Source organism: Streptomyces sp. NBC_00433 (assembly GCA_036015235.1).
In the GTDB taxonomy this organism is placed as follows: Bacteria; Actinomycetota; Actinomycetes; order Streptomycetales; family Streptomycetaceae; genus Actinacidiphila.
On record CP107926.1, the window covers coordinates 4060001 to 4114812 of the forward strand.

Below are 54812 nucleotides of genomic sequence, written 5' to 3' on the forward strand. Positions count from 1 at the left end.
GCCCGGCCGACCGTGGACGCGGCCTACCGGGCGATCGGGCTGCTGCCGCCGGCGTGAGACCGTACGGCTCAGGCGCCGGAGGCCAGCTCGCGGCTGCGGTCGCGGGCGGCTTCCAGCGCGGCGAGCAGGGCGGCGCGCACGCCGTGGTTCTCCAGCTCCCTGATGGCGCTGATCGTCGTGCCGGCCGGGGAGGTGACGGCCTCGCGGAGCTTGACCGGGTGCTCGCCGCTGTCGCGGAGCATCACGGCGGCGCCGATCGCCGACTGCACGATGAGGTCGTGGGCCTGGGAGCGGGGCAGGCCGAGCAGGATGCCGGCGTCGGTCATGGCCTCGACCAGGTAGTAGAAGTACGCCGGGCCGGAGCCGGACAGCGCGGTGGCGGCGTCCTGGTGCTTCTCCGGGACACGCAGGGTCTTGCCGACCGGCTGGAAGATGGCCTCGGTGCGGGCGAGGTGGGACTCGTCGGCGTACCGCCCCGCGGAGATCACCGACATGCCCTCGTCGACCAGGACGGGAGTGTTGGGCATGACGCGGACGACGGGGGTGCCCTCGGCGAGGCGCTCCTCGAAGAAGGTGGTGGGGACGCCGGCGGCGGCGCTGATGACCAGGCGGTCGGCCGGTACGTGCGGGGCCAGTTCTTCCAGCAGCGCCGACATGTCCTGCGGTTTGACGGCCAGGATCAGGGTGTCGGCGGACTTGGCCGCCTCGGCGTTGTCGACGGGCTCGATGCCGTAGCGGGCGCGCAGCTCGTCGGCCCGGTCCTCGCGGCGGGCGGTGACGAGGAGGTCGGCGGGTGCCCATCCGGCCCGGATCATGCCGGAGAGCAGGGCCTCGCCGATCTTTCCGGTGCCGAGGACGGCGACTGTCTGCTGGGTCATGGGGCCATGATGCCGTGGGCGCGCACGCGGACGCGGCGGCGTCCGCGTGTCGGTCAGGCGGTGCGGCGGCGCAGGGTGGCGGCTCCCAGGGCGAGGGCGAGCAGCGCGCAGCCGGCGACGACGGCGAGGTCGCGGACGAAGTCGCCGGTTATACCGGTGTGGTGGGAGACCTGGCTCATGCCGTCGACGGCGTACGACATCGGCAGCACGTCGGACACCCCGGACAGCACCGGCTGCATGTCGCCGCGCGGCACGAACAGGCCGCAGAGCAGCAGTTGCGGCAGCAAAATGGCGGGCAGGAACTGCACGGCCTGGAATTCGCTGGCCGCGAAGGCGCTGACGAACAGGCCCAGCGCGGTGCCGAGGAAAGCGTCGGCGAGCGCGACGACCAGCAGCAGCCAGGCGGAGCCCGTCACGTCCAGGCCGAGGCCGAGGAAGGTCAGCCCGGTGGCGAGCGCGGCCTGGACGACGGCGACGGCGCCGAAGGCGAGGGCGTAGCCGACGAGCAGGTCGGCCTTGCCCAGCGGCATGGCCAGCAGGCGTTCCAGGGTGCCCGAGGTGCGTTCGCGGAGCGTCGCGATGGACGTGACCAGGAACATCGTGACCAGCGGGAAGATGCCGAGCAGGGACGCGCCGGCGGAGTCGAAGCTGCGCGGGTCGGCGTCGAAGACGTATTTGAGCAGCGTCAGCAGGACGCAGGGCACGACCAGCATCAGCGCGATGGTGCGCGGGTCGTGGCTGAGCTGGCGCAGGACCCGGCGGGCGGTGGCGAGCGTACGGGCGGGATTCATGACGGGGTCGCCTCCGTGGGCGCTGCGGTGTCGGTGGCGCTGGTGGCATCGCCGGCCTGGGCGGCCTGGGCGGTGCCTTTCTTCTCGGTGCTTTTCTTCTCGGCCGCGTCGGCCTGGTCGACCAGGTGGAGGAAGGCGTCCTCGACGGTGTAGGTCGTGGTGCTGCGGCGCAGGCCGTCGGGGGTGTCGTCGGCGAGCAGCCGGCCGTCGCGCATGAGGAGCAGGCGGTGGCAGCGTTCGGCTTCGTCCATGACGTGCGAGGAGACCAGGACGGTCGCGCCGCGTTCCTCGGTGAGGCGGTGGAAGAGCCGCCACAGGTCGCGGCGCAGCACCGGGTCGAGGCCGACGGTGGGCTCGTCGAGCACGAGGAGTTCGGGCTCGCCGAGCAGGGCGACGGCCAGCGAGACCCGGCCGCGCTGGCCGCCGGACAGGTTCCCGGTCAGGGCGTCGGCGTGCGAGGTGAGGTCGACGTCGTGCAGGGCGCGGTCGACCTTGGCGGGGCGGTCGCGGCGATGGATGCCGAGGACGGCGGCGTAGTAGTCCAGGTTCTGCCGGGCGGTGAGGTCGGTGTAGACGGACGGCGCCTGCGTGACGTAGCCGACCCTGGGCCGCAGGGCGCGGTGGCCCGCGGGGCGGCCGAGGACGGTGAGGGTGCCGGTGACCTGCGCCTGGGAGCCGACGACGGCCCGCATGAGGGTGGACTTGCCGCAACCGCTCGGCCCGAGCAGGCCGGTGATCTGCCCGCGCGGGATCGTGAAGGCGAGGTCGTCGAGCACGGTACGGCCGCCCCGGACGACGTGGAGGCCGGCCGCCTCGACGGCGGGTTCCGGGTGGTTATTCATCATGAGGTGAATAACCACCTCGGGTGCCGTCGCGTCAAGCCTGTGCACTGTCACGCTCGGACGGGTGGTTTAATAAATGAACGGGCATTTATTAATGTCCCGGTGCGGCGGTGCGCGCGTGCAGGACGACGGCAACCAGGAGGTCCCCATGGCCGGACGCCCCCGCGGGGTCGGCGACGACGTGATCCTGCGCGCCGCCGCCGAGGTGATCGGGCGGGACGGACCCGCCGGGTTCACGCTCGCCGCGGTCGCCGGGGAGGTCGGGCTCGTCCCCGGCACGCTCGTACAGCGGTTCGGCTCCAAGCGCGGGCTGCTGCTCGCGCTCGCCGAGCGGTCCGCACGCGACGCCGGCGACCTCGCCGACCGGGTGCGGGCCGACCACGGCTCGGCGCTCGCGGCGCTGACCGCGCTTGCCGTCAGCACGACGGGAGCCCTCGACTCCCCCGACCGCTACGCCAACCACCTGGCCTTCCTGTGCGCCGACCTCGTCGACCCCGAGCTTCACGCGCACGCGCTCGCGGTGCACCAGGCGCAGGGCGCCGCCTACCTCCAGCTGCTGGCCGAGGCGGTCGCCGCCGGTGACCTGCGGGCCGGTACGGACCCGGTCGCGCTCGCCGCGACCGTGCACACGGTGGTCGCGGGCGCCGGGCTGACCTGGGCGCTGGACCGCGAGGGCACCCTCGCGCGGCGGCTCGAACGGGAACTCGCGGCCGTCCTGGCGCCGCACACCGAAGCACGTACGACACAACGGGAGGACGACGTATGACCACGGAGAGCCGGCCCTTGGCAGGCGCGGTGGCGCTGGTCGCCGGGGGCACGCGGGGCGGCGGGCGGGGCATCGCCGTCGAGCTGGGCGCCGCAGGCGCGACGGTCTACGTGACCGGGCGCAGCAGCCGTACGGCGGGGGCCTCCGACATGGCGCGGCCGGAGACCGTCGAGGAGACGGCGGAAATGGTCACGGCCGCCGGCGGCCTGGGCATCGCCGCACGCACCGACCACAGCGACCCCGAGGACGTCCAGGCGCTGGTCGCGCGCATCGCGGCCGAACAGGACGGGCGGCTCGACGTGCTCGTGAACTGCGTCTGGGGCGGCGACCCGCTCACCGACTGGGAGCACCCGCTGTGGGAGCAGGACCTCGACCGCGGGCTGCGGCTGCTGCGGCGGGCAGTCGAGACGCACGTCATCACCAGCCGTTACGCCCTGCCGCTGCTGGTCGCGCGCGGGCGCGGCCTGGTGGTGGAGGTCACCGACGGCAACACCGCCCGCTACCGCGGCTCCTTCTTCTACGACCTCGCCAAGTCCGCGGTCATCCGGCTCGCGGTCGCACAGGCCGCCGAGCTGCGCCCGCACAGCGTCGCGGCGGTCGCCCTGACGCCGGGCTTCCTGCGCTCCGAGGCGATGCTCGAAGGCTTCGGGGTGACCGAGGCGACCTGGCGCGACGGCGCGGCGAAGGACCCGCACTTCGCCTACTCCGAGAGCCCGGCCTACCTGGGCCGCGCGGTGGCCGCGCTCGCCTCCGACCCCGACGTGCTGGCCCTGACCGGCCAGGCGCTCGCGACGTGGTCGCTCTACAAGACCCACGGCTTCACCGACGCGGACGGGACCCAGCCGGACTGGGCTGCCCACTGGGCGCGCGACCTGGCCGCGGAACACGGCCCGCTATAGCCCCTCGCCAGGGGCGCCCTTTCGCCGGAGGCGCCCTTTCGGGGCTCTTTACGCAGGGCGGCGCCCGACAGGGGCGAGTGGGGGCACCCCCAGCCGACGGGGTCGGTGTGGGCCGGGCATGGGGGGCGGGTCAGGGTCATCCCCTATGGCTTTGGCGGTGGTCCGGAGGGACCGTTGCGGTATGAGTCGTTCATCCCGTGAAATCGCTGTTTCCGGCGCGGAAAAGCGGCAATTGGCCGTGGCGTCCGCGACCCTCGGCCCCTGGCGGCCCGCGGCCGCCGTCGGCGCGCTCGGCGGCGGCGTGTCACTCGCGCTGCACCTGGTGCACGGGCACTTCGGCCTCGGCATCCTGTCCGGCGCGATCTCGGTCGCGGCCCTGCTCTTCTTCAGCGTCGGCGGCTCCGGCGCCGTGCTCGGCTATTCCTCACGCGGCTCGGGCCGCGACCGGCGCCTGCGGCGCTGGGCGCGCTCGCACCCGTGGCAGGTGGCAGCGGTGCCGGCCGGGCTGATGTTCCTCAGCGACCTCGTCATCCGGCAGGCGCTGACCAGCCAGGGCTTCTTCAGCACCGTATGGACCGGGTTGTGGCACGGCGCCGTGGTCGCGGCCGTGGTGGGCACGGTCGGCGTGATCGGGGCGTCCCGCAAGTAGCGGCTCTGCCCTCCCCCTGCCCGGGGTCGGGTGGGCCGGCAGCCGGCGGCGTTCGTATCGCAGCGGTCGCTGCGCAGGCTCAGCCGGCCAGGCGGGGGGGCACCCTGATCTAGCGCTTGGGCCTGCGCTTGGCCTTTCCGCCCTTGGGGCGGTTCGCCTGCCGGGCGAGGGCCGCCTCGTACTCGCTGCGGTGCAGAGCCTCGCCGGGGGCTTCGGTGAGGGAGCGCACGAAATACGCCAGGAGGGCGCCGATGAAGCCGATCGCGTACAGGCTCTGGTTGTCGTTGGCCTGACCGGCCGGGCGGCGGGCGCTGAAGCTCTTCCAGGTGCGCTGGAAAGCCAGGACGCTGCACACGGCGAAGCCGACGAAGGCTATGGCGGTGACGAAGGTGCCGATCTCGGCGTCGGCCAGGCCTTGGAAGCCGAGCCGCAGCACGAAGGCGCCGGCCGCCGCGGCGAGCAGGGAGCCGACCGCCGCGGCGGCCCTGCGCCAGCCGTAGCCGCGGTCGTGGTCCACCCAGGTCGTGCCGAACCACCGGATGTCCTCCGGTGCCGGGCCGGCCTCCGGCCGGGTCTTCGTCATCTCGCTCACCCGACCAAGTATGCCGCCCGTCTCCGACGGTTTGCCCGGACTCCTCCCTGCGGGGTGCTGACGTGGTCAGGAGCGACATCCGCATGCCGGGGCTCGACGGCATCGAGGCGCCCCGTATCGTCACCGCCCTCCCCGACCCGGCCCGCGCCCTGGTGCTGACCACCTTCGACCCGGCCTCGTGTCGGTGGGAGGAGGGGCGCGATGGCGTCACCCGAAAGGGTGGTGGAAGTGGCATATGCCGTGGGTAGGCTGGAGAGATCCGCCAAAATCCCGCTCATGGGAGGAACCATGATCGCCGAGGCCATGTCGGGCACCGACCCTTCGGATGCCCGGCAACCCAACGGCTCCGCGTGGCCGATTCCGCCGGTGGACGGCTACACACTCGACCACCTCTACCAGCTCGACCTCCCGCCGCATACGCAACTGATCGACGGGAGTCTCGTCTTCGTGAGTCCGCAGCGGAAGTTCCACACGCTGGCAATCGACCTGTTGGTCTACGCGCTGCGCAGCACCCTTCCGGAGAATCTGCGCGTGCGCAGGGAGATGGCCGTGGTGTTGAGCCGGCGCACCGTCCCCGAGCCCGACCTCGTCATTGTCGACGCCGAGGCGGACGGCGACCTGCTCACCACTCGCTACGAGGCCAAGGACGTCGTTCTGGCCGTCGAGGTGGTGTCCCCCGAGTCTGAGTCCCGCGACCGGGACACCAAGCCGCACAAATACGCGGCCGCGGGCATCCCGCACTTCTGGCGGGTGGAGATGGCCGGGGAGACGGCCCGCCCCGTGGTCTACGTCTACGAACTGGATCCCGCGTCCAAGGCGTACGCCCTCACCGGCATCCACCGGGACCTGCTCAAGGTGACCGTTCCCTACGAGATCGCCATCGACCTCACCGGGATCGACCACCTGTAAGGCGGCTGGTCACTGCTGCGGCGTGAGGTGCTTCTCCAGGAGGGTGACCGCGTAAGCGGCCTTGCGGGTGCCGGATTTCGCGGGCTGTTCGCCGACGGCCTCGTAACCGGCTGCCTCGTAGTAGGCGCGCAGGGCCGGGTTGGTGGCGAGGCAGTCGAGGCGGCACAGGGGGAGGCCCGCTTCGGCGATGCGGCGTTCCGCCTCGGCCAGGAGGCGGCGGCCGGTGCCGGGTGGGGCGGTGGTGCGGTCGGTCATCAGGCGGTGGACGTAGCCGGCGGCGCCCGGCCGGGTGCCCCAGGCCGCCGGGTCCTGCCACCACAGCTCCCAGGCGCCGGCGACCGGGCCGTCGGGGCCGAGGGTGGCGATCCAGACCTCGCCGTCCGCGAGGCGGGCGCGGAAGTGGTCCTCGCCCAGCTCGCCCGGCTGCCACTGGTCGATGCCGCGGGCGAGCTGCCAGCGGGCGGCGGCGTCGCGCAGGCCGACCAGGACCGGCAGGTCGGCGGTGTCCGCGCGGCGGAAGGCGAGCGCGGGTTCGAGCAGATTGCGGCGCAGGGCGGCGACCAGCTCCGCGTCGACGCCCAACTCCCCTGCCGCGTAAGCCTCGACGGACCCGTACGTCTGCGCCATCGACGCGAGGAAGAGCCGCATCACGTCGGCCGGCGCGTGGGGATAGCCGGGCCAGCGCGGCGACTCACCACCGTGGTCGGCACGCCAGTCGGCGAGCAGGCGCTCCGCTGCCAGCTCGGTGAGCGCGAAGTCCTCGACGATGACGTCCTCGGGCACCCCCAGCAACGCCAGTACCAGAGCGGCGAGTTGACCGGTGCGGTCCTTGCCGGAAGCGCAGTGGAAGACCACCGGGCCGGCGTCCGGGGCGGCGATGACGTCCAGCGCCTGCCGCAACTCCTTGACGCCGTCCTGCGCGACCTCCATGAACCGCTCGGCCAGGAACGGCCCGATCTCCACCTCGGGCCCCAACGACGGCTGGTCGTAGGTCCGGTGCTCGATGCTGAGGTTGTGGTAGTCGAAGGACGGGTGCTCGGGCACCCGGCCCTTCGCGTCGACCTCCCACGGATACCGCAGGTCGATGACCGCGGCGACCCCCAGACCGAGGAAGCGGTCCCAGTCGGCACCCCCGAGCTTTCCGAGCGAGTCGGAGCGGAAGAGCCTGCCCCACCGCACGACCTGGCCGTCGGCGGTCGGGTAACCGCCGAGGTCACGGAAATTGTGCAGCCGCTCGAAGGATATGTGCCTGCTCATGGACGGCACCCTACGTCCCGGGCGGGACGCGGGCCGCCGGCGGTCGGCCTCAGACGCGGCGCCGACCGTACATCGGCGTGATCAGCGCGATCAGCACCGCGGCCGCGCCGATCTGCATGGCGTGCCGTATCCAGTCGACCCCGTTGGTGTCCGCGACGTCGAAGGCCGAGGCCAGGCCGTTGCCCAGCAGGCCGCCGATCGCGCCCAGCAGGATCGTCAGCCACAGCGGGATGGGCTGCCGCCCAGGCAGTACCAGCTTGGCCAGCAGGCCGATGATCAGGCCCGCGACGATTGCCCAGAGGAATGACATGTCTGCCGCCTCACTCTTGTGCCCCGGGTCCGTCTCGGGGTCTGAGGGCCGCATTCCCCGCCACCGCGGAAGCACTCCCTCCGGGTCCGGGCGGGACGCCACCGCCGGTGGCCGCGGCTCACGCGAAGGCGAAGACCGGGCCGGTCGCGGCCCGCAGGATGCAGGCATTGGCGAACTTCTTCCGCCAGTGGACGGGTTGGCCGCGGAATTCGCCCTCGGCGGTGACCTTGATCGGCTTGTACGGGTCCCGGCAGACGGCCGGCCGGCCCGGCAGCGCGTCGAAGTCGCCCTCCGCGGCGGACAGCGCGGTGCATGCCGGGAGGGGGTGGGTGCCGTGCGGTAGCCCGTCGCAGGACAGGGTCGCGGTGCGGGTGGCCGCGGTCAGCACGAGCCCCTGCCCCGGGGTGGGGGCTGTTGGCGCCGCCGCGCCTTGGCTTGCCGCGGTGAGTAGTGCCGCCGATGCGGCGGCGAGCATCATTGCTTTCACGGCACCACGACACCGCGTGCGCGCGCTCTCCCGGGTGCGCCACACCCGGACCACCCCTCGAAAGGGGTACGCCCCCTTGCGGCGCGTTGCCCGCCTTGCGGCCCGGCGGGGGCTTGTCGCTCCGTTCTCCCCCAGCGCTTCGCCCGGGGGTACCCCCACGCGCCCCTGAAGAACGCGTGCCCCTCTGCGCAGAGAACCCCCGGCAGGGGCGAACGCCGGGCGTAAGAGGACGCGAGCCCAAAGGGGCGCGGGGAACTGCGCGTCCGACCGCGGGGGACGCAGCTGTGAACGCGACAGGACGGGGCTGCCACCCGGGGGCGCGTGGGGGTACGCCCAGGCGAAGCTCCGGGGGAGAACTGCGAGACCAGCCCCCACCGGGTCGCAGGCAAGCGACGCGCCGCAAGGGGCTGCCACCCGGGGGCGGGGCGCGTCAGGGGCTGGGGTTGGGAGTTGGTGAGGCCCCCGGAGGGGACAGGCGTTCGCCGGCGAAAGGGGCGAGGGTCGGGAGGATGGCGGAGGGGCCGCCGGGGAGGCGGTCGAGGGGGGTCAGGAGGCAGGACTGGTGGCCGGAGGCGAGGTGGACGGGCGTGTCCGGGGGGAGGGTGGTGCCCGGGACGGGCCAGGCGATGAGCCAGGCGCCGGAACGGGAAGGGTGCGGGCCGACCGTGAGCGCGGCGATCTGGGGCCAGCCGAGGAAGACTTCCTCGGCGCCCGGGGCCCGCCGGGCGGCGATACCGCTGGGGCCGACGGCGAGGCGGCGGGGCCGGCGCCAGCGGGCGTAGAGGAACAGCGCGGCCCACCACGAGAGCGCGGCCACCGCGGAGAGGGGGCCGAGGAAGACCAGTGGCACCGGGTGGCGCTGCCCGAAGAAGGACCCGACCAGCGGCTCGGTGCAGGCCGGCGCGAGGACGAGGAAGAGCAGCGCCCAGGGGCCGGCTTTCCCGGGGGCGGTGAAGACCTGCTCGGGGAGGTGCGGCACCCGGAGTTCGGGGCCGGAGACGGGGACCGGGGTCGGCGTGCGGACCGACCGCGGCGCCGTCTCGAAGCGGGCGCCGCCGTGTTCGGCGAGGGCGGCGCCGAGCGCGGACAGCGGCTGGTCGAGGTCGTCCGTGTCGAGCAGGGTGTAGCGGGACCGCCCGTCGAGCGTCAGGCCGAGCGCCTCGACGATGCGCGGCATGTAGGCGTTGTCCGCCTTGCGCGGCAGGGAGACCCCGGGCACCGTCCACAGGACGAGCTTGGGCCTCATCGGCGCCGAGTCCTCGTCGGACTTCCGGTATTCGAGCGCGACCGCGTCGATCTGCTCCCAGCTCAATTCGGCGTCGTGCAGGGTCAGTCCGAAGCTGTCGGCCCGCAGCCGGAAGGGCCTGCGGGCCCTGCGCAATTCCGCCGCGCCGCGCAGCCCGCACAGCGCGGACAGCGCCGCGACGGTCAGCGGTCCTGCGGGGCTGGACGGGACCCCTCGTACCGCCAGCCACACGATGAGTCCCGTGAAGCCGGCGGCGGCGGCCCGCAGCATCCAGGCGCCCCGCTGCCGCAGCCGCCCGCTGATCGTGAACTCCACTTCCCCGCCCCCCTGTTCGTGCCCGGCTTTCAGGATGCGGGCATCCGTCCGGGACGTCCGCTGCCGGGCGCGGTCCGGTGCGGGGACGCGACCGGAATGCAGCGAACCGGTGAAGAAGTCACCGTCGCAGCCCTGGGAGTCGGGTTTCCGAACAGGAAGTGCGGTCGCGGGCCAACAGCGGGCGTCCGACACGTGCGCGGACCATTGACCATCGACTGACCGGTCAGTAACTTCTGCCGAGCACTCCCGACTTCCCCCCATCTCACCCGATACCCGCACCAATCGGCGCCAGTGTCAAAGGGGACGACAGATGTCGATGCGCATCCGCGTTCGTGGAACGCGCCGGCCGGCGGCCGTCCTCGCCGCCGGCGCCCTGGCCGTCCTCGGCCGGAACTGACCGCCGGCAGCTTGACAGCGGAAAGCCGCCCCGGGAAGTCCCGGGGCGGCTCACCAGCAACCCGCAAGCTCAGCCTTCGAGTTTGGAGATGTCCCGCACCGCACCCCGGTCCGCGCTGGTGGCCATCGCCGCGTAGGCCCGCAGCGCCATGGACACCTTGCGCTCGCGCGCCCGCGGGGCGTACACCCCGCCGAGGGCCTCCCGCCGGGACGCCAGCTCCTCGTCGGAGACCAGCAGTTCCATCGACCGCGCCGGGATGTCGATCCGGATGCGGTCGCCGTCCTCGACCAGGGCGATGGTGCCGCCCGAGGCCGCCTCCGGGGAGGCGTGGCCGATGGACAGGCCCGAAGTGCCGCCGGAGAAGCGGCCGTCGGTGATCAGGGCGCAGGACTTGCCGAGGCCGCGGCCCTTCAGATACGAGGTGGGGTAGAGCATCTCCTGCATGCCGGGGCCGCCGCGCGGGCCCTCGTAGCGGATGACGATCACGTCGCCGGGCTCGATCTCCTTGCGGAGGATCTTCTCGACGGCCTCCTCCTGGGACTCGCACACGACCGCGGGGCCCTCGAAGGTCCAGATGGACTCGTCGACGCCCGCGGTCTTCACGACGGCGCCGTCCACGGCGAGGTTGCCGCGCAGCACGGCGAGGCCGCCGTCCTTGGAGTACGCGTGCTCGACGTCGCGGATGCAGCCGCCGGCCGCGTCGGTGTCGAGGGTGTCCCAGCGCTCGGACTGCGAGAAGGCCTGCGCGGAGCGGACGCAGCCGGGGGCCGCGTGCCACATCTCGAGGGCGGACTCGGACGGGGAGCCGCCGCGGACGTCCCAGGTGTCCAGCCACTCCTTGATGGAGCGGGAGTGGACGGTGTGCACGTCCTCGTTGAGCAGCCCGCCGCGGTAGAGCTCGCCGAGGATCGCCGGGATGCCGCCGGCCCGGTGCACGTCCTCCATGTAGTACGTGCCGCCGGGCGCCACGTTCGGCGCGACCTTCGCCAGGCAGGGCACCCGGCGCGAGACGGCGTCGATGTCGGTCAGGCCGTAGTCCAGCTCGGCCTCCTGGGCGGCGGCCAGCAGGTGCAGGATGGTGTTGGTGGAGCCGCCCATGGCGATGTCCAGCGCCATGGCGTTCTCGAAGGCGGCCTGGGTCGCGATGGCCCGCGGCAGCACGGACGCGTCGTCCTGCTCGTAGTAGCGCCTGGTCAGCTCGACGACCGTGCGGCCGGCGTCCTCGTACAGCGCCTTGCGCGCGGTGTGGGTGGCCAGCACCGAGCCGTTGCCCGGCAGGGCCAGGCCCATCGCCTCGGTCAGGCAGTTCATCGAGTTCGCGGTGAACATCCCGGAGCAGGACCCGCAGGTCGGGCAGGCGTTCTCCTCGATGCGGAGGATGTCGGCGTCCGAGACGTTCTCGTCGACGGCGTCGGCGATGGCGTTGATCAGGTCGAGCTTGCGGACCGTGCCGTCGACCAGGGTCGCGCGCCCGGCCTCCATGGGGCCGCCGGAGACGAAGACCGTGGGGATGTTCAGCCGCAGGGCGGCCATCAGCATGCCCGGGGTGATCTTGTCGCAGTTGGAGATGCAGATCAGCGCGTCGGCGCAGTGCGCCTCCACCATGTATTCGACCGAGTCGGCGATCAGGTCGCGGGACGGCAGGGAGTAGAGCATGCCGCCGTGGCCCATGGCGATGCCGTCGTCCACGGCGATGGTGTTGAACTCGCGCGGGATAGCGCCCGCCGCTTTGATCGCCTCGGAGACGATCCGGCCGACCGGCTGGAGGTGGGTGTGCCCGGGTACGAACTCGGTGAAGCTGTTGGCGACCGCGACGATCGGCTTGCCGATGTCGGCGCTGTCCACGCCGGACGCGCGCATCAGCGCGCGGGCGCCTGCCATGTTGCGGCCGTGGGTGACCGTACGTGACCTCAGCTCGGGCACGGTGTCCACTCCCTAGGGTTCACTCAGCTCGTACAGCTGGTACAGCTCGTACGCGGCCGCGACGCGCGACCGTGCCGTCGAGGGTACGCCCGTCGCCCAGGATCCGGACAACTCGTCCGGATGACGGAAGCCGCGGCTCTACGCGCCGGCGCCCGGGCGCACGTCCGGGTCGGTCAGATAGCGCTGGAGCGTCGGCGCGACCAGCGCCACCAGGTCGTCGGGCTCGGCCGAGGCGATCGGCTCCACCTTCACCACGTAGCGCAGCATGATGATCCCGACCAGCTGCGCCGCGGCGAGCTGCACCCGGAATTCCGGGTCGGGCACCCGCAGCTCCCCCGCCACCCGGGCCAGCACCCGGCGGCCGACCAGGCCGCGGAAGACGGCGGCGGCCCGCTCGTTGGTGACGGCGGAGCGGACGATCGCCAGCAGCGGCTCCCGGGTGACCGGGTTCTCCCAGATGCCCAGCATGAAGCGGGCGACCCGCTCCCCCATGCCCTCGGAGTCGCCCGCGGCCAGGGCGGCGGGCAGTTCGAGCGCCGGGCCGAAGGACACCTCGATCGCGGCGGCGAAGACCTGCTCCTTGGTGCCGAAGTAGTGGTGGACCAGGGCCGCGTCCACACCGGCGGCCTTGCCGATGGAGCGGACGGAGGTCTTGTCGAAGCCGTGGACGGAGAATTCCTCGCGGGCGGCGGCGAGGATGCGCTCCCGGGTCCCCGCCCCGGCTCCGGCCCGCGTCCCCGCGGGCCGGCCGCGGCGGCGGGGCGCGTCGCCCGTGGCGTCGCCCGTACCGTCGTTCGCGGACGCGCCGGAGGGCGTGCCGGGGGCCGTCGCGCTCATGCCCGGACCGACGGCGGGCGGGACGGCGACGGCACCGCCAGGTGGCGGCGGGTGAAGGACAGCGCCTCCGCGAGGTCGCCCTCGCGCTCGGCCGCCGACATCGCCCGCCGGGTGTTGACCTCGATCACCACATGCCCGCGGTAGTCGCTCGCCGCCAGCGACTCCAGCAGCGCCCCGCACGGCTGGGACCCGCGCCCCGGCACCAGGTGCTCGTCCTTCGCCGAGCCGCTGCCGTCCGCGAGGTGGACGTGCGCGAGCCGGTCGCCCATCCGCGCGACCATCTCCAGCGTCTCCGTACGGGACGTCGCCGCGTGCGACAGGTCCACCGTGAAGTGCCGGTAGTCCTCGCGCGTCACGTCCCAGTCAGGGGCGTACGCCAGCATCTCGCGGTCGCGGTAGCGCCACGGGTACATGTTCTCGACCGCGAAGCGCACGTCGGTCTCGTCCGCCATGCGCCAGATGCCGCGGACGAAGTCCCGGGCGTAGTTGCGCTGCCACCGGAAGGGCGGGTGCACCACGACCGTGGACGCGCCCAGCCGCTGCGCGGCCTTCCTGGCCCGCTGGAGCTTCACCCACGGGTCGGTGGACCACACCCGCTGGGTGATCAGGAGGCAGGGCGCGTGCACGGCGAGCACCGGCATCCGGTGGTAGTCCGAGAGCCGCCGCAGCGCGTCCACGTCCTGGCTCACCGGGTCGGTCCACACCATCACCTCGACCCCGTCGTATCCGAGCCGGGCGGCGATCTCGAACGCCGTCGCCGTGGACTCCGGATACACCGAGGCCGTGGACAGCGCGACCTTCACGCCGGATACGCCGCCGGTTCGCTTCCTGGGGTCCACTGGTTCAGCCACGGGAGCCAGCGTACGGCGGGGTCCCGTGCGTACGGTCGCCTCAGGCCGGCCGGCGGGCCACCGTGGCGCCCGCACCGCCGTCCGGCGGCCTTGAGGCGGGTGTGGGGTTGACCACAGTGCCGTGCGTGTCGCCCGCCAGGCCCCCGGCCGACGCCGCTCCCGCGGTGTCCGCGGCCATCACGTCCAGCTTGCGCAGGATCACCCCCTCGCGCAGGGCCCACGGGCAGATCTCCAGCTCGGCCACCCCGTAGAGGTCCATCGCCCCCTCGGCCACCAGCGCCCCCGCCAGCAGCTGCCCGGCCCGGCCCTCGGAGACCCCGGGCAGCCCGGCCCGGCGCTGCGCCGTCATGGCCGCCAGCCGCGGCACCCACTCCTCCAGCGCGCCCCGCCGCAGCACCCGCTGCACGTACAGCCCCTCCGCGCTGCGGGCGGCGCCGGCGATCCTGGCCAGCTGCCTGAAGGTCTTCGACGTGCCCACCGCCAGGTCGGACGGCCCGAGCCGGGCGAATTCCGCGACCGTCTTCGCGATCTCGGCGCGCACATGCCGGCGCAGTGCGCGGACGTCCTGCGCGGCCGGCGGGTCCCCCGGCAGCCAGCCGCCGGTCAGCCGCCCGGCGCCCAGCGGCAGCGACACCGCCGCGTCCGGATACTCGTCCATCCCGTAGCCGACCTCCAGCGAGCCGCCGCCGATGTCCAGCACCAGCAGCTTCCCCGCCGACCAGCCGAACCAGCGGCGCACCGCGAGGAAAGTGAGCCGCGACTCGTCCTCGCCGGACAGCACGGTCAGCCGCACCCCGGTCTCCTGCTCGACCCGGGCCAGCACCTCTTCCCCGTTCGCCGCCTCCCGCACCGCGGACGTCGCGAACGGCAGCACATCCTCGGCACCCTTGTCCTCCGCGACCCGCAGCGCGTCCGCGATCGTCCCGACCAGGCGGTCGACCCCGTCCGGGCTGATCGCCCCGCCCTCGTCCAGCAGCTCCGCGAGCCGCAATTCCGCCTTGTGCGAATACGCCGGCAGCGGCCGCGCGCCCGGGTGCGCGTCCACCACCAACAGGTGAACGGTGTTGGAACCCACGTCGAGCACTCCCAGTCGCATGGGCAGCACTGTAGCCAGCGTCACGAACTGCCGCTTTGCCGGTCCTCCGCCTCCTGGGCGGCGTCGTCGCAGGCCTGCGCGATCTCCGCCGCGCGGGCCTGCGCGAGGTGCCGGCGCAGGGTGTCCGCGACGCCGGCCGCGTCGGCGTCGTCCGGGATGCGGCAGTCGCCTGCCTCCAGCCCGGCGTCGATGGCCGCCTCGGAGCCGACCATGATCGGCCGGCCCGCGGGCACCACCTCCTGGCGCAGCCACATCACGAACCGCGCGGCTTCCTCGGCGCTGTTGTCCTCGATCAGCACCGTGTCCTGGGCCCCGAGGCTGACCATCCCGGAGAATTCCACCCCGTCGTCCGTCTCCGCCCAGATCCCGAGCCGGGCCCGGGTGCTCCCCGCCTCCTGGAGAACGCTGTTCGCCTGCGGGAAGCCTTCGCCGAGGCAGCGCGCGAAGCGCTCGAATTCCAGGCCCCAGCCATGCGGGTCGTCCTCGCCGGACTGGAAGAAGAACATCGTCCGGTGTTCGTACGTGTCGTCGGCGGCCATGCGCATCCTCACCCCGTGATCACGGAACGTAGCGGGCGTAACCCGGCACCGTCTGCTCCGTCAGCAGCGTGCTCCAGTAGGCGACCGAATCGGGGTCGTCCGCATCGATCTCGACCCCGCGCAATTGCGGGTACTGCTTGATCGCCAGCTTGTACTCGAACAACTCCCCGCGGTCCTTGTCGACGAGGAATTCCCTCCTGTCCAGCGGCTTTCCCGTCTTCGGGTCCGTCATCTCCATCAGCTGGAGCGTGGAGCTGTAGCGCCAGCATTTGTTCGGGTTCGTGACGTGTTTGGCTTCGACGGCGTAGCCGTCCGAGGAGCGCATTCCGTCCGCGGCGAGGGCGGGCTTGGGCCCGCCGGTGATCGGGATCACCCGCTCCGGATACCCCGCTATCCGGTATTGGTAGACATTGACCGGATTCGCGGGATTTCCACCTCCGCCGCTGAAGGTGACGGGCTCCAGGCCGTTCACCCACGTGGTGAAGGCCCGCTGGTCTGCCGGGCTCAGCGGTTTGGTGACGCCCGGGGCGGGCGGAAGGGGCGGGCGGAAGGGTATGGCCTGGTTGATCGGGTTGTACGCGGCCGGCAGCAGCCCCGGCACGGCCCCCGGGTAGGAGGCGAGGACCAGGGGGACGGGGACCGGCTCGGGGAGGGGCACCGGGAAGGGGAGGAGAGGGGGCTCGTACCAGGGGCGGGGGCCGGGGCGGGAGCCGTTCGGGATCTTCACGCGACCGCGGGACGCGTCCAGGGCGTGGGCGACGTCACCCAGCGCGTGGATCCAGGGATCGTCGCGGACGAGGTCCTTCAGGCCGCCGTCGTCCCCGTTGCCGCCGAAGAGGGGGTCGCTCCAGGGCGCGTCCATGTGGAAGGGGTTCGCCTTGTCGTGCGCGATCGCGGACAGCGCCTGATCGATGTGCGAGGCGTACTGCAGGCACGCCTGCGCGAGCTGGTCGCAGGCGGCGACCACGTTGGCGACCAGGGGCTCGTCCTGCTGGGCCAGGGCGGGGGGCGGGGAGAAGCCGACGAAGGCCGTGAAGTGGGCGCGGAAGGCGTCGGCCGCCAGCCCGGAGTGCGCCTTGTCCGCGGTGTGGCCGCAGCCCTGCGCGTCGACCAGGAGACGGGCCATGACCGTGCCGGCACGCGACCACGTACCGGCGACGTCCCGCAGCTTGTCAGGTGAACCGCGGAAGCGGCCGCCCGCATTGCCCACGCTCAGGTACTGGTCGGCGAAGGACGTCTCGCCGACGACCTCGGGCAGGTCCTCGCCGAGGCCGACGAAACGCTCGGAGCAGCCGCGGGACGGGTCGCCCATCTGGAACGTCGGATCCGGCTGCCGCGCCATGAAGCTCGCCGCGGTCGCGTCCTCCTGGCCGATGAACTCCCGGGCGCTGCGCATCAGCCCCGCGCCGCTCTCGCCGATCATGTACGCGCTGAAGCCCAGCTGGTCCAGCGTCTCCGCTGCCGCGGACCTGTAGACCTTGGCGAAATCGTGCCCGGCGTCGTCGGCGCCGGCCATCCCCCGCTGGCGGTCCAGCTCGTGGAAAACCGCGATCGTGGTGTCCCGGGTGCCGGTCATCACCGTGGTGACCAGCTCCATCGACGCGCCGACCATCCCGTCGGCGACCACCTGTAAGTCGGCGGGCAAGCCCATGGTCCCTCTCCCTCCCCCGGCTGCACTGCCCCCAGCGTAAAAGCAGCCCTCCCCCGCCCGCCGGTGGTCGGTGTGACGCGGCCCGAAACGATCGGACGGGGGTGCGTGGCCGCATTCGGCGCATTCCGGTCTTACGCTGGGCGCGTGGCAAAGGTGAAGGCCCGCAAGGGCGTACAGCAGACCGAACCGGTGGCGACGGCTGACGAGGCCGGTCTCGACTTCGCCCGCGCCTGGGTGGAGTTCGGCGATCCCGCCGACGAGGAGCAGGTCTTCAGGTGCGACCTGACCTGGCTGACCTCCCGGTGGACATGCGTGTTCGGCAGCGGCTGCCAGGGCATCGTGGCCGGCCGGGCCGACGACGGCTGCTGCTCGCTGGGCGCGCACTTCTCCGACGACGACGACGAGAAGCGGGTCGCCGGGCATGTGGGCCGCCTCACCGCCGACGACTGGCAATTCCACGGCCTCGGCACCGGCGCCGGCGGCTTCTGGGCCGAGGAGAACGAGGACGGCGAGCGGCAGACCCGGGTCGTGGACGGTGCCTGCATCTTCTCCAACCGGGCCGGCTTCGCCGGCGGCCAGGGCTGCGCGCTGCACGCCCTGGCGCTGCGGGAGGACCGCGAGCCGCTGGAGACCAAGCCCGACGTCTGCTGGCAGCTGCCGATCCGCCGCACCTTCGAGTGGGTCGACCGGCCGGACGACACCCGGGTCCTGGTCGTGTCGATCGGCGAGTACGACCGCCGCGGCTGGGGCCCCGGCGGCCACGACCTGCACTGGTGGTGCACCTCGGCGACCTCCGCCCACGGCGGCGGCGAGCCCGTCTACGCCTCCTACCGCGCCGAGCTGACCGAGCTGATGGGCGAGGCCGCCTACGCCGAGCTGGCCGCCGTCTGCGAGACGCGCCTGGCCACGTCCCTCCCGCTGGTGGCCCCGCACCCGTCCGACAGGCCCTGACCCGCCGGGCCACGCCGAGTGGCCGCACACCGTCGTCCTGAACGACCGCCGGGCCACCACGGCGGCGAGAGCTTCCGGGTCAGGCACCCCGTTCCCTGACGCCCCGCGCCGCCGTCATGCCGACAGTGCGGCCGCCTCCTCCGCTTCGCCGGCGTCCTCCGCGCAGGCGGTGACCAGCACGTCCAGGGACAGGTCCAGCGCTCCGGCCAGGGCCGCGACCGTGAAGAAGGCGGGCGTCGGGGCGCGGCCCGTCTCGATCTTGCGCAGCGTCTCCGCGGAGACGCCCGCGGCCGCCGCGACCTCCACCATGCTGCGGTCGCCGCGCGCCTCGCGCAGCAGCGCGCCGAAGCGCTCTCCGCGCCTGCGTTCCCACGGGGTCAAAGGAGTTCTCACCATGCCTGTGATACTAATACCGGTATAAGAATTGGAGGAGGACCACCATGGTGGAGATCAAAACCGACACGGCCCTGGACGCGATGCGCGAGGCAGGCCGGGTCGTCGCCCGTGTGCTGGCCGCCGTCGAGGCGGCCGCGGACGTCGGGGTGTCGCTGCGCGAACTCGACGAGGCCGCCCGAGCCGTCCTCACCGAGGCCGGCGCCCGCTCGCCCTTCCTCGGCTACCGGCCGCCCTTCGCGCCCACCCCCTTCCCCGCCGTGATCTGCGCCTCGGTCAACGACGCCATCGTCCACGGCATCCCCGACGACTACCGGCTGCGCGACGGCGACCTCGTCAGCATCGACTGCGGCGCCGAACTCGACGGCTGGACCGGCGACGCCGCGACCAGCTTCACCGTCGGCCGCGCCCGGCCCGCCGACCTCGACCTCATCGCGGCGACCCGCAAGGCCCTCGACGCCGGCATCGCGGCGGCCGTCGCGGGCCACCGCATCGGCGACATCTCGCACGCCATCGGGCAGGTCGCGCGTGCCGCGCGCTGCGGAATGCCCGCGGATTTCGGCGGCCACGGGATCGGGCGCCGCATGCACGAGGACCCGCACGTGCCCAACCGGGGCCGCCCCGGGCGCGGCTTCCCCCTCAAGCCGGGGCTGGCCCTCGCGATCGAGCCGATGCTGATGTCCGGCGGGCGGGACGCGTACGTCACCGCCGCGGACGGCTGGACCCTCCGTACGACCGACGGCAGCCGGGCCGCCCACATCGAGCACACCATCGCCGTCACGGCGGACGGCCCACGCGTCCTGACCGCCCTCTGACCCGCGCCCGTGCGCCTCGCTACAGCAGGTCGTCGAGGGTGATGGGCAGCGAGCGGACGCGCTTGCCGGTGGCGTGGTGGACGGCGTTGGCCACGGCGGCCGCGATGCCCACCAGGCCGACCTCGCCGATGCCTTTGGTGCCGACCGGCGAGAAGCGGTCCGGTCCGCCGACGAAGACGACGTCCAGGTCGGGGATGTCGGCGTTGACGGGGATGAGGTAGTCCCCGAAGGTGCCGTTGGCGATCCGGCCGGTGAGCGGGTCGGTGACGGTGGCCTCGAAGAGCGCCTGGCCGATGCCGCCGATCGTCGCCCCGATGATCTGGCTCCGGCCGGTCTTCTCGTTCAGGATGCGGCCCCCGTCGACGGCGGACACGACCCGCGCGATCCGCACCAGTCCCAGGTCGCGGTCCACCCGCACCTCGACGAACTTGGCGCCGAAGGCGCCGGACGGCGCCATGCCGAGATCCTGCGGGGAGGCGGGCGCGCTCGAACCGTCGGCGGACAGCTCCGCCAGCCCGTGGCGGCTGAGGATGCCGGTGTAGGACTCGCCCCGGGAGGGGTCGCCCTCCGCGTGGACGCGTCCGCCGCCGGCGGTGACCGTGTCCGGCGGGACGCCGTGCAGTGGCGAATCGGCGTCCTTCGCGGCCAGCTCGGCGAACCGGCGGACGAGCCGGCGGCAGGCGTCGCCGACGGCGCCCCCCAGCGCTCCGGTGAGTCCGGAACCGCCCGCCTGGGGCGCGGCCGGCATGTCGGAGTCGCCGAGGTCGAAGCGGACCAGGCCGAGGGGGAGTCCGAGGCACTCCGCCGAGACCTGGGTCATCACCGTGTAGGTGCCCGTCCCGATGTCGGTGGCCGCGCTGACGACCAGGGCGCTCCCGTCGCGGCTGACGGTGGCCCGTGCGGAGCAGGGCACCGAATACCACGGGTAGCTGCACCCGGCCATCCCGTATCCGATGAGCCAGTCGCCGTCCCGCATGGAGCCCGGCTCCGGATTCCGGGAGGACCACCCGAAGCGCTGCGCCCCCACCTCGTAGCACTCCCGCAGCGCCTTGCTCGACCACGGCAGGCCCGACAGGGGGTTGACCTCGGTGTAGTTGCGCAGACGCAGCTCCAGCGGGTCCATCCCCAGGGCGTGGGCCAGCTCGTCCATCGCCGACTCCAGAGCGAAGTTGCCCTGGCCCTCGGCTGGGGCGCGCATCGAGCAGGGGGCGGGACGGTTCAGCCGCGCCTGGACGTCCCGGGTGACCACGTTCGGGCACCGGTAGGCGAAGGCCGAGCCCGCGGACACCGCCTCGTAGTCGTCGTCCTCCATGGCCAGCGACGAGACGGTGCGGTGGTCGATCGCCGTCAGCTCGCCGGTCCGGCTCGCGCCGAGCGACACCTGCTGCACGGTGTCCGGCCGATGCCCCACGCAGCTGAACATCTGCGGCCGGGTCAGCACGAGCTTGACCGGCCGACCGGTCCGGCGGGCCGCGAGGACGGTGAGGATCACATGCGGCCAGACCCGCAGGCCCGCGCCGAAGGCGCCTCCCACATACGGCACCAGGACGCGGACCGAGCTTTCCGGGACCTGGAAGACGGCGGCCAGCGTCGCCTTGGCCATCGAAGGCCACTGGGTGGTGTCGTGGACGGTGAGCCGGTCCCCTTCCCAGATCGCGAGGGTGGTGAAGAGGCCGAGCGGGCTGTTGGTGTTGTCCGGTGTGGTGTAGGTCTGCGTGACCTTGGCCTCGGCCGAGGCCAGGGCCCCGGCGGTGTCCCCGCGGTCGCTGTCCGTCCCCCACGGGTCGGTCACCCGCGGGGCCCGCGGATCGAGCACGTCGAGCAACGGCTCCGCGCGCTCGTACGCGACGGACACCAGCCGGGCCGCCGCCGCTGCCTGCTCGGGGCTCTCGGCCACGACGAGGGCGACGTGCTGCCCGTAGTGCCGGATGAGGTCGTCCTGCATCGGCGGCGGCGGTGAGGTGCCGAGCGCCGTCATGGGCCCGCGTTCCAGCCGCGGCATGTTCAGGTGGGTGAGCACGGCGATCACGCCGGGCGAGGCCTCCGCGGCGGCGGTGTCGATGCCGACGACGCGGCCGGCGGCCACCGTGCTCCCGACGAGCGCCGCGTGCGCCTGACCGCGTGCGGTGAAGTCCGACGGGTAGGGAGCGGCGCCCGCCACCTTGCGCGGGCCGTCCACCCGGTTGATGCCGGCCCCGACGACGACCTCGCTCATGCCGCGGCCCCTGACACGGTGCGCAGCTCGCGGACGAGGCAGCGCTGCGCCAGTTCCACCTTGAATTCCGTGCCGGGCACGGTCCACGCGTCCTGTACGGCCGCCCTCGCCGCCCGCCGGAAGGCCGGCGTGTCGGCCGGCGAGCCGACGAGTTCGCGCTCCGCGTCCCACGCACGCCACGGCGTGGTGCCCACCCCGCCGAGCCCGATCCTGGCCTCGCGGATGATCCCGCCGGAGATCACCAGGGCCACCGCGGCCGAGGTGAGCGCGAACTCGTACGACATCCGGTCCCGTACTTTCAGGTAGCCCGAGACGGCCTCGGCGGGCAGCAGCGGGATCTCGACCGCGGTGATCAGTTCGCCGTGCACGAGGCGGTTCTCGACGTCGGGGCTGTCCGACGCCGGGAGGTAGAAGTCGGTCAGCGGGATCCGCCGTTCGCCCGTGGGGCCCTGGACGTGCACCACCGCGTCGAGTGCCACCAGGGGGACGGCGAGGTCCGAGGCGTGCAGGGCGATGCACCGCTCGCCCGCACCGAGGACGGCGTGCATACGGGGCACGCCCTCGACGGCCGCGCAACCGGACCCGGGGAGGCGCTTGTTGCACTTCGGGACGTCGGGATCGCGGAAATACCGGCAGCGTGTCCGCTGGAGCAGGTTCCCGCCGATCGTCGCCATGTTCCGCAGCTGGGCGGACGCGCCTTTCAGCAGTGCCTCACGGACCAGGGGCAGCCGCTCGGCGACCACCGGATCCGCCGCCAGCTCCTCCATCGTCGTCAGCGCGCCGACGTGCAGCGCCCCGCCCCGCCGCTCGGTGCCCGCGAGCGGGAGGCGCGTGATGTCGACCAGCAGGCCCGGCCCGAGCACGCCGTCCTTCATCAGATCGAGCTGCGTCGTCCCCCCGGCCAGATACGCCCCGCCGGGATGGGCCGACACGAGTCGCACCGCGTCGGAGACCTCTGTCGCCCGGACGTACTCAAAAGGCCGCATCGCCACTCCCCGCAGCCGCCACGTCGCGGATCGCCGCCACCATGTTCGGATAAGCGCCGCAACGGCAGAGATTCCCGCTCATGAATTCGCGGATCTCGTCATCCGATCCGGCCCGCCCTTCGCCGATCAGGGCGACCGCCGACATGATCTGTCCCGGCGTGCAGAATCCGCACTGGAATCCGTCCCGTGCGACGAAGGCCTCCTGCATGGGATGCGTCTCGCCCGGCCGCGAGAGGCCCTCGATCGTCGTCACCGTGTGGCCTTCGCATTGTGCGGCGAGGGTGAGACACGAGAGCACCCGCTTTCCGTTCACATGCACGGTGCAGGCACCGCAGGCCCCTTGGTCGCACCCTTTCTTCGTCCCCACCAGGCCCAGATGGTCGCGCAGTGCGTCCAGGAGCGTGACGCGCGTGTCGACGCTCAGGACAGCCGGGTGCCCGTTCACCACCAGTCTCGTGACGAGTTCGAATACGTCGGGGACCGCGGTTTCCCGCGAGGTGTCCGCGCCCATGCTCAGGCCTTCCGGAGATGAAGCCCGACAAGGGGTCAGGCGATGGCCGCGTAGGCGGTGACGTGCTCGATCCGCATCCGCACCAGCAGCATGCCCGGGACGCTGTTGCGCTCCCCGAACTCCCGCGCCACGTCCTCACCCATGTATCGCGCGGCGATCCTGGTCGCCCAGGTGAGCAATTGGCCGGGCTCTTCCGAAATCTCCACGCGTCCCCGCAGCACCGCGAAGGAATAAGGCGGCCGCTCGTCGTCGACACACAGCGCCGCCCGCTCGTCCCGCAGAAGGTTGCGGCTTTTCACCGTCGTATTCTCCGTGGTGAAGACGAGGTCGTCGCCGTCCAGCAGAAACCAGATGGGCGCGATGTGCGGGCTGCCGTCCGCCCGGACGGTGGCCAGCTTACCGGTGCGAGTGCCTTCTCCGATGAATGCCTTCCACGCGTCCTCACTCATCTGCTCAGCCATGCCGAGCACATTACGTAGCGAAGTGACGCGTCGTCCTCAAGGCACGCCGTCAACGGTGTGCGGACGATTCGGGATATCCCCGCACCCGCAGAAAGCGCCGCCCCCGGTCAGGGGCTCGTGGCGGTCGCGGACGGGGTCGGGGAGTCCGTGGGGGGCTCCGACGTCGGGGGTTCCGTGGTGGGGGGCGGCGACGTGGGTGGCGGGGTGGTGGACGGCGGCGGGGAGGTCGACGGCGGCGGGGAAGTGGGCCGGGGGGCCGAGCGGTGGGGGGAGCCGCGGAGGATCAGGGTGGTGTCCGCCGGGGCGAAGGTCACGGAGGCGCTCCAGGAGCCGGGGGGCGCCAGGGCCCGGACCACCCTGATCGAGACGGTGGCGGACTCGCCGGGGTGCAGGACACCCGACGTCGAGGACAGCCGGAGCCACCTGGCCGAGGTCGTCGCGGCCCAGCGGACGTCGGCGGAGCCGCTTGCCGTGAGGGTCACGAGGGTGCGGCCGGCGCCGGGGACGGCCGTCACCGTCAGGTGGCCCGCGCCCGGGGACGGGGACGGCGCGCCGGAGGGCGTCACCGTCACGGCGGTGACGTCCGCGTCGCCGGGGGACGCCGGCGCGGCCGGGCGGCGGCCGGCGTCGGAGGGCTGGGGGCGCGCGGCCCCGGCCTTCTCGTACGGGAGCCCCACCCCGTCGGGCGCCCCGGCAGCGGCCCGCCCCCCGCCGGGGGGCCCGTCGTCGCCCAGCGGAGTCGCCCGGTAGGCCGCCCAGACCGCCAGCACGGGCGCGGCGACGACGGCCGCGACGACCGTGGTCGTCACGGCCCGGTGCCGCAGCTGGGCCCGCCGCGCCGCCCGGTCCTTGAGGTCCAGCGGGAAGCCGCGCCGGTCGAAGCGGGGCGTGCATTCGCGGTTGCGGCCGGCCCCGGCCTCCATGGCGTGCAGCAGCGCCGCGCAGGCGGCGGCGCGCGGCGCCTCGATGAGGGCGAGCACGGCGGTGGCGTTCGCGTCGCCGCCGGGCCACGGACCGGCGGCGACGGCGCGCTCGGCCGTACGCCTGCACAGCGTGCATTCGTCGACGTGCCGTACGAGTTCGTCCCGCAGCGCGGGACCGAGCAGGACCTGGTTGTCCCCGGCGAGTCTGGCGAGCGAGGTGCAGTGGCCGGTGTCGACGACGGCGAGCGCCGCCCGGGTGCGCTCGACTTCGCAGGCGGCACGGGCCAACAGCCCGCGGGCCGCGTCCGCTTCGAGGCCGAGGACCGCGGCGACCTCGTGCGGCGGCAACTGGTGGCGTACCGCCAACTCCAGGGCCTCACGCTGCTCCGGCGTGGTGCCCGCGGCCTCCGGCCACGCCAGGGCGGCGAGTTGGGCGGTCCGCTGCTCGGCGACGGAGGTGGCGGCGCGGGCGGGGGCCGGCGGGGTGCCGGCGGCCAGGCGGCGCAGGCAGGACCAGCGGGCGAGCGCGTAGAGCCAGGGGCGCCGCAGCGCGGGGTCGCGCAGCCGGGCGCGCTGGCGCTCGGCGAGCGCGAGGACTTCGCCGAGGGCGCCGGCGGCGGCGTCGTGCTCGCACAGGACGGACAGGCAGTACGTGAACAGGCCGTCGACATACGGCTCGTAGTGCGCGGGCGGCACCATCGGCAGGGTGCCCTGCGGCCGGCGGCGCACACCGTCGCGCTCCCGCCCGCCGCCGGAGGGCCCGGGGGCCCCTGAGGAGGCGGAACGGGCGGCCGCCCGCGCGGCCGAGCGGCTCGTCCCCGCCGCCCGGTGCCTGCGGTGCGCACCGGTCGTCTGCGGGGTGGGGGTGGGGGTCTCCTGCCTGCTCATCACCGGGTGACGGTAGGCCCGCGACCGCCCCCGCTTCAGCGCTCCCCGCGGCCATTAACCCTTACGGGTAGTGATGCGCCCCGAAAGGGGAGACTTCCCCCGCTCGTACGGGTGAACGCACGCGCGCACGCTCGAACTCCGCGTCGCACGCCCCCGTGCGCGCCCCGCCCGGCACCGGCCGGCACCCGCGGCCCCGGCCCGGGTGTCGTACCCGACCGCTACGGTGGCGCCATGGCCACCCGCAAGCCCGCCCCGAAGGACCGTCCCTCCTACCGCTGCACCGAGTGCGGCTGGACCGCCGTCAAGTGGCTCGGCCGGTGCGGCGAGTGCCAGGCGTGGGGGACGGTGGAGCAGTACGGCGGCGTGTCGGCGGTGCGCACCACGGCCCCCGGGCGGGTGAGCACACCTGCGCGGCCGATCGGGCAGGTCGACGGGCGGCAGGCGACCGCGCGCTCGACGGGGGTGCCGGAGCTGGACCGGGTGCTGGGCGGCGGCCTGGTCCCTGGCGCCGTGGCGCTGCTCGCGGGCGAGCCGGGCGTCGGGAAGTCGACGCTGCTGCTGGACGTGGCGGCGAAGGCGTCCAGCGCGCAGAGTCCGGTGCTGTACGTCACAGGGGAGGAGTCCGCGTCGCAGGTGCGGCTGCGGGCGGACCGTATCGGCGCGCTCGCCGACCACCTCTACCTGGCGGCGGAGACGGACCTGTCCGCGGTGCTCGGGCATCTGGACGACGTCAAGCCGTCGCTGCTGGTGCTGGACTCCGTGCAGACCGTGGCGTCGCCGGAGATCGACGGCGCCCCCGGCGGCATGGCGCAGATCAGGGAGGTCGCGGGCGCGCTGATCAGGGCGTCCAAGGAGCGCGGGATGGCCACCCTGCTGGTCGGCCATGTCACCAAGGACGGTGCGATCGCCGGGCCGCGGCTGCTGGAGCACCTGGTGGACGTGGTGCTGAGCTTCGAGGGCGACCGGCACGCGCGGCTGCGGCTGATCCGCGGGGTGAAGAACAGATACGGGGCCACCGACGAGGTCGGCTGCTTCGAGCTGCACGACGAGGGCATCACGAGCCTTGCGGACCCCTCGGGCCTGTTCCTGACCCGGCGCGACGAGCCGGTGCCCGGCACATGCCTGACGGTGACGCTGGAGGGCAAGCGGCCGCTGGTCGCGGAGGTGCAGGCGCTGACCGTGGACACCCAGATCCCCTCGCCGAGGCGTACGACGTCGGGCCTGGAGAATTCCCGGGTGTCGATGATGCTGGCGGTGCTCGAACAGCGCGGCCGGATCAAGGCGATCGGCAAGCAGGACATCTACACCGCGACGGTGGGCGGGGTGAAGCTGACCGAGCCGGCCGCCGACCTGGCGGTGGCGCTGGCGCTGGCCAGCGCGGCGATCGACACCCCGCTGCCGAAGAATCTGGTGGCGATCGGCGAGGTGGGGCTGGCGGGCGAGGTGCGCCGGGTCACCGGGGTGCAGCGCCGCCTCTCGGAGGCGGCGCGGCTCGGTTTCACGCACGCGCTGGTGCCGACCGACCCCGGCAAGGTGCCGCCCGGGATGCGGGTGATCGAGGTGTCGGACATCGGTGACGCCTTGCGCGCACTGCCTGCGCGGGGGTCCCGGGGGCAGGCTTCCGGGTAGCTGTGCGGCAGGGCGGCTGAGAGGGCGCACGCCGGCGATCGGCGGCCCGCGGCGCGGACGACGTAAACTCACTCCAAACCGCACCGACCGGAGGAACGCAGTGGCAGCCAACGACCGGGCAGGCGCCGCCCCGGCCCGCAAGGCAGCGGCGGACTCCGCCAGCAGGTCCGGCACCGGCCAGGACGGCGGGCTGATGCGCGCCTCGCTGAGCGCCGTCGCGCCCGGCACGGCCCTGCGCGACGGCCTTGAGCGCATCCTGCGCGGCAATACCGGTGGCCTGATCGTGCTGGGCATGGACAAGACCGTGGAGTCGCTGTGCACCGGCGGCTTCGTCCTCGACGTGGAATTCACCGCGACCCGGCTGCGCGAGCTGTGCAAGCTGGACGGCGCGCTGATCGTGGACAAGGACATCACCAAGATCCTGCGGGCCGGCGTGCAGCTGGTGCCCGACCCGACGATCCCGACCGAGGAGACCGGCACCCGGCACCGCACCGCGGACCGGGTCAGCAAGCAGGTCAACTTCCCCGTGGTGTCGGTCAGTCAGTCGATGCGGCTGATCGCGCTGTACGTGGACGGGCAGCGCCGGGTCCTGGAGGACTCGGCGGCGATCCTGTCCCGCGCCAACCAGGCGCTGGCGACCCTTGAGCGGTACAAACTGCGGCTGGACGAGGTGGCGGGCACCCTGTCGGCGCTGGAGATCGAGGACCTGGTCACGGTCCGCGATGTCACGGCGGTGGCGCAGCGGTTGGAGATGGTGCGCCGGATCGCCACCGAGATCGCCGAATACGTCGTGGAGTTGGGCACCGACGGGCGGCTGCTGTCGCTCCAGCTGGACGAGCTGATCGCCGGCGTGGAGCCCGAACGCGAGCTGGTGGCCCGGGACTACGTGCCGGAGCCGACGGCCAAGCGCAGCCGTACGGTCGGCGAGGCGATGGCCGAGCTGGACACCCTGCCGCAGGGCGAGCTGATCGAACTGACCACGGTGGCGCGGGCGTTGGGCTACACCGGATCGCCCGAGTCGCTGGACTCGGCCGTTTCACCGCGGGGCTACCGGCTGCTGGCGAAGGTGCCGCGGCTGCCGAACGCGGTGATCGAGCGGCTGGTCGAGCACTTCGGCGGCCTGCAGAAGCTGCTCGCCGCCAGCGTGGACGACCTCCAGGCGGTCGACGGCGTCGGCGAGGCCCGCGCCCGCTCGGTCCGCGAGGGCCTGTCGCGGCTGGCGGAGTCCTCGATCCTCGAACGGTACGTGTAGCGGCCGGCCGGAAGGCCCACCGGGCCCACGGCCTTGCCCGCCCCGCCCCCGTCAGTCCTGCGACAGCACGAACGGCACGCTCTTGGCGCCGTAGCCCGGCAGTCGGGCCTGCGCCAGGTAGTTGCCGGGCGCGGCCTGCGCGCCCTTGGGCGTGGCGCAGTGCGGGGAGCTGGTCTTGCCGTTCCAGCGCAGCGTGTACGTGGTGGCGCCGTGCGCGGGCACCTGGAGCAGATACGGCGACGCGCTGCCGCAGTCGTCCGTCGCCCATACGTGGCTGTCGTCCGGGGTCTTGGTGACGGTGAAGACCGCGCTGCGCGGGCCGAAGTCCAACTTGCAGGTGACGGAGCCGGAGTTGGCGGCGTGCAGCTGGAAGACCGGGGTCTCGCCGGGCGCGTACGAATTCTGGGCGCTGGTCAGCGACAGGGTGACCGTGCCGGGTGCGCAGTCGGGCAGCGTCGAGCCGACCGGGACCTGGTCGCCGCCCGAACCCGTACCCGCGCTCGCACCGCCGGTGCCTGCACCGGCGGACGCACCCGACGACGAGCCGTCCGTGGCGCCCGCCGACGAGCCGGAGGACGAACCGGAGGACGCACCGCCGGTCGTGCCCGCCGAATTCCCGTCGCCCGCACCGCCGTCGGCGCCCGCGTCCGAGCCGGTGTCGCCGCCGCTCGATCCGGCGCCGCCGTCCGCGGGGGCGGTGTCACGGCCGCCGGGGCGGCCGCTGATGTGGGTGCCGCTGGGCGCGGGCCCCGCGGTGATGGTCGCCGCCGGGGAGTGCGAACCGGTGGGCGCGGACGAGCCCTTGCCGCTTCCGCCGCCGCCCGACGTCACCGCCCATGCCACCAGAACGGCGATCAGCGCGACGAGGGCGAACACCACGACGCGCCGCCGCCAGTAGATGGTCGACGGAAGAGGTCCGACGGGATTGCGCAACGAGCCCACACCCGAACTCTAGGGGAGATCACCCGTGTGCCGTCGCAACACCCGCCGCTCGGTGCCCGGTCTTTGCCGATGATCACGTTTACGTCGGCGGACGGTCGCTGTGGGTGGCGTGTGCGAGGATCGCGAGGCGATGAGCACAGACCTCCACCACACCCCCGAGTACCACGTCCCCGAACACCATGCCCCCGAGCACCGCGACCCCGGGTCCGCGGCCGCGCTGCACGAGCTGGTCATCGACTGGTTCGGCGCGCACGCCCGCGACCTGCCCTGGCGCCGCCCGGACGCGGGCGCCTGGTCGGTGATGGTCAGCGAGTTCATGCTCCAGCAGACCCCGGTGGTCCGGGTGCTGCCGGTGCACGAGCAATGGCTGGCCCGCTGGCCGCGCCCCGCCGACCTGGCCGCCGAGTCGCCCGGCGAGGCGGTCAGGGCGTGGGGCCGGCTCGGCTATCCGCGCCGGGCCCTGCGGCTGCACGCCGCGGCCGGCGCGATAGCGCAGCGGCACGGCGGCGAGGTGCCGCACGAACACGCCGAGCTGCTGGCGCTGCCCGGCGTCGGGGAGTACACGGCGGCGGCGGTCGCGTCCTTCGCCTACGGGCGGCGGCACACGGTGCTCGACACGAACGTGCGGCGGGTCTTCGCCCGGGTGGCGACCGGTGTCGCCCACCCGCCGAACGCGACGACGGCCGCCGAGCGGCGTACGGCGGCGGCCCTGCTGCCCGCCGACGAGGCCACCGCGGCGCGCTGGGCGGCGGCGACGATGGAGCTGGGCGCCCTGGTGTGCACCGCCCGCTCCCCGCAGTGCGGGCAGTGCCCGGTGGCGGCGCTGTGCGCGTGGCGCCTCGCGGGTTCACCGCCGCACGAGGGCCCGCCGCGGCGCGGCCAGTCCTACGCCGGCACCGACCGCCAGGTCCGCGGCCGCCTCCTGGCGGTCCTGCGCGCCTCACCCGGCCCCGTACCGCAGGCGGCACTCGACGCGGTGTGGCACGAGCCGGTGCAGCGTGCCAGGGCCCTTGACGGCCTGGTCGAGGACGGCCTGGTCGAGCCGCTCGCCAACGGCGTCTACCGCCTCCCGGTCTGACCGGCCCGGTCGGCCTAAGGCTGAGGCCGGCGGGGCCGCTCAGCGCGGCAGCAGCAGCTGCGCGACGGCCCCGCCGCCGTCCGCGGGCGGGGCGTTGCGGAAGGTGAGGCGGGCGCCGAGGACGCGGGCTTGGCCGGTGGCGATCGTCAGGCCGAGGCCGTGGCCGGCGCCGGAACGGTCGGTGGAGCCGGTGCGGAAGCGGCTGGGGCCCTCGCGGAGGAGGTCCGGGGAGAAGCCGGGTCCGTGGTCGCGGACGCGGAGGAAAGGGCCGTCGACGAGGACGTCGATGGGGGCGGCGCCGTGCCGGGCGGCGTTGGCGAGGAGATTGCCGAGTATGCGTTCCAGGCGGCGCGGGTCGGTCTGGACGACCGTGTCCTCGGCGACGGTGACGGTGGCGTCGGGGGCGAGCACCGGCACCCGGCGGCGGACGAACTCGGCGAGCGCGACCTCCTGGAGGTCGGCCTGCTCGGCGGCGCCGTCGAGGCGGGCGACTTCGAGGACGTCCTCGACCAGGGTGCGCAGCGCGTGCACCCGGTCGCGTACCAGCTCCGAGGGGCGGCCGGGGGGCAGCAGCTCAGCGGCGGTGACCAGCCCGGTGACCGGGGTGCGCAGCTCGTGGGCGATGTCGGCGGTGACCCGGCGCTCCGCCTCCAGGCGCAGCTGCAGCGCGTCGGCCATCGCGTCGACGGCGCGGGCCAGCTCGTCCGTCTCGTCGCGGCCCCGGCCGCCGATCGCCTCGCGCACCCGGACCTGCGTGTCGCCGTCGGCGACCTTGCGCGCCGCGGTCGCCGCCTTCCGCAGCCGACGCGACATGCGGCCGCCGACGAGGACACCGATGGCCGTGCCGACGAGGACGACGGAGACCGAGCCGAGCACCAGGGTCCGGTCGAGGTCGACCAGCACCGAGTAGCGGTCGGTGAAACCGGTCTTCAGCGACAGCACCTTGCCGGCGCCGGCCGGCGTCTCGGCCCAGACGACCAGCCCGGAGCGGGTCTGCTGGACGAAGGTGGCGCGCTGGCCCTTGCCGGCGTAGTTCTTCAACTCGGTCGGCAGGGCCGGGTCGTTGAGGGCGGCGTAGAAGACGAGGCGGCCGTTGGTCTCGTAGATGCGCAGCGCGGACTGGACGCGCTCGTCCTGGACGTCCCTGGCGCTGTTGATCATGCTGACCCTGGCCGCGTTGTGCACGACCAGGCTCAGCGCGACGACGACCAGCGCGGAGACGACCGCGATGGCGGCGCTGAGCTTCCAGCGCAGGGTGAGCCGGAGCGCCATTCAGGCCCGCAGCTTGTAGCCGAAGCCGCGTACGGTCTCGATACGGTCCTGGCCGACCTTGGCCCGCAGCCGCTGGACGTGGACGTCCACGACACGGGTGTCGCCGCCCCAGTCGTAGTCCCAGACCCGGGTCAGCAGCCGGTCGCGGGACAGCACGGTGCCGGGGGCCGCGGCGAATTCCAGCAGCAGCCGCATCTCGGTGGGGGTCAGGGCGAGGCGCTCACCGGCCCGGGTGACCTCCATGCCCTCCGGGTCGATCGCGATGTCGCCGAAGGACAGCAGGGTGTCGTCCTGCGGGTCGTCGGCGGCGCTGGCGCGGAAGCGGCGCAGCACGGCGCGGATACGGGCGACGAGCACCGCGCCGTCGAAGGGCTTGGTGACGTAGTCGTCGGCGCCGGCCTCCAGGCCGAGCACGACGTCGATGGCGTCGGCGCGGGCCGAGACCATGATGACGGGCACGGTCGACTCGTCCCTGATCCTGCGGCACAGGCTGACCCCGTCGAGGCCGGGCACCATCACGTCGAGCAGCGCGAGGTCGGGCCGGTCGGCGCGGAAGGCGTCCAGGCCGGTCAGGCCGTCGGGGGCGGCGGTGACCTGGAAGCCGTCGCGCTCCAGGGCGAGCGTGGTGGCCTCGCGGATGACGTCGTCGTCCTCGACGAAGAGGACGTGGGTGGCGGCCATGGGAAGTCAGCGGCCTCCGGGAGCGGAGGCTGTCGCTGTCGCTGTCGCTTTTGCCTTCGCGGTCGTGCTCGTGCTCGTGCTCGGCAGGTCCGGGTCGAGCGGGTCGGAGTCGGGCCGCGGCGCCGGCTCGGTGGACGTCGGCTCCGGCCGTACGGTCGGCGTCCGCGCCCCGAAGTCGGCATAGCTGCGCGCGACCTGCACGAAGTGGCCGTCGCGCCACTCGTACAGCACCGACTCCTGCCCGGTCGGATACGACACCGGGTCGTCCACCTTGTACACCTCGTGGATGATCTGCAGCTGCCCGTCCTCGACGCTGCCGTACACCGGGGGGCGCTCGTCGGCGAAGACGTTCTGGTATTTGCCGTTCACCATACGGTAGACGTACGCGGCGACGCCGAGGCCGTTGCCGCAGGTCGTGACGTTGACCACCAGGTCGGGGCCGTCGCCCGCGGTCAGGTCGCCGGCGTCGGTGGCCATCGGGTAGTCGTCGCCCGCGCAGGGCGTCAGGTCCTCGCGCACCCCCTGGCTGACGCTGCTGTCCCGGCGGACCATGGTGGCCAGCGCCCGCGGGTCGCGCGCGAGCGCGGGGGCGGCGGCGGAGTCGGCCGGCCGCCGGATGCTGGCGCTCGGCGCCGGGCCCTCCTTGCGGGCGCCCGTGCCGGTCGTACCGCAGCCCGTGACCACGACGCACGCGCAGGCCAGCGCGCCCATCGCGGCCGTACCGGGTCTTACGCGGCGCACGTCGCCTCCTCCTCCGCCTCGGGTCGCGAGTAGCCGTAGCTGCCGTGCTCCAGTTCGTGGCGCAGCCGGGCGAGCGCCCGGTGCAGCGTGCTCTTCACCGTACCGGTGGACATACCGAGCACGCGTGCGGTCTCCTCCGTCGACAGCTGGCCGTAGTGGCGCAGCACGACGACCTGCCGCTGCTTGGGCGCCAGCACGGTCAGCACGTCCCGCAGCATCTCCCGGTCGGCCCGCTGCTCGGCCCCGTCGTCCACGCTGGGCTCGGGCAGCTCACCGGTGGGCACCTCGTCCAGCTTCCGGTTGCGCCACCACTCGGTCCTGGTGTTGATCATCACCCGGCGCATGTACGCGTCCGCGAGGGTCTTGTCCGTGATGCCGTCCCACCGGGGGTAGGTGCGCACCAGCGCGGTCTGCACGAGGTCCTGCGCGTCGATCGGGTCCGGCACGAGGCGGCGTGCGCTGCGCAGCAGGGCGTCCTGCCGGGTCCTGACGTACTCCTCGAACTCCAATACCGCGCCGCTCGCCGCCATGGTGCCTCCGCCCAGCTTCCGCCCGCATACCGCTTCTGCGACCGGGCGCTTCCCCCCGGCAGGGCCGAAGCTACGGAGCGGATGTCTGGCTTCCGCGACTGCGAGAGCACAGCGGGCGCACAGCAACCCATCGGTTGTGTAACGGGCCGAACAAATGGGACGTACGACCCGAAGCCGGGCAGGCGCCGCGCCGAGGACGTCCTACGGCTGCCAGGGGTCGGTGAGTTCGTAGCAGTGCCCGCCGGGGTGCTCGGCGTACTGGCAGCAGGCCTCGTCCAGCGGCTCGGGCGCGACCGCTTTGCAGTCGGGCAGGACGACGAGCCCGAGGGGCCCCTCCTCGTGGCCCCAGCGGCCCCACACCGAACCGGTGTCCTGCCCGTCGAGGTGCATCACGTACGCGTGGTGGTCCCCGGCGGTGTGCGCCTGGAGCACGCACCGCAGGTCGCGGCCCGCCTGCGGGGGCTCGGCGGCACCTGTCGGCGCCAGCGCCTCCGCGGCGGCGGCGAGCCGTTCGGACAGCCGGCGGCGGGCGCCGCACACGGGTAAGAGGTCGGGAACAAAGTCGGTCATGCCGGCTCACGCTCCAGGGCGGGCAGCACGGCCCAGGTGGTCTTCGTGCCGTCCTCGTGCGGGGCCCAGCCCCAGTCGCGTGACAGGGCGTGTACGAGCGACAGGCCGCGGCCGGTCTCGCCGTACGGATCGGGGTGCGGGTCCATGACGGGGGGCTTGCGCGACCCGTCGCGCACCTCGACAAGCACCTCGCCGCTGCCCGCCGTCACCGCCAGACCGACGGCCGGGCCCGGCGCGTGCCGTAAGGCGTTTCCGACCAGCTCGCTGAGCACCAGCAGCACCGAGTCCGCGGCCTCGTCCTGCCGCCAGGCGACCAGGCAGTCACGCACTTCGCGCCGTGCGCGGCCGACCTCCGCGGATTCGGGCCGAAGGCCGAGGGAGACCTGATGTCGCGCCCTCATGTACGGCCGGGTGCGGGGCACGAGTGTGACGCTCGACATGGTGCGATCTCCGTTCCGAAAAGAGCTCGGGCTCCGGTACTTCCGTCATCGAGAAAAGCGGAGGCCACCGGGCGATCGCGTGGCCACCGGCATGTAAGAACGATGCAATTCGCGCATCGGAGTCGCCCCGGACGGGCATGCAGCCTCCAACGCGTGGTTCGGGGAGCTACGTTCGGAACGTCCACGAGTTGCAGCGCCGGAGTCGAGATGACCGCAGACGCCAGGCCCAACGCCGTCATCCGCGATGTGCGGGAAACGCAGTTCCGCATGAGCCGCGAGGAATTCGCCCGCCACGTCAACGTGACGGCGACGGCGATGGGCGAGAACACCGGGTGCACGGCCCGCCTCGTCGCCGCCTGGGAACGCGGCGAGGTCGCCAGCCCCCGCCCTGTCTACGAGCGCGTCCTCCACGAGATCACCGGCCGCTCCCTGGCCGACCTCGGATTCGCCACCCGCCGGGCACCGGCCGCGACGGTCCCCGTCATCCCGACGCACCCGTACGCACGAAGGGCGGATGACGCCGACATGGAACGCCGCACGTTCCTCCGTGACGGGGCCGGATCGGTCACCGGCGTCGCCCTGGGCCTCCCACGATCCCAGCAGTCCGGCCGCCGGATGGGCATGCGCGAGGTACGCAACGTCGTCGCGTCGACTCAGGCGCTGTACGCGCACGACCACGACCACGGCTCCGCAGCTCTGCGCCGTGAAGCCACAAAGGCCTTGCACACCAGCTACGAGTGGCTGAGCCACGGGCAGTACACCCTGGCCACCGGTCGCCTCCTGCGTTCCGCGACCGGGGCCTTGTCCATCGCGGCCGGTTGGTTGTCATACGACTCGGGGCAGCACGCCGATGCCAGGTCTCTCTACAACGAGGCCCTGGCAGCGGCTCGCCTCGCGCAGGACCCGTGGCTCGAAGCCCACAGTTTCGGCTGCCTCTCCCTGCTGGCAAAGGCCAGTGGGCGCCCACGCGAGGCGGTGAGCACCGCGCAGGCCGCCCGGAGCGTCGCCGGCCCGCTCGGGTCTCCCAGGATGCTGGCGTTGTTCGCGATGCGCGAGGCCGGCGGATGGGCCCTCATCGGCGACCGGGGCGCATGCGATCGCGCGATCGTCGACGCACACGCCCACTACTCCAAAGGTCAACGCGACGGTGATCCCGCCTGGCTGGAATTCTTCACTCCCGCCGAATTGGCGGGCCTGGAAGCTCTCTGCCGGGCCGACTTGGGGCAGCACGAGCGCGCCGCCTACGGCGCGGAGCAGGCGGTGCTCCTTCACGGCGGCGGCTTCGCCCGCAACCGCGCCCTCTACCTCGCCGATGTAGCCGTGCAGAACACGGTTCGCGACAAGCCCGATCTCGACGCCGCCGTGCACGCCGCGCACGAAGTCCTGGCGTTCGTACCGGAAGTGAAGTCCCGCCGACTGCTCGACGCGTTGCGCGAGGTCGAGTCCGCGCTGCGGAAGCAGTCGAAGTCATCGGCCGCTTCCGACTGGTTGGCGAAACACCGAGCATTGACCGCCGCCGTCTGAGGAGAGCCGAGTGAATCCCCCTGTGCCGAGCGATGGTCCAGCATCGACGGGCGAGACTGTCATCCGGGTCCACGGAGTCAGCCAGACCGGGCCATTGGTCGATGCCATGGCCGACATATGGGCGGAAGCCCACCCGGAGCTGGCCACGAGCGGCGTCACCACTTTCCACCGCCAAGTCGAAAGCCACCTCCGGCACGCCGGATTCACGCTGGCAGTCGCCTACGAGGCCGGCACGCTGGTCGGCTTCGCCTACGGCTTCCCCTGCTCCGCCGAATACTGGTACGGCGAAGAGCTTCTCCCCCACATCCCCGCCGAGGCCCGCGAGAAACTGATGGGCCTGTGCGAGGGTGCCGTCCGCCCCGGCTGGCAGTCCCGCGGCATAGGCACCCGCCTCCACCACGCCCTCGTCGAGGCCGTATCCCCCCGCTGGACGTCCCTCCTCGTCAGCCCCGCCAACACCCGCGGCCGCGCCCTCTACGACCGCCTCGGCTACCGCTTCGCGGGCCCGTACCGCAATGGCGACGAGACCTATGACCTGCTGATCGCCCGCGTCGGCTGAGGCCGACCGTCGACACAAGGAGTCCGAACGTGACTGCCGAGCCCGGCCGCATCTTCCGCGAGGCGTGGATCACCGGTGTGCGCAAGCACTTCCCCGGGGAGCCGAAGCCCGGCTACGTGGCGCCCTGGGAGGGCACCCCGGAGTGGGAGCGGGCGTCGGCCGCAGCCGTCGAAGGGCAGGTCCGGGACTTCCTCGCGGTGAGCGACGGGCACGCGTCGCGGCTCGGCCGCGAGCAGCAGGGGCGGTTCGTGGCGACATGCTGGGTCGCGCAGATCTACCGCCACTTCGAGGACCCGAAGCCGGGCTACGTCGCCCCCTGGGAAGACCTGCCCGCCTGGCAGCGGGAGACGGACGCGGACATCTTCGAGGCGATCGGGAAATCCCTCTGACCTCTGCGGTCGGGCGCTCCCGGCCGCCCGGTCGCCGGAGGGCGACCGCTGGCAGCGGGGCAACGAAACCGCGCCGGCCCCCTCCGGCCGGTGAAGGCCGGAGGGGGCCGGCGTGGAAGGCGGCAACCCGGCCGGAGGTCAGATCGCGTCGACCAGCACCGGCTCGCTGTCCGCAGGGGACGAGTCGGACGGCTTCGGGGCGGCTCCGCGCAGCGGGGTCTCCACGATGAACCAGGCGGCCAGGAAGCCGATGACGCTGACCACGGCGCCCCACAGGAAGACCGTGTGCGTGCCGGAGGCGACCGCGTGGAAGTACGCGTCCTTCAGCGCGGGCGGGAACTTCGCGATGGTCGCGGGGTCGAGCTGGGCGCCGCCCTTCGTGGCGGCGGCACCGGCCGCGGTGGCGTCCATGCCGTGCTGGATCTTGTGGGAGAACAGCGCGCCGAAGAGGGAGACGCCGAAGGAGCCGCCGATCGTGCGGAAGAGCGTGGCGGACGAGGAGCCGACGCCGATGTCGCGCATCTCGACGCTGTTCTGCGCGATCAGCATGGTGATCTGCATGATGAAGCCCATGCCCGCGCCCAGGACGGCCATGTAGAGGCCGGAGGTGAAGCGGGTGGTGTTGACGTCCATCGTGGACAGCAGCGCCAGGCCGACGGTGATCAGGGCGCCGCCGACGATCGGGAAGATCTTGTAGCGGCCGGTGGAGGTGGTGACCCGTCCCGCGACCATCGAGACGGCCATCATCGCGAGCAGCATCGGCAGCAGCAGCAGGCCGGAGTTGGTCGCCGAGGCGCCCTGGACGGTCTGCTGGTAGAGCGGCAGGAAGGTCATCGCGCCGAACATCGTGAAGCCGACGAGGAAGCCGACGCCCGAGATCAGTGCGAAGTTCGCGTTGCGGAAGATCCGCAGCGGCATGATCGGCTCGGGCGCGCGGGTCTCGGCGTGGACGAAGCCGCCGAGCGCCGCCAGGCCGAGCACCAGCAGGCCGAGGATCTGCACGGAGCCCCAGGCGTACTGCGTGCCGCCCCAGGTGGTCAGCAGCACCAGCGAGGTGATCGCGATGGTGAGCAGGGCGGCGCCCCAGTAGTCGATACGGCCCTGGCTGCGCTTCTTGGGCAGGTGCAGCACGACGGTGACCATCGCGAGGGCGACGACGCCGATCGGCAGGTTGATGTAGAAGCTCCAGCGCCATCCCCAGTTGTCGGTGATGGAGCCGCCGACGAGCGGGCCGCCGATCATGGCGATGGCCATGACGCCGGCCATCATGCCCTGGTACTTGCCGCGCTCGCGGGGCGGGATCATCTCGCCGATGATCGCCATCACGCCGACCATCAGACCGCCGGCGCCCAGGCCCTGGAAGGCCCGGAAGGCGATCAGCTGGTCCATGGACTGCGCCATGCCGGAGGCCGCGGAGCCGATGAGGAAGAGCACGATCGAGGTGAGGAAGATGCCCTTGCGGCCGTACATGTCGCCGAGCTTGCCCCAGATGGGGGTGGAGGCGGCGGTGGCCAGCGTGTAGGCGGTGACGACCCACGAGAGGTGGTCGAGGCCGCCCAGCTCGCCGACGATGGTGGGCATCGCGGTGCCGACGATCATGTTGTCGAGCATCGCGAGCAGCATGGCGATCAGCAGGCCGACCATGACGACGCGCACACTGCGCTGCCGCGGTCCGCTGCCCGCCGCGTCCGGCGTCGTGCCGTCCGCCCCGGCCGCCCCGTCGCCGGGCGGCTCAGGCGACGACGGCTTGGCGATTTCGGTCTGGGACATTGACCGTTTTCCTCCCCCTGGAGAGGGCGGTGGTTCAGGGGTACTTACTTGCCGCCCGGCTAGTACGTATACGTAGCAGCAAGGTACGTTGCTTACTAGCCGGGCGTCAAGTAAGTGCGTAGCCTCGGAACCAGGCCCTACCGTGGGGGCTTCTGGCCGGTCACACTCCCCTACAAAGGGGTGACGTAGTGCAGCAGGAGAGCGACGAGCCGATGGGTACACCGCAGCAGCACCCGCAGCAGCGCAGGACCGACACGCGCCGCCGTATCCAGCAGGTCGCGTTGGAGCTGTTCGCCGAACAGGGCTACGAGAAGACCTCGCTCCGCGAGATCGCCGAGCGGCTCGACGTCACGAAGGCGGCGCTCTACTACCACTTCAAGACCAAGGAAGACATCCTCAGCAGCGTCGCCGAGGACCTGACCAGGCCGCTGCGGGAGCTGATCGCCTGGGCCGAGGGCCAGCCGCACTCGCTGGCCACCAAGCAGGAGCTGCTGCGGCGCTACAGCGACATCCTGTGGAGCACCTTCGACCTCTTCCGCTTCATCCAGGAGAACCAGGCGACGGTACGCGAGCTGACCGTCGGGGAGAACTTCCGGCAGAGCATGAAGGCGCTCGGCGAGCTGCTCAAGGACCCGGCGGCGCCGATCGCCGCGCAGGTCCGCAGCGTCACCGCGCTCTTCGCGATGCACGCCGGCATGTTCGTGACGCAGAACGTCGAGGGCGACCCCGAGGAGAAGCGCGCGGCCATCCTCGAGGTCGCCCTCGATCTCGTCGCCCAGGCCGAGGCGAGTGTCCTTACGGGTTGACTCGCCGACGGCCGGTCGACGCCTGTTCTTCTGTGTGTGAGCGCTCGATCACGGGTTCACGTTGTGGGCGCGCAGGAAGTGCAGCGGCTCGACGGAGGAGCCGTAGAACGGGGTCGTACGGACCTCGAAGTGCAGGTGGGGGCCGGTCGAGTTGCCGGTGGAGCCGGACTTGCCGATCTCCTGGCCGGTGATGACCTGCTGGCCGACGTGCACCTCGATGTGCGAGAGGTGGCCGTACTGCGTGTACAGCTGCGAGCCGTGCTTGAGCACGATGTTGTTGCCGTAGGCGCCGCCCCAGCCCGCCGTCACGACGGTGCCGGTGTGCGCGGCCCGCACGGTGGTGCCGGTCGGCACGACGAAGTCCTGGCCGGAGTGGGTGTTGATCCAGTGCTTGCCGACCTGGTGGTAGCCGGCGCCGAGCACGTAGTGGGCCGCCGGGGTCTCCCAGCCGGCTATCCGCGCCTTGCGGTCGGCGGCGGCCTTGGCGGCCGCCTTCTTCTTGGCCTCGGCCGCGGCCTTCACCTTGGCCTTGGCCTGCGCGGCGGCGTCCTTCTGGCCCGTCGCCTGCTTCTGCAGCACGTCGGAGACGCTGCTCGCGGCCGAGACGGCGGCCGGGGCCGGCGCTGCCTCGTGCGAGCCGCCGCCGGCGGCGAACGCCGCGGTCGACCCCAGCGCGAGCGCCGCGACCATTCCTCCGGTCACTACGGCGACCCGGCCGCGGCTGACGGACTTAGGGGTGCGGTTCTTCATCGTCGGGAGCGAGAGCTTACGCATGCAGAGATAACCTCACTGGGTGGGGATACCGAGCCGGTGCGGCCCGTTGCTCCACCTTGGTAACCCGGCCGGCGGCGGCCCGGCAAACACCCCTTCTCCTACCCGGGGTCGTAGGTGGCCGGGGTCCGGACCCCGGCGCCACCCGTACCGAAAACCGGTGAATAGTCCGTTTCGCCCCTCTGGTGGAGCGACCCAGGTCTCCTATTTCCGGTAGTACATGGCGTGGCTCACGTGCCACGCCTCACCCGGGAGGGGTCGCAAGGGGCTCGGGATCGGGCAGCGGAAAGCCCCGGCCCCGGACCTCTGGTGAGGTCCGGGGCCGGGGCTTTCAGGCCGGGGAGAGCGGCTAGCCCTCCTTGGAGAGGTTCGGGGTCTCGACGGGCGGGGCGTCCGCCACCGTGACCTTCTCCTCGCCGCGGAAGGTGAAGACAGCCGTCTCGCCTTCGCCCTCGACCTCCACCACCACGATGTGGCCGGGACGCAGCTCGCCGAAGAGGATCTTCTCGGAGAGCGAGTCCTCGATCTCGCGCTGGATCGTCCGCCGCAGCGGCCTCGCGCCCATGACCGGGTCGTAGCCGCGCTTGGAGAGCAGCACCTTGGCCTCAAGGCTCAGCTCGATGCCCATGTCGCGGTCGCGCAGCCGCTCGTCCACCGCGCCGATCATCAGGTCGACGATCTGCAGGATGTCGTCCTGGCTGAGCTGCGGGAAGACGATGACGTCGTCCACACGGTTGAGGAACTCGGGGCGGAAGTGCTGCTTCAGCTCGTCGCTGACCTTGTTCTTCATCCGCTCGTACCCGGACTTCGTGTCGCCCTGGGCGGCGAAGCCCAGGTTGAAGCCCTTGGAGATGTCGCGGGTGCCGAGGTTGGTGGTCATGATGATCACCGTGTTCTTGAAGTCGACGACCCGGCCCTGGGAGTCGGTCAGGCGACCGTCCTCCAGGATCTGCAACAGGCTGTTGAAGATGTCCGGGTGCGCCTTCTCGACCTCGTCGAACAGCACGACCGAGAACGGCTTGCGCCGCACCTTCTCGGTGAGCTGGCCGCCCTCCTCGTACCCGACGTAGCCGGGCGGGGAGCCGAAGAGCCGCGAGACGGTGTGCTTCTCGCTGAACTCGGACATGTCGAGCGAGATCAGCGCGTCCTCGTCGCCGAAGAGGAACTCGGCGAGCGCCTTGGACAGCTCGGTCTTACCGACACCGGACGGGCCGGCGAAGATGAACGAGCCGCCGGGGCGCTTGGGGTCCTTCAGACCCGCGCGGGTGCGGCGGATGGCCTTGGAGAGCGCCTTGACGGCGTCCTTCTGGCCGATGATCCGCTTGTGCAGCTCGTCTTCCATGTGCAGCAGCCGGGAGGACTCCTCCTCGGTCAGCTTGAAGACCGGGATGCCGGTGGCGGTGGCGAGGACCTCGGCGATCAGGTCGCCGTCGACCTCGGCCACGACGTCCATGTCGCCGGCCTTCCACTCCTTCTCCCGCTTGGCCTTCGCGGCGAGCAGCTGCTTCTCGTTGTCCCGCAGGGACGCGGCCTTCTCGAAGTCCTGCGAGTCGATCGCGGACTCCTTCTCCCGGCGGACGTCGGCGATCTTCTCGTCGAACTCGCGCAGGTCCGGCGGCGCCGTCATGCGGCGGATCCGCATCCGGGAGCCGGCCTCGTCGATCAGGTCGATCGCCTTGTCCGGCAGGAAGCGGTCCGAGATGTAGCGGTCGGCCAGCGTGGCGGCCTGCACCAGCGCCTCGTCGGTGATCGACACCCGGTGGTGTGCCTCGTACCGGTCGCGCAGGCCCTTGAGGATCTCGATGGTGTGCGGCAGCGACGGCTCGGCGACCTGGATGGGCTGGAAGCGGCGCTCCAGGGCCGCGTCCTTCTCCAGGTACTTGCGGTATTCGTCCAGCGTCGTCGCACCGATGGTCTGCAGCTCGCCGCGGGCCAGCATCGGCTTGAGGATCGAGGCCGCGTCGATCGCGCCCTCGGCGGCGCCGGCGCCGACCAGGGTGTGCAGCTCGTCGATGAACAGGATGATGTCGCCGCGGGTGCGGATCTCCTTGAGCACCTTCTTCAGGCGCTCCTCGAAGTCACCGCGGTAGCGGGAGCCGGCCACCAGGGCGCCGAGGTCCAGGGTGTAGAGCTGCTTGTCCTTGAGCGTCTCGGGCACCTCGCCCTTGACGATCGCCTGGGCCAGGCCCTCCACGACGGCGGTCTTGCCGACGCCGGGCTCGCCGATCAGGACCGGGTTGTTCTTGGTGCGGCGGGACAGCACCTGCATGACCCGCTCGATCTCCTTCTCGCGCCCGATGACCGGGTCGAGCTTGGTCTCTCTGGCGGCCTGGGTCAGGTTCCGGCCGAACTGGTCCAGGACGAGCGAGGTCGAGGGGGTGCCCTCGGCCGGCCCGCCGGCCGTGGCCGACTCCTTGCCACCCGAATAACCGGAGAGCAGCTGGATGACCTGCTGCCTGACCCGGTTCAGATCGGCGCCCAGCTTCACGAGGACCTGGGCGGCGACGCCCTCGCCCTCGCGGATCAGGCCGAGCAGGATGTGCTCGGTGCCGATGTAGTTGTGACCCAGTTGAAGAGCCTCGCGGAGCGACAGCTCCAGGACCTTCTTGGCCCGGGGAGTGAAGGGGATGTGGCCGGACGGGGCCTGCTGCCCCTGGCCGATGATCTCCTCCACCTGCTGGCGGACCGCCTCAAGAGAAATCCCGAGGCTCTCCAGGGCCTTAGCGGCGACACCCTCACCCTCGTGGATCAGGCCCAGGAGGATGTGCTCGGTGCCGATGTAGTTGTGGTTGAGCATCCGGGCTTCTTCCTGAGCCAGGACGACAACCCGCCGCGCGCGGTCGGTGAACCTCTCGAACATCGTTAATCGCTCCTCAGAGCGGTCGGGCAGTGAGGGGTCGGTCCCCTCCCTGTCCTTCCGCATGCTAGTCCCGCACAGCGGCGCCGCTCACGTATCCATCCCCGCTGCCACGGGGAAAGCTGCGCTACCGGCTGACGTCACTCCCACAACCTCGATGGTGCGAGACGATGTTCCCGCAGGCCAGGCGAATACGTCTTTATCAACTACGCCCGTGGCGAACGCCCGCCATGCCTGCCGTCACACCAGCCCTTCCCACTAGGTACTTCTTACCCTCAGCGACCGACAGTCCACACCGGATGTCCGACAGGTGTGCGCTACGGGCGAACAACCTTGCGCCACGGCGAACAGTTCAAGCCGGGCGCCGCTCCACCGGAATCGTACATTCCGCACACCGGACGTGTTCTGTCGCGCACGATACGTAACCCCCGTGCGGCCCCGCAGTTGCACTGGCATGGGCTGGTACGAGCACGAGCTGGGGTGGCCGCTGTCAGGGGGGCTGCCGCCGGGGCTGGTCACCGGGGTGCGGTTCGACGCGCTCGATGTGCCGGCCGCCGTCGGGTACGCGCTGCTGGCCCGTTTTCCGCGGCCAGGGGAGCTGGGTCCGGTGGCGCTGGACGGGCACCGGGTCCGGCTGCTGGTCGCGGCGGGCGCCGCCGAGGAGCTGCCGGGGCTGCTGGAATGGCTGGACTGGGGCGGCATCGCGCTGGACGTGGCCGCGCTCGGCGCCGGGCAGCAGATGCGGGCGCCGGCGCACCCCGAGTGGCACCGCCGGGAGGCCGCATACGACCGGTCTGCGCCGGTGTGGCTGCGGCCTCCCCGGCCGGGCGTCGACGTGGAGGCCACCCTGCCCGCGCTGCGGGTCACCGGAGGAGCCGATGGATCGGGGGTTCCCATCGGCCTTCCGGTGCTCGTCGCGGCGCTGGCGACGGCCTGCCACCGGGTCGCACTGCGGGCGCGCACCCAGGATCAGCCGTGGGCCTTCTCGTACGCCTCACGGATCGTGGCCGGCACCCGGCCGCGGTCGTTGACCTCGTAGCCCTTCTCCTTCGCCCACGCGCGGATCTTGGCGGTGTCGGGACCGGACGCCCCGCCCCCGCGCACCGCCTTGGTACGGCCGCGCCCGACCCGGCCGCCCGTCCTGCGACCACTGTCCGTGTACGGGTTGAGCAGCCCGCGCAGCTTGTCGGCATTCGCCGTGGTGAGGTCGATCTCGTACGTCACACCATCGAGTGCGAACGTCACGGTCTCGTCCGCCTCACCACCGTCGAGGTCGTCTACGAGAAGGACCTGAACCTTCTGTGCCACCGGCTTCCCTTTCATCGAAAACGGATTAACGGTAAAAGCAAAGCGCCTTTGCGGGAAAAACACAAACCCCTTGCACGAAGAGGTCCGCCCGAGACCGTGCGATCCGGACAAACCGGAACCTCACAGTTGCAGCAGCATGCGGCTGTTGCCCAAGGTGTTCGGTTTCACGCGCTCCAGGTCCAGGAACTCGGCGACTCCCTCGTCATTGGAACGCAGCAGCTCCCCGAACACATCGCCGTCCACAGGCGTGTCCCCGGTCTCCCGGAAGCCGTGCTTCGCGAAGAAGTCCACTTCGAACGTGAGGCAGAAAATTCGGCGCACTCCCAGCCACCGGGCGGTCTGCAGCAACTTCGCCAGCAACTGGTGACCGACGCCGGCGCCGCGCAGGGCCGGGTCCACCGCAAGCGTCCTGACCTCGGCCAGGTCCTCCCACATCACGTGCAGGGCGCCGCAGGCCACGACGGCGGCGTCCTCGTCCCGTTCCGCGACCCAGAACTCCTGGATGTCCTCATAAAGCGTCACCGTCGGCTTGTCGAGCAGGATGCGGTCGCGCACATACGAGTCCAGCAACCGCCGTACCGCGGGGACATCGGCGGTGCGGGCCCTGCGGATGGTGACGTCATTCGACACGAGGGGCATGGACGGACGCTATCGTCCTTCGGCTTCCGTCGGACCCGAGGGGTCCACGGACTGGATGATGCGCATTGCGTCACGGACCGCTTCACGCTGTTCCGGCGACATCATGCCGAAGAAGTGCACGAGGGCCGCGGCGGGGTTGTCGCTCGCGGCCCAGGCTTCGTTCATCAGTGCGGCCGAGTATGCGGCTCGCGTCGATACCGCCTCATAGCGATAAGCGCGCCCATCGGCCTCCCTGCGCAGCCACCCCTTCTGGCGCAGGTTGTCCATTACGGTCATCACGGTGGTGTAGGCGATGGTCCGCTCCCGCGCCAGGTCCTCAAGAACCTCACGAACGGTGACCGGCCGGTTCCACTCCCACACCCGGGTCATGACGGCGTCTTCGAGGTCTCCCAATGGCCGGGGCACACTCGGAATACTAAGCGCTGGTAAGGCTAAATGCCCGGAATGCGAACCCGTCGGGGATTCGGGGGTCAGTTGTCCTCTGCGGCGGCACGCTGCGCCGCCTCCGCCCTGGCGAAGGCGGCGTCCACCGCCGCGTCCTCCCTGGCCTTGTTGGCGCCGCCCTGGTGCTTGATCATCGTGACGATCACGCAGATGAAGAAGATCGCCATGACCAGCGGGGGCACGATCGCGGATACGTAGTCCATGGCGCCAGCGTAGCCACGCCTTCCCGGCGCCTTGCATACGGGTGCCCCGGCGCGCGGCCGGGGCACCCTTTCCCCGCAAAATCAGCGGTGCGGTCGGCAGTGCGGTCAGCAGGCCCGGCGCGGGCCCACCAGGACGGCCAGCGCGGCCATCGCGTCCTCGTCCTCGGGGCGCGGCGCGGGACGGCGTCCGGGCGGCCAGATCTCGGCGGGGGTCGGCGTCCGGCGGCCCGGGTCGGGCGCCGGGGGCTTGGGGGTGCCGGGAGCGGGCTTGTTCTCCGGTTCGGGCTCGGCGTCGGGTCCCTCGCCGGCGGCGGACGTGCCGGGGAGGGCGAGCAGGCGGCGCGGCGCGGGCATATGGGCCTCCAGACGCAGTGGTACTCCGTTGTCTGCCAGGTTTTCGGTTGCCAGGTCTTCGCAGTGGCGCAGCAGTGCGGTACGCCGGTGGTGCTCGGGGCTGCCGGTGGCCTGCGCGCGCAGGCCGCGCAGCGCGGCGAGGTCGTCGGCGCCCGGCGGGTACCCCGACGCCACGGCGGCGGTGAGCCGCTCCAGATAGCCGGCGGCCGAGCCGGGCAGCGCCTCGCGGTAGCGGCGCAGCTCCGCCAGCAGGAAGCCGCGCAGCCGCCCCGCCTCCCTGGCCGCCTCGTCCACCGCCTCGGCGAGCCTGAGGCAGTCCCGGACATGCTCGGCGGCCGGGCGGTGCGTGGCGGCCGCCGCGCTCGGCGCGACGGCCACGGCGGTCCTGCTGGGGTGCAGCACCTCCGCGAGTGCGCGCCGCAGAACGCGCACCTCGTCCGCGCTGAACGCCATGCCGCCTCGGGTTCCGTGTGGCGAAGGCATGCCTGGACTTTAAGTGGTAAGCGGACAAATGCTCCGCAATTACCGCCCACGGTGCGTCGTGCCCCCGGCGGCGCATTTCCGGCGGGTCAGGTGGTGGAGACGTTCCGCTCATAGACCAGGCGCAGGCCGATGAGCGTCAGCCACGGCTCGTGGGTGTCGATGATCGACGCCTCGTTCAGCACCAGCGGCGCCAGGCCGCCGGTGGCGATGACCGTGACGTCGTCGGGGTCGGCGGCCAGCTCGCGGGCCATGCGCTCGGCGATGCCGTCCGCCTGGCCGGCGAAACCGTAGAGGATGCCGGACTGCATCGCCTCGATCGTGTTCTTGCCGATCACGCTGCGCGGCCTGGCCAGCTCGATCTTGCGCAGCTGGGCGCCGCGGACGCCGAGGGCGTCCACCGAAATCTCGATGCCCGGGGCGATGGCGCCGCCGATGTACTCACCGCGGGCGGACACCGCGTCGAAGGTGGTGGCGGTGCCGAAGTCGACCACGATGCACGGGCCGCCGTAGAGGTGGACGGCGGCCAGCGAGTTGATGATCCGGTCGGAGCCGACCTCCTTGGGGTGGTCGACCAGGATCGGCACCCCGGTCTTGACGCCCGGCTCGACCAGCACGGCCGGCACGTCGCCGTAGTAGCGGCGGGTCACCTCGCGCAGCTCGTGCAGCACCGAGGGGACCGTCGAGCAGATCGCGATCCCGTCGATGCCGTCGCCGAGGTCGCCCAGCAGCGGATGCATGCCCATCAGGCCCTGGAGCAGCACCGCGAGCTCGTCGGCGGTGCGCCGGGCATCGGTGGAGATGCGCCAGTGCTCGACGATCTCCTCGCCGTCGAAGAGCCCCAGGACGGTGTGGGTGTTGCCGACGTCGATGGTGAGCAGCATCCGCCTCTACGCTTCCGCTCGCAGGTCGAGGCCGATGTCCAGGATCGGGGAGGAGTGGGTCAGCGCGCCCACCGCCAGGAAGTTGACGCCGGTCTCGGCATAGGCGCGGGCCGTCTCCAGCGTCAGCCGGCCCGAGGACTCCAGGAAGGCCTGGCCGCCGACGATCGCCACGGCTTCCGCGGTCTCCGCCGGGGTGAAGTTGTCCAGCAGGATCAGGTCGGCGCCGGCGTCGAGCACCTCGCGCACCTGGTGCAGGGTGTCGACCTCGACCTCGATCGGCACGTCGGGGAATTCCGCCCGCACCAGCTTGAAGGCCTGGGCGACCCCGCCCGCGGCGACCACGTGGTTGTCCTTGACCAGGGCCGCGTCGGACAGCGACATGCGGTGGTTGGCGCCGCCGCCGCAGCGGACCGCGTACTTCTCCAGCGCCCGCAGGCCCGGCGTGGTCTTGCGGGTGTCGCGCACCTGCGTCCTGGTGCCCTCCAGCAGGTCCGCCCAGGCGCGGGTGGTGGTCGCGATGCCGGACAGCCGGCACAGCAGGTTGAGCGCGCTGCGCTCGGCGGTCAGCAGGTCGCGGGTCCTGGTGCGTACCGTCAGCAGCTTCTGCCCGGCGGCGACCCGGTCGCCGTCCTCCACGTGCCGCTCGACCTCGAACTCGTCGGTGCACACCACCGACAGCACCGCCTCGGCGACCCGCAGGCCCGCGACCGTGCCGGCCTCGCGGGCGGTGAAGTCGCCGACCGCCCTGGACTCCTCGGGGACGGTGGCGACCGTGGTGATGTCCACGCCCTGGTCGAGGTCCTCCTCGATGGCCATGTGCGCGATGTCCTCGACCTGGACCGGGTCCAGGCCCGCGTCGGCGATCAGCTGCGCCAGGTCCGGGTCGAGGCCGCACTCCAGCGGGTCGATCTCGTAGTCCGCGCCCTCGGCGCCGCATCCGCAGCCGTCCCCGCAGCCGCCACCGCCGCTCGCCTCGTCCGGCGGGCCGAACTGCGGCAGCGGGAGGGAGACGGGCTGCGGGCGGTCGGGGCTGGTCACTGGTGCTCCTTCTGAGGCGGTGCCTGGGCGGTACGGGTGCGGTGCGCTGGCCTACGGGGCCACGGGCGGGCGCCCCGGGGACCCATCATCCCCGACGGCGGCCGCCGCCCGCGCGGCACGGACCGGCGGGAAGTCCGGGCCCGGAGTCGTACGGACGTCGAGCGTGCGGTGCGGGGTGAGGCGTACGACGAGGTGGCGCCGCCAGTCGCGGTCGTCGCGGTCGGGCCGGTCCTCGCGCCAGTGGCAGCCGCGGGTCTCCTCGCGGCGCCGGGCGGCGGCGACCAGGACCCGCGCGACCAGACTCAGATTGGTGGACTCCCACGTCTCCACGCAAGGCTCCGCGGTCTTGCCTTCCCTGTCGTACGCCTCCACCGCCGCGGTGTGCAGCCGCTCCAGCGCCCCCGCGGCGACCGTCAGGGACTCCGCGCTGCGCAGCACGCCCGCGCCCGCCGTCATGATGCGCTGCACCTCGTAGCGGGCCTCCGAGGCCAGCAGCGGGGCGCCGCCGGACGCGGGGACCACCGGCTCCGCGGGCGACCGCGCGGGGTCGGCGAGCACGGCCAGCACGTCGGCGGCGATCCGCTCGGCGAAGACCAGGCCCTCGAGCAGCGAGTTCGACGCCAGCCGGTTGGCGCCGTGCACACCGGTGCAGGCGACCTCGCCGCACGCGTAGAGGCCCGGCACCGTGGTGCGCCCCGAGAGGTCGGTGCGGACACCGCCCGAGGCGTAGTGCGCGGCGGGCGCGACCGGGATCAGCCCGGTCACCGGGTCGATGCCGTGCGCGCGGCAGGCGGCGAGGATCGTCGGGAAGCGCTCGGCCCACATCCGCGGCCCGAAATGCCGGCCGTCGAGGTACATGTGCTCGGCGCCGGTCTCCTGCATCCGCCGCATGATGCCCTTGGCGACGATGTCCCGCGGCGCCAGCTCGGCCTGCTCGTGCTGCCCGACCATGAAGCGGACGCCTTCGGCGTCGACGAGATACGCGCCCTCCCCGCGCACCGCCTCCGACACCAGCGGCTGCTGGCCCTCCGCGTCCGGGCCGAGCCACAGCACGGTGGGGTGGAACTGCACGAACTCGATGTCGCTGACCTCGGCGCCCGCGCGCAGCGCCAGGGCCACGCCGTCGCCGGTCGACACCGCGGGATTGGTCGTCGCCGAGAACACCTGGCCCATCCCGCCGGTGGCCAGGACCACGGCTCGGCAATGGACCGCGCCGACACCGTCGCGGCGGCCCTGGCCCATCACATGCAGGGTGACGCCGGCGGTGCGGCCCTCGGCGTCGTTCAGCAGGTCCAGGACCAGCGCGTTCTCGATCAGTTCCAGATTCGGGCCGCCGTCCCGGGCGGTGCCCGCGGCCCTTACCGCGTCTATCAGCGCGCGGGACACTTCCGCGCCGGTCGCGTCCCCGCCCGCGTGCGCGATACGCCGCCGGTGGTGCCCGCCCTCCCGGGTCAGCAGGATCTCGCCGCTGGCCGGGTCGGTGTCGAAGCGCGCCCCGGTCGCGATCAGCCGCCTCACCGCGTCGGGGCCCTCGCCCACCAGCGCCCTGACGGCCGCCTCGTCGCACAGCCCCGCGCCCGCGACCAGGGTGTCGTCCAGGTGCTGCTCGGGGGTGTCGCCGTCGCCCAGGGCCGCGGCGATACCGCCCTGCGCCCAGCGCGTCGACCCGTCGTCCAGGTGCGCCTTCGTCACGACGATGACCTTGGCGCCCGCCGCGGCACACCGCAGCGCAACGGTCAGCCCGGCGACCCCGGACCCGACGACGACCACGTCGGCGCTGATCGCCCAGCCGGGCGCGGGGGCGTGCAGGCGTATGCCGGTGCTGCCGGCGCTGCCGCCGGCTCCAGATGCGTTCATAGGGCGGCTCCGAATTCCAGCGGAATGTTGTCGATCAGCCGGGTGGCGCCGACCTTCGCGGCCACGGCCAGGACCGCGGGTCCGGTGTGGTCGGGGGCGGCCTCGGTGAAGTCGGCGGGGTCGATGAGGGCGCAGTAGTCGAGGGCGACAGGAGGTTCCAGCGTGGCCGCGTGGTCCATGACCACCCTGGCCGCGCGCACCGCCGCCGCGGGGCCGCGGGGTGCGGCCTCCCGGCCGGTGAACAGCGCCCTGGACAGCTCGCGGGCGGAATCCCGCTCCACGTCCGACAGGTAGCGGTTGCGGCTGGACATGGCCAGGCCGTCCCCTTCCCGTACGGTCGGCGCGGCCACGATGTCCACCGGGAAATTCAGGTCCGTCACCATGCGGCGGATCAGCGCGAGCTGCTGGGCGTCCTTCTGGCCGAAGACCGCGCGGGCGGGCATGGTCAGGTGCAGCAGCTTCGCGACGACGGTGAGCATGCCGTCGAAGTGCCCGGGGCGGGACGCGCCCTCGAAGCGCTCGCCCATCGGTCCCGCGGTGATCCGCACCTGCGGCTGCCCGCCGGGATAGACCTCGTCCACGTCCGGGGCGAAGACCACGTCGGCGCCGGCCGCCTCGGCGATCCCGAGGTCCGCGTCGAGGGTGCGGGGGTAGCGGGCCAGGTCCTCGTTCGGGCCGAACTGGAGCGGGTTCACGAAGACCGTCACGGTGACCGTGCTGGTGCCGGCCAGGGCGCGGGCCTCGCGGATCAGCGAGGCGTGGCCCTCGTGGAGGGCGCCCATCGTCATGACCACGGCGCCGCAGGGCGCCAGGTCTCCGGCCTTGTGGACGAGCTGGGTCATGCGAGGCCCCCGTCTTGTGCGCTGGGTTCGTCGGACAGGGCCCCGAGCAGCGCCTCGGCACCGCAGGGCGCCGGATTCCCGGCCTGGTGCGCGAGCCCGGTCATGCCAGGCCCCCGTCCTGCGGGCTGGGCTCGTCGGACAGGGCCCCGAGCAGCGCCTCGGCGTACTCGGCCTTCAGCATGCCGTTGGCCAGGGCGCGGTCGGCCGTGGCGCGGGCCATCGCCACGTAGGAGGGCACCGTCTCGGGGGCGTGCTCGCGCAGCTCCCGAAGGTGGGCGGCGACCGTGCCGGCGTCGCCGCGGGCCACGGGTCCGGTGAGGGCGCCGTCGCCGGCCGTCAGCGCGTTGTCCAGGGCCGCGCCCAGCAGCGGGCCCAGCATCCTGCCCGGCTCCGCCACTCCCGCGGCCCGCAGCAGGTCCCTGGACTGGGCCACCAGCGTCACCAGGTGGTTCGCGCCGATCGCCAGCGCCGCGTGGTAGAGCGGGCGGGCCTGCTCCTCCACCCACTCCGGCTCGCCGCCCATCTCGATGACCAGCGCCTCCGCGGCCAGCCGCAGCTCCCCCGGGGCGGTCACCCCGAAAGAGCAGCCGGCCAACCGCTGCACGTCCACCGGGGTGCCGGTGAAGGTCATCGCGGGATGCAGCGCCAAGGGCAGCGCGCCCACGCGCAGCGCAGGGTCCAGCACGGACGTGCCATACCGGCCCGAGGTGTGCACGAGCAGCTGGCCGGGGCGTACGGCGCCGGTCTCCGCCAGGCCTCTGACGAGGTCGGGCAGGGCGTCGTCCGGGACGGTCAGCAGGACGAGGTCGGCGGTGGCCATCACCTGGCCGGGCTCCATCATCGGCACGCCCGGCAGCAGGGCCTCGGCCCTGCGCCGAGACGCCTCGGACACGCCCGAGGCGGCCACGGGGCGGTGCCCGGCCATTCCCAGCGCTGCGGCCAGGGCCGGGCCCACGCGGCCCGCTCCCACGACGCCCACGGTCAGACGGCCGGGCCGTTCCTCCACCATTTCGCCTCCCGCTAGGGCTACTTCTCGTCAATCCTACGCGAACTCCTTCCTCTTGCGCCGCGTGACGCACCCCACCTCCCCCTGCGGGGGCTGCCCCTCGCGGCGCGTCGCGTCCCTGCGGCCCGGCGAGGGCTGGTCGCTCCGTTCTCCCCCGCGCTTCGCGTGGGGGTACCCCCACGCGCCCCTGAGGCGGCAGCCCCTTGCGGTGCGTTGCTTGGCTGCGGCCGCGTTGTGGCAGGGCGCTCAGTTCCCCGCGCCCCTGAAGAACGCTCGCCCTCCGTGGCAGGAGCAGGCCCCCTGGCAGGGGCGAACGCCTGGGCGCAGGAGGACGCAGGCCGAAGGTTCGCGTGGGGTACCCCCAGGCGAAGCGCTGGGGGAGAACTGCGAGACAAGCCACCGCGGACGGGGCTGTTGCCCGGGGTCCTGGGAGGGGGATGTCCACCTTGGGGCGTAGGGGAGATCGCTCCCGGGGCTGACCCCGGGACGCGTTGCCGTACATACGCTGGGTTATGTGCAGCGCATCTACGAATTTCTCCGCAAACACCCGACGTGGGTCGACAGCTTCTGGGCCGTCGTCCTGCTCGCGGCGTCCGCGGTGTGGATCGCCGCCGACCACTCGCCGTCGCAGGCGGCCCGCGCCGCCGCCGTCCCGGTGTCCCTCGCCCTGGGCGCCGTCGTCGCGCTGCGCCGCACCGCGCCGGAGAAGATGCTGCTGCTCGCGATCGCCACGGGCGCGGCCCAGCTCGCGCTGAACGTGGAGCCGCCCAATCCCGGCGACGCCGCGATGCTGGTGATCATCTACACCTGCGCGTCGAACGGCGCGCGCTGGTCGTCGCGGCTGGCACTGGCCGCGGGGCTGCTGGCGACGCCCATCGCCATGGTGCGGTGGCCGCCGCACGAAGAGGACTCGACGATCTGGACGACGCTGATCCAGACCTTCTTCCTGACGGTGATCTTCGCCTTGTCATGGGTGGTCGGCGACCGGCTGCGGACCCGGCGGGCGTATTACGCGCAGCTGGAGGAGCGGGCGGAGCGGCTGCACCGGGAGCGGGAGGCGCAGTCGAGGGCCGCGGTCGCGGCGGAGCGGGCGCGGATCGCGCGGGAGCTGCACGATGTGGTCGCGCACAATGTGTCGGTGATGGTGGTGCAGGCCGACGGCGCCGCCTATGTGCTGGATGTGGCGCCGGACCAGGCCAAGCAGGCGCTGAGCACGATCTCCAGCACCGGCCGCCAGGCGCTGGCCGAGATGCGCAGGCTGCTGGGGCTGCTGCGGGCCGGGGACGACGCGGGCGGGGAGTATGTGCCGCAGCCCGGGGTGGACCAGCTGGCGGATCTGATCGACCAGGTGCGCGGGGCGGGGCTGCCGGTGCGGTTCGAGGTCGCGGGGGACGCCAGGCCGCTGTCGAGCGGTGTCGAGCTGACGGCGTACCGGATCGTGCAGGAGGCGCTGACGAATGTGCGCAAGCACGGTGGGGACGGGGCCAGTGCCAGCGTCCTGCTGGGGTTCGGGGACGCGGCGCTCGACCTGCTGATCGAGGACGACGGGCGGGGCGGCAGGGACGGGCTGTACGAGCAGGGCGGCAGGGACGGGCTCGGGCAGGGCCTGATCGGTATGCGGGAGCGGATCGGCATGGTCGGCGGCACGCTGGACGCCGGGCCGCGCCCTGAGGGCGGTTTCCGTATCAGCGCGGTGCTGCCGCTGACCGCGGCGGGCAAGTGAACAGGAGAGGGATCTGATGGCGATCCGCGTCATGCTGGTGGACGACCAGGTGCTGCTGCGTACCGGCTTCCGTATGGTGCTGGCCGCGCAGCCGGACATGGAGGTCGTCGCGGAGGCTGGCGACGGCGCCGAGGCGGTCGAGGTGCTGCGCTCCACCCGGGTGGACGTGGTGCTGATGGATGTGCGGATGCCGCGGATGGACGGTGTCGAGGCGACCCGCCGGATCTGCGGCGGCGAGCGCGGCGGCGCCGAGTGCCCGCGGGTGCTGATCCTGACGACCTTCGACCTGGACGAATACGCGTTCGCCGCGCTCAAGGCGGGGGCGGCGGGCTTCATGCTCAAGGATGTGCCGCCGGACGAGCTGCTGGCCGCGATCCGCTCGGTCCACAGCGGTGACGCGGTGGTCGCGCCGAGTACGACCCGGCGGCTGCTCGACCGCTTCACTCCGATGCTGCCGGTCGCGGGCGGCGAGCCGCGGCACCAGGAGCTGGGCAAGCTCACCGAGCGGGAGCGCGAGGTGCTGCTGCTGGTGGCGACGGGCCTGTCGAACGGCGAGATCGCCCGCAAGCTGGTGCTGTCGGAGGCGACGGTGAAGACGCACGTGGGGCGGATCCTGACGAAGCTGGACCTGCGCGACCGGGTGCAGGCGGTGGTGCTCGCGTACGAGTCGGGGCTCGTCAGGGCCGGCGGCGGTGCGCTCTGAGCACGCCGGTGCGGTCAGGGCTCCGCCCGCAGGACGAGGTCGAGCAGGCCGGGGAAGCGGGCGTCGAACTCGGCCTTGCGCAGCCGGTTGAGCCGCTTGGGGCCCGCGTCGCGCTGTTCGACCAGGCCGGCGGCCCGCAGGG

Annotated in this window: 58 protein-coding genes and 1 pseudogene (2 of these 59 running past the window's edge); 18 read left to right on the forward strand and 41 right to left on the reverse strand. The window is 72.7% G+C overall.

Annotated elements, in window-relative coordinates:
• Positions 1-57 carry the 3' end of a tryptophan--tRNA ligase gene (gene trpS, locus OG900_17005; protein ID WUH91635.1) on the forward strand. Its footprint begins 954 nt before the window's first position, so only the last 57 of its 1011 coding nucleotides appear in the window; its start codon lies beyond the left edge, outside the window; it ends in the stop codon at positions 55-57.
• 11 nt (positions 58-68) lie between these two features.
• Here trpS and proC read toward each other — a convergent pair whose 3' ends face one another.
• From proC to OG900_17020, 3 genes are read right to left on the reverse strand one after another with little or no spacing between them, the layout of a single operon-like run.
• Positions 69-878 (reverse strand): pyrroline-5-carboxylate reductase, encoded by an 810-nt coding sequence (proC, locus tag OG900_17010; protein ID WUH91636.1) that lies wholly within the window; start codon positions 876-878, stop codon positions 69-71.
• 53 nt (positions 879-931) lie between these two features.
• Positions 932-1669 carry an ABC transporter permease gene (locus tag OG900_17015; GenBank protein ID WUH91637.1) on the reverse strand — a complete coding sequence of 246 codons (738 nt, stop codon included), beginning with the start codon at positions 1667-1669 and terminating at the stop codon, positions 932-934.
• Entirely contained in the window at positions 1666-2514 is an 849-nt protein-coding gene (locus OG900_17020) for an ABC transporter ATP-binding protein (GenBank protein WUH91638.1), read from the reverse strand. The genes OG900_17015 and OG900_17020 overlap by 4 nt, the downstream gene beginning before the upstream one ends.
• A gap of 145 nt (positions 2515-2659) precedes the next feature.
• Here OG900_17020 and OG900_17025 point away from each other — a divergent pair, with 145 nt between their 5' ends.
• From OG900_17025 to OG900_17035, 3 genes are all read left to right on the forward strand, one after another.
• Positions 2660-3277 carry a TetR/AcrR family transcriptional regulator gene (locus OG900_17025; protein WUH91639.1) on the forward strand — a complete coding sequence of 206 codons (618 nt, stop codon included), beginning with the start codon at positions 2660-2662 and terminating at the stop codon, positions 3275-3277.
• A complete protein-coding gene (locus tag OG900_17030; protein WUH91640.1) occupies positions 3274-4176 on the forward strand; it encodes an SDR family oxidoreductase in 903 nt (300 codons plus the stop codon). The genes OG900_17025 and OG900_17030 overlap by 4 nt, the downstream gene beginning before the upstream one ends.
• 181 nt (positions 4177-4357) lie before the next feature.
• Positions 4358-4825, forward strand: a complete 468-nt coding sequence (locus OG900_17035) for a hypothetical protein (protein ID WUH91641.1) — start codon at positions 4358-4360, stop codon at positions 4823-4825.
• Between the two features lie 109 nt (positions 4826-4934).
• Here the strand turns inward: OG900_17035 and OG900_17040 are convergent, their stop codons facing one another.
• Complete coding sequence (locus OG900_17040; protein WUH91642.1) at positions 4935-5408, reverse strand: hypothetical protein; 474 nt, start codon at positions 5406-5408, stop codon at positions 4935-4937.
• Between the two features lie 68 nt (positions 5409-5476).
• Here OG900_17040 and OG900_17045 point away from each other — a divergent pair.
• Positions 5477-5587 (forward strand): annotated as a pseudogene (locus tag OG900_17045) (DNA-binding response regulator).
• A 106-nt stretch (positions 5588-5693) separates the two neighbouring features.
• Complete coding sequence (locus OG900_17050; protein WUH91643.1) at positions 5694-6326, forward strand: Uma2 family endonuclease; 633 nt, start codon at positions 5694-5696, stop codon at positions 6324-6326.
• 9 nt (positions 6327-6335) lie between these two features.
• Here OG900_17050 and OG900_17055 read toward each other — a convergent pair whose 3' ends face one another.
• The 10 genes from OG900_17055 to OG900_17100 form a co-directional block, all read right to left on the reverse strand.
• Positions 6336-7583 (reverse strand): GNAT family N-acetyltransferase, encoded by a 1248-nt coding sequence (locus OG900_17055; protein ID WUH91644.1) that lies wholly within the window; start codon positions 7581-7583, stop codon positions 6336-6338.
• A 49-nt stretch (positions 7584-7632) separates the two neighbouring features.
• Positions 7633-7893, reverse strand: a complete 261-nt coding sequence (locus tag OG900_17060) for a GlsB/YeaQ/YmgE family stress response membrane protein (GenBank protein WUH91645.1) — start codon at positions 7891-7893, stop codon at positions 7633-7635.
• Between the two features lie 118 nt (positions 7894-8011).
• The gene (locus tag OG900_17065) at positions 8012-8371 is read right to left on the reverse strand and encodes a subtilase-type protease inhibitor (GenBank protein ID WUH95804.1); all 360 of its coding nucleotides are present in this window, start codon (positions 8369-8371) and stop codon (positions 8012-8014) included.
• Positions 8372-8810: 439 nt separating this feature from the next.
• On the reverse strand, positions 8811-9941 hold the full coding sequence (locus OG900_17070) for a hypothetical protein (GenBank protein ID WUH91646.1): 1131 nt from the start codon (positions 9939-9941) through the stop codon (positions 8811-8813).
• Between the two features lie 466 nt (positions 9942-10407).
• Positions 10408-12261, reverse strand: a complete 1854-nt coding sequence (ilvD, locus tag OG900_17075) for a dihydroxy-acid dehydratase (protein ID WUH91647.1) — start codon at positions 12259-12261, stop codon at positions 10408-10410.
• Between the two features lie 138 nt (positions 12262-12399).
• Entirely contained in the window at positions 12400-13098 is a 699-nt protein-coding gene (locus tag OG900_17080; GenBank protein WUH91648.1) for a TetR family transcriptional regulator, read from the reverse strand.
• Positions 13095-13949: a sugar phosphate isomerase/epimerase gene (locus tag OG900_17085; protein ID WUH91649.1), complete on the reverse strand. Its 855-nt coding sequence runs from the start codon at positions 13947-13949 to the stop codon at positions 13095-13097. Before OG900_17085 ends, OG900_17080 begins: the two co-directional genes overlap by 4 nt.
• 40 nt (positions 13950-13989) lie before the next feature.
• Positions 13990-15045: a Ppx/GppA family phosphatase gene (locus tag OG900_17090; GenBank protein WUH91650.1), complete on the reverse strand. Its 1056-nt coding sequence runs from the start codon at positions 15043-15045 to the stop codon at positions 13990-13992.
• 20 nt (positions 15046-15065) lie between these two features.
• On the reverse strand, positions 15066-15584 hold the full coding sequence (locus tag OG900_17095) for a hypothetical protein (GenBank protein WUH91651.1): 519 nt from the start codon (positions 15582-15584) through the stop codon (positions 15066-15068).
• Positions 15585-15603: 19 nt separating this feature from the next.
• On the reverse strand, positions 15604-17235 hold the full coding sequence (locus tag OG900_17100; protein ID WUH91652.1) for a hypothetical protein: 1632 nt from the start codon (positions 17233-17235) through the stop codon (positions 15604-15606).
• A gap of 144 nt (positions 17236-17379) precedes the next feature.
• Here OG900_17100 and OG900_17105 point away from each other — a divergent pair, with 144 nt between their 5' ends.
• Complete coding sequence (locus tag OG900_17105) at positions 17380-18186, forward strand: hypothetical protein (protein ID WUH91653.1); 807 nt, start codon at positions 17380-17382, stop codon at positions 18184-18186.
• A gap of 114 nt (positions 18187-18300) precedes the next feature.
• Here OG900_17105 and OG900_17110 read toward each other — a convergent pair whose 3' ends face one another.
• Entirely contained in the window at positions 18301-18582 is a 282-nt protein-coding gene (locus OG900_17110) for a helix-turn-helix domain-containing protein (GenBank protein WUH91654.1), read from the reverse strand.
• 44 nt (positions 18583-18626) lie between these two features.
• Between OG900_17110 and map the strand changes: the two genes are divergently transcribed.
• A complete protein-coding gene (map, locus tag OG900_17115) occupies positions 18627-19394 on the forward strand; it encodes a type I methionyl aminopeptidase (GenBank protein WUH91655.1) in 768 nt (255 codons plus the stop codon).
• Between the two features lie 19 nt (positions 19395-19413).
• On the opposite strand, the gene OG900_17120 is transcribed toward map, so the two are convergent.
• From OG900_17120 to OG900_17140, 5 genes are all read right to left on the reverse strand, one after another.
• Positions 19414-21609: a xanthine dehydrogenase family protein molybdopterin-binding subunit gene (locus tag OG900_17120; GenBank protein ID WUH91656.1), complete on the reverse strand. Its 2196-nt coding sequence runs from the start codon at positions 21607-21609 to the stop codon at positions 19414-19416.
• Positions 21606-22595, reverse strand: coding sequence for a xanthine dehydrogenase family protein subunit M (locus OG900_17125; GenBank protein WUH91657.1), 990 nt, complete (start codon positions 22593-22595; stop codon positions 21606-21608). The genes OG900_17120 and OG900_17125 overlap by 4 nt, the downstream gene beginning before the upstream one ends.
• A complete protein-coding gene (locus OG900_17130) occupies positions 22582-23106 on the reverse strand; it encodes a (2Fe-2S)-binding protein (GenBank protein ID WUH91658.1) in 525 nt (174 codons plus the stop codon). Before OG900_17130 ends, OG900_17125 begins: the two co-directional genes overlap by 14 nt.
• A gap of 35 nt (positions 23107-23141) precedes the next feature.
• Positions 23142-23567, reverse strand: a complete 426-nt coding sequence (locus OG900_17135) for a PPOX class F420-dependent oxidoreductase (protein WUH91659.1) — start codon at positions 23565-23567, stop codon at positions 23142-23144.
• A 107-nt stretch (positions 23568-23674) separates the two neighbouring features.
• The gene (locus OG900_17140) at positions 23675-25378 is read right to left on the reverse strand and encodes a hypothetical protein (protein ID WUH95805.1); all 1704 of its coding nucleotides are present in this window, start codon (positions 25376-25378) and stop codon (positions 23675-23677) included.
• Between the two features lie 231 nt (positions 25379-25609).
• Between OG900_17140 and radA the strand changes: the two genes are divergently transcribed.
• Together radA and disA are read left to right on the forward strand one after the other, a co-directional pair.
• Positions 25610-27007 (forward strand): DNA repair protein RadA, encoded by a 1398-nt coding sequence (gene radA / locus OG900_17145; protein WUH91660.1) that lies wholly within the window; start codon positions 25610-25612, stop codon positions 27005-27007.
• A 193-nt stretch (positions 27008-27200) separates the two neighbouring features.
• Positions 27201-28259 (forward strand): DNA integrity scanning diadenylate cyclase DisA, encoded by a 1059-nt coding sequence (gene disA / locus OG900_17150; protein WUH95806.1) that lies wholly within the window; start codon positions 27201-27203, stop codon positions 28257-28259.
• A 51-nt stretch (positions 28260-28310) separates the two neighbouring features.
• Here the strand turns inward: disA and OG900_17155 are convergent, their stop codons facing one another.
• Positions 28311-29201: a hypothetical protein gene (locus tag OG900_17155; GenBank protein WUH91661.1), complete on the reverse strand. Its 891-nt coding sequence runs from the start codon at positions 29199-29201 to the stop codon at positions 28311-28313.
• A 130-nt stretch (positions 29202-29331) separates the two neighbouring features.
• On the opposite strand from OG900_17155, the gene OG900_17160 reads away from it, so the two are divergent.
• Positions 29332-30279 (forward strand): A/G-specific adenine glycosylase, encoded by a 948-nt coding sequence (locus tag OG900_17160; GenBank protein ID WUH91662.1) that lies wholly within the window; start codon positions 29332-29334, stop codon positions 30277-30279.
• A gap of 39 nt (positions 30280-30318) precedes the next feature.
• On the opposite strand, the gene OG900_17165 is transcribed toward OG900_17160, so the two are convergent.
• The 6 genes from OG900_17165 to OG900_17190 form a co-directional block, all read right to left on the reverse strand.
• The gene (locus OG900_17165) at positions 30319-31551 is read right to left on the reverse strand and encodes a HAMP domain-containing histidine kinase (GenBank protein ID WUH91663.1); all 1233 of its coding nucleotides are present in this window, start codon (positions 31549-31551) and stop codon (positions 30319-30321) included.
• Positions 31552-32232, reverse strand: coding sequence for a response regulator transcription factor (locus OG900_17170; protein ID WUH91664.1), 681 nt, complete (start codon positions 32230-32232; stop codon positions 31552-31554).
• 6 nt (positions 32233-32238) lie between these two features.
• Positions 32239-32973 (reverse strand): hypothetical protein, encoded by a 735-nt coding sequence (locus OG900_17175; GenBank protein ID WUH91665.1) that lies wholly within the window; start codon positions 32971-32973, stop codon positions 32239-32241.
• Positions 32961-33503: a SigE family RNA polymerase sigma factor gene (locus OG900_17180; protein ID WUH91666.1), complete on the reverse strand. Its 543-nt coding sequence runs from the start codon at positions 33501-33503 to the stop codon at positions 32961-32963. Before OG900_17180 ends, OG900_17175 begins: the two co-directional genes overlap by 13 nt.
• A gap of 201 nt (positions 33504-33704) precedes the next feature.
• Entirely contained in the window at positions 33705-34073 is a 369-nt protein-coding gene (locus OG900_17185; GenBank protein ID WUH91667.1) for a hypothetical protein, read from the reverse strand.
• The gene (locus tag OG900_17190) at positions 34070-34513 is read right to left on the reverse strand and encodes an ATP-binding protein (protein WUH91668.1); all 444 of its coding nucleotides are present in this window, start codon (positions 34511-34513) and stop codon (positions 34070-34072) included. The genes OG900_17185 and OG900_17190 overlap by 4 nt, the downstream gene beginning before the upstream one ends.
• A gap of 207 nt (positions 34514-34720) precedes the next feature.
• Between OG900_17190 and OG900_17195 the strand changes: the two genes are divergently transcribed.
• From OG900_17195 to OG900_17205, 3 genes are all read left to right on the forward strand, one after another.
• Complete coding sequence (locus OG900_17195) at positions 34721-36037, forward strand: hypothetical protein (protein ID WUH91669.1); 1317 nt, start codon at positions 34721-34723, stop codon at positions 36035-36037.
• Positions 36038-36143: 106 nt separating this feature from the next.
• On the forward strand, positions 36144-36596 hold the full coding sequence (locus tag OG900_17200) for a GNAT family N-acetyltransferase (protein ID WUH91670.1): 453 nt from the start codon (positions 36144-36146) through the stop codon (positions 36594-36596).
• A gap of 29 nt (positions 36597-36625) precedes the next feature.
• Entirely contained in the window at positions 36626-36985 is a 360-nt protein-coding gene (locus OG900_17205; GenBank protein ID WUH91671.1) for a hypothetical protein, read from the forward strand.
• A 138-nt stretch (positions 36986-37123) separates the two neighbouring features.
• Here the strand turns inward: OG900_17205 and OG900_17210 are convergent, their stop codons facing one another.
• A complete protein-coding gene (locus OG900_17210; GenBank protein WUH95807.1) occupies positions 37124-38629 on the reverse strand; it encodes an MFS transporter in 1506 nt (501 codons plus the stop codon).
• Positions 38630-38967: 338 nt separating this feature from the next.
• Here OG900_17210 and OG900_17215 point away from each other — a divergent pair, with 338 nt between their 5' ends.
• Entirely contained in the window at positions 38968-39561 is a 594-nt protein-coding gene (locus OG900_17215; GenBank protein ID WUH91672.1) for a TetR/AcrR family transcriptional regulator, read from the forward strand.
• A gap of 48 nt (positions 39562-39609) precedes the next feature.
• Here OG900_17215 and OG900_17220 read toward each other — a convergent pair whose 3' ends face one another.
• Both OG900_17220 and OG900_17225 read right to left on the reverse strand, forming a co-directional pair.
• Positions 39610-40335: a M23 family metallopeptidase gene (locus tag OG900_17220; GenBank protein ID WUH91673.1), complete on the reverse strand. Its 726-nt coding sequence runs from the start codon at positions 40333-40335 to the stop codon at positions 39610-39612.
• 346 nt (positions 40336-40681) lie between these two features.
• Positions 40682-43192, reverse strand: a complete 2511-nt coding sequence (locus tag OG900_17225) for an ATP-dependent Clp protease ATP-binding subunit (protein ID WUH91674.1) — start codon at positions 43190-43192, stop codon at positions 40682-40684.
• A gap of 451 nt (positions 43193-43643) precedes the next feature.
• Here OG900_17225 and OG900_17230 point away from each other — a divergent pair, with 451 nt between their 5' ends.
• The gene (locus tag OG900_17230) at positions 43644-44228 is read left to right on the forward strand and encodes an SCO3374 family protein (GenBank protein ID WUH91675.1); all 585 of its coding nucleotides are present in this window, start codon (positions 43644-43646) and stop codon (positions 44226-44228) included.
• Here OG900_17230 and OG900_17235 read toward each other — a convergent pair.
• The 10 genes from OG900_17235 to OG900_17280 form a co-directional block, all read right to left on the reverse strand.
• Positions 44159-44497, reverse strand: coding sequence for an Lsr2 family protein (locus OG900_17235; protein ID WUH91676.1), 339 nt, complete (start codon positions 44495-44497; stop codon positions 44159-44161). The genes OG900_17230 and OG900_17235 overlap by 70 nt on opposite strands.
• Before the next feature lie 120 nt (positions 44498-44617).
• Positions 44618-45136, reverse strand: a complete 519-nt coding sequence (locus OG900_17240; GenBank protein WUH91677.1) for an amino-acid N-acetyltransferase — start codon at positions 45134-45136, stop codon at positions 44618-44620.
• Between the two features lie 9 nt (positions 45137-45145).
• Positions 45146-45541 (reverse strand): BlaI/MecI/CopY family transcriptional regulator, encoded by a 396-nt coding sequence (locus OG900_17245; GenBank protein ID WUH91678.1) that lies wholly within the window; start codon positions 45539-45541, stop codon positions 45146-45148.
• A 65-nt stretch (positions 45542-45606) separates the two neighbouring features.
• Entirely contained in the window at positions 45607-45783 is a 177-nt protein-coding gene (locus OG900_17250; GenBank protein ID WUH91679.1) for a hypothetical protein, read from the reverse strand.
• 105 nt (positions 45784-45888) lie between these two features.
• Positions 45889-46620 carry a hypothetical protein gene (locus tag OG900_17255; protein WUH91680.1) on the reverse strand — a complete coding sequence of 244 codons (732 nt, stop codon included), beginning with the start codon at positions 46618-46620 and terminating at the stop codon, positions 45889-45891.
• 86 nt (positions 46621-46706) lie between these two features.
• Entirely contained in the window at positions 46707-47501 is a 795-nt protein-coding gene (locus OG900_17260) for a type III pantothenate kinase (GenBank protein ID WUH91681.1), read from the reverse strand.
• 6 nt (positions 47502-47507) lie between these two features.
• Positions 47508-48539 (reverse strand): carboxylating nicotinate-nucleotide diphosphorylase, encoded by a 1032-nt coding sequence (nadC, locus tag OG900_17265; GenBank protein WUH91682.1) that lies wholly within the window; start codon positions 48537-48539, stop codon positions 47508-47510.
• A 51-nt stretch (positions 48540-48590) separates the two neighbouring features.
• Positions 48591-50396, reverse strand: a complete 1806-nt coding sequence (locus tag OG900_17270) for an L-aspartate oxidase (protein WUH91683.1) — start codon at positions 50394-50396, stop codon at positions 48591-48593.
• On the reverse strand, positions 50393-51238 hold the full coding sequence (gene panC, locus OG900_17275; protein WUH91684.1) for a pantoate--beta-alanine ligase: 846 nt from the start codon (positions 51236-51238) through the stop codon (positions 50393-50395). Before panC ends, OG900_17270 begins: the two co-directional genes overlap by 4 nt.
• 100 nt (positions 51239-51338) lie before the next feature.
• The gene (locus OG900_17280) at positions 51339-52247 is read right to left on the reverse strand and encodes a DUF2520 domain-containing protein (GenBank protein WUH91685.1); all 909 of its coding nucleotides are present in this window, start codon (positions 52245-52247) and stop codon (positions 51339-51341) included.
• Positions 52248-52758: 511 nt separating this feature from the next.
• Between OG900_17280 and OG900_17285 the strand changes: the two genes are divergently transcribed.
• Both OG900_17285 and OG900_17290 read left to right on the forward strand, forming a co-directional pair.
• Positions 52759-53967: a histidine kinase gene (locus OG900_17285; protein ID WUH91686.1), complete on the forward strand. Its 1209-nt coding sequence runs from the start codon at positions 52759-52761 to the stop codon at positions 53965-53967.
• Positions 53968-53983: 16 nt separating this feature from the next.
• Positions 53984-54670, forward strand: coding sequence for a response regulator transcription factor (locus tag OG900_17290; GenBank protein ID WUH91687.1), 687 nt, complete (start codon positions 53984-53986; stop codon positions 54668-54670).
• 14 nt (positions 54671-54684) lie between these two features.
• On the opposite strand, the gene OG900_17295 is transcribed toward OG900_17290, so the two are convergent.
• A protein-coding gene (locus tag OG900_17295) for a helix-turn-helix domain-containing protein (GenBank protein WUH91688.1) crosses the window boundary here: on the reverse strand, positions 54685-54812 show its end. 202 nt of this gene lie beyond the right edge of the window; only the last 128 of its 330 coding nucleotides appear in the window; its start codon lies off the right edge, out of view; the stop codon is at positions 54685-54687.

Coding starts and splice junctions, on each gene's coding strand:
- OG900_17190 (WUH91668.1), bottom strand. CDS start 34,513: ATGTCGAGCGTCACACTCGTGCCCCGCACCCGGCCGTACATGAGGGCG.
- panC (WUH91684.1), bottom strand. CDS start 51,238: ATGACCCAGCTCGTCCACAAGGCCGGAGACCTGGCGCCCTGCGGCGCC.
- proC (WUH91636.1), bottom strand. CDS start 878: ATGACCCAGCAGACAGTCGCCGTCCTCGGCACCGGAAAGATCGGCGAG.
- radA (WUH91660.1), top strand. CDS start 25,610: ATGGCCACCCGCAAGCCCGCCCCGAAGGACCGTCCCTCCTACCGCTGC.
- OG900_17240 (WUH91677.1), bottom strand. CDS start 45,136: ATGCCCCTCGTGTCGAATGACGTCACCATCCGCAGGGCCCGCACCGCC.
- OG900_17280 (WUH91685.1), bottom strand. CDS start 52,247: ATGGTGGAGGAACGGCCCGGCCGTCTGACCGTGGGCGTCGTGGGAGCG.
- OG900_17290 (WUH91687.1), top strand. CDS start 53,984: ATGGCGATCCGCGTCATGCTGGTGGACGACCAGGTGCTGCTGCGTACC.
- OG900_17050 (WUH91643.1), top strand. CDS start 5,694: ATGGGAGGAACCATGATCGCCGAGGCCATGTCGGGCACCGACCCTTCG.
- OG900_17185 (WUH91667.1), bottom strand. CDS start 34,073: ATGACCGACTTTGTTCCCGACCTCTTACCCGTGTGCGGCGCCCGCCGC.
- OG900_17170 (WUH91664.1), bottom strand. CDS start 32,232: ATGGCCGCCACCCACGTCCTCTTCGTCGAGGACGACGACGTCATCCGC.
- disA (WUH95806.1), top strand. CDS start 27,201: ATGCGCGCCTCGCTGAGCGCCGTCGCGCCCGGCACGGCCCTGCGCGAC.
- OG900_17195 (WUH91669.1), top strand. CDS start 34,721: ATGACCGCAGACGCCAGGCCCAACGCCGTCATCCGCGATGTGCGGGAA.
- OG900_17020 (WUH91638.1), bottom strand. CDS start 2,514: ATGATGAATAACCACCCGGAACCCGCCGTCGAGGCGGCCGGCCTCCAC.
- OG900_17225 (WUH91674.1), bottom strand. CDS start 43,192: ATGTTCGAGAGGTTCACCGACCGCGCGCGGCGGGTTGTCGTCCTGGCT.
- OG900_17200 (WUH91670.1), top strand. CDS start 36,144: ATGGCCGACATATGGGCGGAAGCCCACCCGGAGCTGGCCACGAGCGGC.
- OG900_17035 (WUH91641.1), top strand. CDS start 4,358: ATGAGTCGTTCATCCCGTGAAATCGCTGTTTCCGGCGCGGAAAAGCGG.
- OG900_17065 (WUH95804.1), bottom strand. CDS start 8,371: ATGATGCTCGCCGCCGCATCGGCGGCACTACTCACCGCGGCAAGCCAA.
- OG900_17030 (WUH91640.1), top strand. CDS start 3,274: ATGACCACGGAGAGCCGGCCCTTGGCAGGCGCGGTGGCGCTGGTCGCC.
- OG900_17060 (WUH91645.1), bottom strand. CDS start 7,893: ATGTCATTCCTCTGGGCAATCGTCGCGGGCCTGATCATCGGCCTGCTG.
- OG900_17210 (WUH95807.1), bottom strand. CDS start 38,629: ATGGTCGGCCTGCTGATCGCCATGCTGCTCGCGATGCTCGACAACATG.
- OG900_17180 (WUH91666.1), bottom strand. CDS start 33,503: ATGGCGGCGAGCGGCGCGGTATTGGAGTTCGAGGAGTACGTCAGGACC.
- OG900_17080 (WUH91648.1), bottom strand. CDS start 13,098: ATGAGCGCGACGGCCCCCGGCACGCCCTCCGGCGCGTCCGCGAACGAC.
- OG900_17110 (WUH91654.1), bottom strand. CDS start 18,582: ATGGTGAGAACTCCTTTGACCCCGTGGGAACGCAGGCGCGGAGAGCGC.
- OG900_17230 (WUH91675.1), top strand. CDS start 43,644: ATGGGCTGGTACGAGCACGAGCTGGGGTGGCCGCTGTCAGGGGGGCTG.
- map (WUH91655.1), top strand. CDS start 18,627: ATGGTGGAGATCAAAACCGACACGGCCCTGGACGCGATGCGCGAGGCA.
- OG900_17025 (WUH91639.1), top strand. CDS start 2,660: ATGGCCGGACGCCCCCGCGGGGTCGGCGACGACGTGATCCTGCGCGCC.
- OG900_17125 (WUH91657.1), bottom strand. CDS start 22,595: ATGCGGCCTTTTGAGTACGTCCGGGCGACAGAGGTCTCCGACGCGGTG.
- OG900_17120 (WUH91656.1), bottom strand. CDS start 21,609: ATGAGCGAGGTCGTCGTCGGGGCCGGCATCAACCGGGTGGACGGCCCG.
- OG900_17100 (WUH91652.1), bottom strand. CDS start 17,235: ATGGGCTTGCCCGCCGACTTACAGGTGGTCGCCGACGGGATGGTCGGC.
- OG900_17270 (WUH91683.1), bottom strand. CDS start 50,396: ATGAACGCATCTGGAGCCGGCGGCAGCGCCGGCAGCACCGGCATACGC.
- OG900_17255 (WUH91680.1), bottom strand. CDS start 46,620: ATGCCTTCGCCACACGGAACCCGAGGCGGCATGGCGTTCAGCGCGGAC.
- OG900_17095 (WUH91651.1), bottom strand. CDS start 15,584: ATGGCCGCCGACGACACGTACGAACACCGGACGATGTTCTTCTTCCAG.
- OG900_17215 (WUH91672.1), top strand. CDS start 38,968: ATGGGTACACCGCAGCAGCACCCGCAGCAGCGCAGGACCGACACGCGC.
- OG900_17140 (WUH95805.1), bottom strand. CDS start 25,378: ATGAGCAGGCAGGAGACCCCCACCCCCACCCCGCAGACGACCGGTGCG.
- OG900_17260 (WUH91681.1), bottom strand. CDS start 47,501: ATGCTGCTCACCATCGACGTCGGCAACACCCACACCGTCCTGGGGCTC.
- OG900_17135 (WUH91659.1), bottom strand. CDS start 23,567: ATGGCTGAGCAGATGAGTGAGGACGCGTGGAAGGCATTCATCGGAGAA.
- OG900_17250 (WUH91679.1), bottom strand. CDS start 45,783: ATGGACTACGTATCCGCGATCGTGCCCCCGCTGGTCATGGCGATCTTC.
- OG900_17160 (WUH91662.1), top strand. CDS start 29,332: ATGAGCACAGACCTCCACCACACCCCCGAGTACCACGTCCCCGAACAC.
- OG900_17015 (WUH91637.1), bottom strand. CDS start 1,669: ATGAATCCCGCCCGTACGCTCGCCACCGCCCGCCGGGTCCTGCGCCAG.
- OG900_17130 (WUH91658.1), bottom strand. CDS start 23,106: ATGGGCGCGGACACCTCGCGGGAAACCGCGGTCCCCGACGTATTCGAA.
- OG900_17220 (WUH91673.1), bottom strand. CDS start 40,335: ATGCGTAAGCTCTCGCTCCCGACGATGAAGAACCGCACCCCTAAGTCC.
- OG900_17040 (WUH91642.1), bottom strand. CDS start 5,408: ATGACGAAGACCCGGCCGGAGGCCGGCCCGGCACCGGAGGACATCCGG.
- OG900_17090 (WUH91650.1), bottom strand. CDS start 15,045: ATGCGACTGGGAGTGCTCGACGTGGGTTCCAACACCGTTCACCTGTTG.
- OG900_17055 (WUH91644.1), bottom strand. CDS start 7,583: ATGAGCAGGCACATATCCTTCGAGCGGCTGCACAATTTCCGTGACCTC.
- OG900_17165 (WUH91663.1), bottom strand. CDS start 31,551: ATGGCGCTCCGGCTCACCCTGCGCTGGAAGCTCAGCGCCGCCATCGCG.